The organism is Mesorhizobium sp. WSM4850 (assembly GCF_055811735.1).
Map to the genome: position 1 here is coordinate 58,875 of NZ_JBVVPV010000017.1, position 54,668 is coordinate 113,542.

Sequence of the window (54,668 nt, forward strand, 5' to 3'; positions counted from 1 at the left end):
CTGAGCAGCCCGATCGGGCCACCCACAGCGGCTTCCGGCCCGATATGGCCGATGCAGAAACCGCGTGTCGCGCCCGAAAAACGGCCGTCGGTGATGAGAGCCACCTTGCCGCCCATGCCCTGGCCATAGAGAGCCGCCGTCGTCGACAGCATTTCGCGCATGCCCGGACCGCCGCGCGGTCCCTCGTAGCGGATCACGAGGACCTCGCCTTCGCTGTAGCTGCGATCCGTAACCGCCTGGAAACATTCCTCTTCCGAATCGAAGCAGCGTGCCGGACCAGAGAATTTAAGCTCCGACATGCCCGCGACCTTCACGATCGCGCCTTCGGGGGCAAGGTTTCCCTTCAAGCCCACGACGCCACCCGTTCGGGTGATTGGTCGGTTGGCGGGACGGACCACATCCTGGCTATCATTCCAGGCAACGTGCTCCATATTTTCGGCTAAAGTGCGGCCGGTCACGGTCAGGCAGTCGCCATGCAGATAGCCGTGGTCGAGCAACGTCTTCATCAAGAGCGGAATGCCGCCGGCCTCGAACATGTCCTTGGCGACATATTTGCCGCCCGGCTTCAGGTCGGCGATATAAGGCGTCTTCTCGAAGATCCTGGCGACGTCGAACAGGTCGAACTTTATCCCGGCCTCATGCGCGATCGCCGGCAAATGCAGCGCCGCGTTGGTCGAGCCGCCGGTGGCCGAGACCACGGTCGCCGCATTCTCCAGCGCCTTCGGAGTGACGATGTCGCGCGGGCGGATATTTTTTGCGATCAGCTCCATGATCTTTTCGCCGGAGGCGAAATTGAAGCGGTCGCGCATCTCATAGGGCGCCGGCGCCCCGCAGGAATAGGGCAGCGCCAGCCCGATCGCCTCGGCGACGGTGGCCATGGTGTTGGCGGTAAACTGGGCGCCGCAGGAGCCGGCCGACGGACAAGCCGCTTGCTCGATTTCGAGGAGTTCGGCGTCGCCGATCGTGCCGACCGAGTGCTGGCCGACGGCCTCGAACACATCCTGCACGGTGATCTGCCGGCCCTTGTAGGAACCGGGCAGGATCGAGCCGCCATAGATGAAGATCGACGGCACGTTGAGCCGCACCATGGCCATCATCATGCCGGGCAGCGACTTGTCGCAACCGGCAAGGCCGACCAGCGCATCGTAGCAATGGCCGCGCATGGTGAGTTCGACCGAATCGGCGATGACCTCGCGCGACACCAGCGACGATTTCATGCCCTGGTGGCCCATGGCGATGCCGTCCGTGACGGTGATGGTGCAGAATTCGCGCGGCGTGCCGCTAGCCGCGGCGACGCCCTTCTTGACCACCTGCGCCTGGCGCATCAGCGAGATGTTGCAGGGTGCCGCCTCGTTCCAGCAGCTGGCGACGCCGACCAGTGGCTGCGCGATCTCGGCCGCCGACAAGCCCATCGCATAAAGATAGGAGCGGTGCGGCGCACGCGCCGGACCGACGGTCACATAGCGGCTGGGCAGCTTGGCCTTGGAGATGACTCTGGCGTTCATACTCTTCCCTTGCCGCGAGCGATGCGACCTGCCCCACCGCCGACCCTTTTGGCATGCCTTGAGACGTATTCGAGGTGCGCCGGGTTTATGGCGGGAAGTAGGCAATGTCGGCGGGCGCCGTTATGGCGGGAGGGTTGCCCGGGAACTGTTGCCAAAACATCACGATCGCGTGAGGCAGAGGGAAGCGGCCTCGTTGCGACGCCGCTTGGTTCGCCGGCAAGCCCCTCAAGCAAAAAGGCCGGGCGTCGCTCGGCCTTTTTGATATTGAAAACAGATGCTTAGAACTTGACCTTAACCGAAGCTGAGCCAGCAAGCAGCAGATCGTCGTCATATGTGTAGGTGATGGCATTTGCCGTGTCGCCAACGCCGGTGAAGGTCGACGACCCACTGGTCAGGACACCGATCGAGCCACCAAGTCTGACCTCGATCTTGTCATTCGGCGAATAGGAGATGCCGCTGGCGACCGCCCAAGTGTCGGACTGATAGCCGGAGGTCGTCGAGGTTCCACGATCCCAGGTCAGCGAAACCGCGGCCGACAATTGGTCGGTGAACTTGTGCGCTATGCCGCCCGTGACCGTCCAGCCGTCGCGATAAAGCAGATCGAAGGAAACTGGCGAGGGAGCACCGGTCACCGGGCTACGCACACCTTGGATCGGAATGATGCCAAGCTTGCTCCATTCCTGCCAGCGGATAGAACCAAACGCCAGCCAGCCAGGCGCTATGCCGCTCTGCAGCTTGAGTTCCACCGCCTGGGGTATCTCGGCCGAGGCGGAGACAGGGAACACCCCGGTGGCGCCTGGAACGAGATCCGCTGGAAAGGCGCCCCTGAACCCGGTCGTGTCGACGGTTCCCGACAGTTCGTCATATTTGTAGCTGGAAGAGTAGACCAGGCTTGCGCGCAAGGCGATTTCGGGAATTTCATAGGCGGCGCCAGCACGCCAGCCCCACGCCTCGTCGGAAAGCTGGAACTTGCCGAGGCCGGTATTGCCGAAGGCCAGCAAGGTCTGGCGCGACAGGAATGCATCGACCTCCTGGTAGGAGACCCCGCCGATGAAGCGCAGGGCGCCCTTGCCGACATTCACCTTGTAGGAGCAGGTAAGCCCGAAATCATTTGTTCTGACGTAGTATTCGACCGCTGATGGCGAATAGGCGTTGTTCCTTCCGAAGTCCGCCTCAGCACCATACGGTTCCGTATAGCTCGCAAGGCAATCCACTGGCTCAAAGATGTTGGCCTTGATGCCGATGCGCGGCACCGCATAGTCGCCACCAACGTCCACAGACGAAGACGACAGTCCCGAGCCATCCAGGCGCCGCACATTCTTCAGTGTGCGCTGTGGCGAAACATAGGTGACGCCGGCGTCGATCGAATATGGCGTGGCATCGAACAACTGGTCGATGTTGACACCGCCCCGGTCGAAGCCGCCGGCGTTGACAACGCCCGACATCAACAGCGAAAAGCACCCCGCCCCCAGCAGCGCTTTCAGACGCAAATTGTTCATGAATGTCCTCCCCTAGTACGAATGGACTAAGCTAGACCCAATTCAGGTTAACGGCGCAACAACGAATTCTCGATGCGTACATGTACGCCTCGCCGACCGTATTTCAGACAAGGTGACAGCTTCACCGCAGAGCCGGAAAACGACCCATTTGGCTGCAAATCGAGCAAAAAACTCGGAAAAACAAACCTGAAACTGCGCAAAAACCGCCCGTTTTGCGGCAACCGAGCCCATTGTTACATTATGGCAACAATGGGGCCAAAACATTCCGTTTACGTCAAGATTTACGCTGCGGAATGCCTATTTTTCGTGCAGAAAGCCGCCCGAAAAGCGCGTTCGCAGAACTCGCGAATCCGGAGCATCAGGCCCAAAAAGCGGAAGCCGGTTTGGCAAATCCGCTTCCTCAGCCGGTTAAACTCTCAAACACCAGAGATGATGGGTCAACCGGCTTCGCGCACGCGTGTCAGCGCCACCGAAAGCTTCTCTTGCGCCTCGCGATATTCGGCGAGTTTTTCGCGCTCGGCTTCGACGACATCTTCCGGTGCGTTGGCGACGAATTTGTCGTTGGACAGCTTCTTGTGCAGGCGGGCGATCTCTTCAGTCACCTTGACCAGTTCCTTCTGCAGCCGCGCCGCCTCGGCGGCAAGGTCGATCAGGCTGCCGAGCGGCAGGCAGATGGTGGCCTCGTTGAGCACGATTTGGGCCGAGCCCTTGGGCGCCGTATCGACAAGCGAGATGTCGCCGACCCGCGCCAGTCGCTTGATGGCCGAGGTCTGACGCTCAAGCCTTTCGCGGGTTGCGGTATTGGCCCCGATCACCATCAGCGGCGCGATCGCCGCCGGCGGCACGTTCATTTCCGAACGCACGGAACGGATGCCTGAGACCAGGTCGATCAGCCAGTTGATGTCGGCGGCCGCTGCCTCGTCCTCGAAGTCGGGCGACGGCCACGCGGCATGGCAAAGCAGCGACGGCCGTTCCTTGCCCTCACCCGATGTCTCAGCCCACAGCTCTTCGGTCATGAACGGCATCATCGGATGCAGCAGCTTGTAGATCTCGTCGAGCACGAAGGCGACGCAAGCCCGGCTCTCGGCCTTGGCAGCCTCGTCCGCGCCCATGAAGACCGGCTTCAACAGTTCCAGGTACCAGTCGCAGAACAGGTTCCAGACGAAGCGGTAGGCAGCAGTCGCAGCCTCGTTGAACCGATATGAAGTGATTCCATCAGTGATTTCACGTGCCGCGCGTGTCAGTTCCGTCAGAATCCAGCGGTTGACCGCCAGTTTGGCGTCGTTCAGCCAGAAATCGTCGTTTCTCGCGACGTCGTTCATCTCGGCAAAACGTGTCGCGTTCCACAGCTTGGTGCCAAAATTGCGGTAGCCGGCGATACGAGCCGGATCGAGCTTCACGTCACGCCCTTGCGCGGCCATCACCGTCAGCGTGAAGCGCAGTGCGTCGGCGCCATATTCGTCGATGAGATCGAGCGGGTCGATGACGTTACCTTTCGACTTCGACATCTTCTGCCCGTTCTTGTCGCGCACCAGTGCATGGACATAGACGGTGTGGAACGGCTCCTCCCCCATGAAATGCAGGCCCATCATCATCATCCGGGCGACCCAGAAGAAGATGATGTCGAAGCCGGTTACCAGCACGTCGGTCTGGTAGTAGGTCTTCAGCTCCGGCGTCTGGTCCGGCCAGCCGAGCGTCGAAAACGACCACAGCGCGGACGAAAACCATGTGTCGAGCACATCCTCGTCGCGGATCAGGATCTCGCCCGGCTTGAAATTCTCGAGTTTGTCCTCGACCCAGGCCTTCCACGGCCCTTCCAGCGCCAGATAATATTCGATCGCGGCGGCGAGCGCCTCCTCCTCGGTCTTCTCGACGAAGATGCGGCCGTCCGGCCCGTACCAGGCCGGGATCTGGTGTCCCCACCAGAGCTGGCGCGAAATACACCAGGGCTGAATGTTCTCCATCCAGTCGAAATAAGTCTTCTCCCAGTTCTTCGGCACGAACCTGGTACGGCCCTCGCGCACGGAGGCGATCGCCGGCTTGGCGAGCTCCGCCGCGTTCGCATACCATTGTTCGGTCAGGAACGGTTCGATCGGCACGCCGCCGCGATCGCCATGCGGCACGGCATGGCGATGCGGCTCGACCTTTTCGAGGAAACCGCCCGCCTCCATCAGCTCGATGATCTTGTTGCGCGCGACGAAACGATCGAGCCCGTTGAGCTCATCCCAGACGGCCCGACGCTCGGGCGTTATCTCCAGCCCGGCGAGAAACTCGTCATTGTCGGTGAGGGCGACCGCCGCCTCGACGGTGAGGATATTGATGGCCGGCAGCTTGTGGCGCCTGCCGACCTCGAAGTCGTTGAAGTCGTGCGCTGGCGTGATCTTGACCGCGCCGCTGCCCTTCTCCGGATCGGAATATTGGTCCGCCACCACCGGGACCTTGCGGCCGACGATCGGCAGGACGAGGTTCTTTCCGACCAGATGCCGAAAACGCTCGTCGTCGGGATGCACCGCCACCGCCGTATCGCCCAGCATCGTTTCGGGCCGCGTCGTCGCCACGGTGATGAAGGTTTTTGGATTTTCCGGATCGAAGACCTCGCCCTCGACGGGATAGCGGAAATGCCAAAGATTGCCGTTGACCTCCTGCTGTTCGACCTCGAGGTCGGAAATCGCAGTCAACAGCTTCGGGTCCCAGTTAACGAGGCGCTTGTCCTTGTAGATCAGGCCCTGCTTGTAGAGGGTGACAAACACTTCGAGCACCGCCCTGGACAGACCCTCGTCCATGGTGAAACGCTCTCGGCTCCAGTCGGCCGAGGCCCCCAGCCGCTTCAGCTGGTTGAAGATCGCGCCGCCGGATTCGGCCTTCCACTCCCAGACCTTCTCGATGAACTCATCGCGCGTCAGGTCGCGGCGGTGGATCTGCTTCTCCATGAGCTGGCGCTCGACCACCATCTGCGTGGCGATGCCGGCGTGGTCCATGCCGGGCTGCCACAGCACGTTCTTGCCGCGCATGCGCTCGAAGCGCACCAGAATGTCCTGCAGCGTGTTGTTGAGCGCATGGCCCATATGCAGCGAACCGGTGACGTTCGGTGGCGGGATGACGATGGTGAAGGCTTCCGCGCCCTCCTCAGCGCCTGCGCCGGCGCGAAACGCGTCGGCCTCCTCCCAGACTTTGGCGATCTTCGGCTCGACGATTTTTGCGTCGTAGGTTTTTTCGAGCATGGGAAGGCGTCCGGGCTGTCGGGTTTTTGCTGGTCCGGTGTAAATCGGAAGGTTTTGGCCAAGTCAACCGCGACGCGGCAGGCGAGCGGGCTCGCCCGCCATACAGATCGATCGGACAAGATCACAGGCAATGCCACTGCCGAGGCCGTAGGCATTGCATTGCGCATCAACGAAGACGTCGCCCGCTGCGGCGGGGTTCATCCGCCGACCGTCGGAATTATTACTGCGCGCCGCGCGCCACGCGTTCGATTTCTTCGCGTACCAGCCGCTCGACCAGCGTCGGCAGATTGTTGTCCAGCCAGTCCTGCAGCATGGGCCTCAGCATCTCCTCGGCCATCTCGTCGAAGGTTTTCTTGCTGCGGCTGGCGAACGCATCGGAAAGCTCGCCGAAGGCGGCGGCAACTTGCCGGCCCGTATGTTCGGAAAGGATCGCCGGACGAGCGGACGGTGCCTCGCTCGTCGCCGGGCGCGCCAACCCGCTTCGCGGCGCGGCGGGCTCGAAAGCAGGTTCGGCCGCGTCCTCCAAAACCTCAGCCTTCTGTTCGGCATCTGGCGTCTGTCGCAGCTCAGCCCTGTCTGGGGCCCTGTCCGGCCTGGCCGCGGTCTTCGCTTCGCTGATTGCGGCGATATCACGCCGCCACCCGGCAACGATACTGTCGGTCGTCTCCGCAACCCTTGCCATCGCAGGCGCATTCGGCTCCGGCTTGGCGGCCGGGGCCGCTTCGGCCGCGACCCTGTCACCAGCAAGCGTCACGGGCGATTTGACCGGAGCCGGATCGGAACGCACCGGCAGCTCCACGCGCGCGATGACAGGCTCGACAGCCGAGGATTGCGCCTGCACCTCGGTCAGCGTGGCCGGCCTCCTGGCGTCGAACCCCGGACGCAACTCGGCGCGAAACGCGCCTGCCGCTGGTGGCGCCCCGCCTGCCGCTGGTGGCGCCCCGCCTGCCTCCGGCGGCGCCTCGCCTGCCGCCGGTGCCGGTGCCGGCACGGCTACCGACGTCAGATCCTGCAGCAGGTCGTCCGTATCGTCCGGCTGCTTGCGGCCGGTGTCGTTGTCCTCGATGATCCTCCTGATGGAGGCCAGTATTTCCTCCATCGAAGGCTCGCGCTGTACGCTGCTTGCAGTCGCCATCGTCACATCCGCCGCCCTTGTGACTCGTTGCAGATTTCCTGTCCGGCCAAAGCCGGATTCGAATCATGGCAACAGCGTAACCCACGGATCGCCTTAGGAGAATCCCCAATCTGAGGGCATGTTGGATTTCAACAGATTAGAGCCCGCGCGTCCTTTTTGGAGGCGCGGGCTCTAAATAGCTTGAAACTGGATGGAAGTTGAAACTGGTGAGGTGATCAGCGGCCGTCTGGCGTGCGCAGGCCAAACCACTTGTCTTTGACCGCATTGTAATGTTCTTCGGGTCTGTATTTCGTTACCTGAAGGGCGAGACGCTCGACCGAAAGACGACCGACAGCCGAAAGGATGGCATAGCTCGCCACCACCAGATCGCGTTCCGAACTGGCCTGGTTGATCTTGGCGGTGATGAGGGTGGCCTGGGCGTTGAGAACGTCGAGCGTGGTGCGCTGGCCGACATTGCGCTCCTCGATGACGCCGCTCAAGGCAAGCTGCGCGGCGGCGATCACCTGCCTGTTAGCCACCACGCTTTGCTGGGCGGCGATATATTGCGTCCAAGCCGAGGTCACCGCTTGCCGCACGGTGTCGCGGCTGACATCGACCTCGATCCGGGCCTGGCTGAGCGATTCCTTGTTCTGACGCACTATCGCCGACGTCCGCCCGCCCGAATAGATCGGTATGGTCAGCGTGGCACCGATGTTGGCCGTATTGGTTGTGCCATCCCCACTGCTGAGGGGATCGTTTTTGATATAGTCACTGGAAACGCCGGCGGAAGCCGAAAGCTGCGGCAGCAGCGCGCCTTCGGCCGATTTCACCGAAAACGCCGCCGCGTCGACCAGATGCTGGGTGGCGAGGATGGCCGGGTGCTCACTGGATGCAATCGCGATCGCCGAATCGAGGTTCGACGGCAACAGGTTCGCCAGCGGCGAAGCGGCCCTGAGCCTGCCGGGCTCGTCGCCGACGATCTGGCGATAAGTCGCAGCGCTTGCCAGCGCCTGCGCGCGGGCGGCGGCCAGTTCCGCCACGGCGGAGGAGCGCTCGGCATCGGCCTGTGCGACGTCGGTGCGGGTGCCTTCGCCGACTTCGAAGCGCGAGCGCGCCGCGCGTGCCTGCTCGGTCAGGAACTGCAGGTTCTGCTCCGTCAGCACCGCCACTTGCCGATCGCGAATCACGTCCATGTAGGCGCTTGCCGCATTGAACAGAATGTTCTCTTCGGTATTGCGCAGGCTCTCGACCGAGGCGCGGACCTGCGATTCGGCGGCGGCGACGTTGTTCTTGGTCTGAAAGCCGTCGAACAGGGTCTGGTCGATCTGGACGCCAAAGTTGCCGGTGGTTATCGCGATTTTTCCGTTCTCCCCGGGGATATTTCTCCGGGCATCGAAATACCCCCTGGAGTAGTCGATGTTCGCGGAACCGGTGATGGTCGGGCGCCAGCCGGACTTGGCGATGGCAACGCCCTCATCGGTGACGCGGACGCCGGCGCGCGCCGAATTGAGCTGGGAATTGTTCTGATAGGCTTTTGAAAGTGCTCCGAGAATGGTTTCCGCCGAGGCGCCTAGTGGAGAAAGCGCGGTCGCCGAAAGGAAGGCGGCAAAAAGACTCTTGCGTAAAGACGGCACGTTATTCCCTCATTCGTTTTGCATGGGAACCACACCGCGCCGGCTTCTCCCATTCGAGCAGCCGGCGCCGTGTGTTTCAGGTTCCCTGCTGTCTGCCCCCAAAAAGAACACCCCGGTTGTGCGGATCAGCAACAATTATTCAAGCGCAAGCGAACACGACAACGGCTTTGCTGCAAGCCAAAATCATTCAGAACTCGAACGCACGGATACGTTCGAATCCCGGTAGTGGCTTAATTGCCGCATTAAAGGCGCCTCTTCCGGTTACACCCCCCCCTGTTTTCAGAAACAATCGGGCCACGCCCGAATTGCCCTGCCCTTCGACGGCGACGAGCCGACCGCCTTCGGCAAGCTGGTCGAGCAGCGGTTCCGGCACTTTCTCGACGCAGCCGCCGATGAAAATGACGTCGTAGGGTGCCCCGGCGGCATGGCCTTCCGGCAGCGGTCCGTTGACCACGCTGACATTGTCGCAGCCCAGCGCCGAAAGCGTCGACATCGCGGTCTCGGCCAATGCCGGATCGCTTTCCAGCGTAACGACCGACTTTGCCAGCCGCGACAGGATCGCCGCCGCATAGCCGGTGCCGCCGCCGACATCGAGCGCCGAATCGCCAGGGCCGATCTCGGCCAGTTGCATCAGCTTGGCCAGCGGCGAAGGCTCCATGAGATAGCGCGGGCCGTCCGCGGTATTGGCAATGCGGATGTCCTCGTCGATATAGGCCAGATCGCGCTGATCGGGGGCGACAAAGGCCTCGCGCGGCACGACAAGCATCGCCTCGAGCAGCGGCGCGCTGGTTACGTCGGTGGTGCGGACCTGGCCGTCGACCATTTTTACTCGACGTTCGGCAAAATCAGCGCTCATGTTCCAACCAATCCGCCCAAGACCAACCTGTTCAAGATCAATCCGCCCAAGATCGATCCGCTTGCCGCGCCAAGACCGCGGCTCATGTCGACTGGAACCCCCTGGCGCTGGTGCGCGGGAGCTTGGGCAACTGGAGGCCTCGCCCGGAATCGAACCGGGGTGCAAGGATTTGCAGTCCTCTGCGTAACCACTCCGCCACGAGGCCTCATTGCTCCCGGCGTTCCACCCGGTTCCAATAGGTTGCGGCGAAAATGCCGTCAAGCGGCCATGGTGCATTCCCGACGGTTTCCCCTCGGCCACGATGCCACGCGTCGAGCCAACGACACGCATGCTCCGAGAACCGGAGCGCAGCGGACATTAGAGCGCTGCGCTTCCAATTGGACGCGCGGCGCCGTAGGTAAGCGCAGAACCGCCATCATCTGGCCGTCGGAGCAGTATTTCCAAACAAGGCTCTCAGCCAGTCCGGGCATTTAGCCAGGTCGCCGGAAAGACGCCTTCGCAGGGCTTGCCGGCTTGCGAAGTCGGTACAGCCGTCAGTTCGGCCGCCGCCGCCGTTCCCACCAGACGACGAGGCGGCGCCGGTGGCGACGCACCACGGCAAACTCGTAGGAGAGCACAAGCAATCCGATCGGCACCATCCAGAAGCCCAGGATCGGCAGAAAGCCGAGAATGCCGCCGAAGATCAGCACGACGCCGATTGCAATCCTGAGGCCGCGCGAGCGCGGCATGGTGAACTCACGGCCGAAGACCGATATTTTTCGTGCCGGTGGGTGGTTGTGGCTTGCTGCGCTCATGTCTGGTCAGTGGTCCGTTCGGGCAAACTAAAAGCACTAGCTGACGAAAGCCGCAATCGCCTTTTCGGTTCCGCGCACCCCGCCAGACGGCTCATATGAGGACGCCCGCACATGATTGCCAGAAATCGTGGCGCGAAAAAGCGCCGAAAATACGAAATGCTTCTTTGCAAAGCCGAAACGGGTTTGCTATAGGCTGCGCCACTCACATGAGAGCCTCTGTTCCCCGGTAGCTCAGTGGTAGAGCAACCGGCTGTTAACCGGTTGGTCGCTGGTTCGAATCCGGCCCGGGGAGCCACATTTTCAAGCACTTAGATACCAATCTGAACTCTGCAATTTCGCAGGCAACTCGCTCTGGGCTACATTCCGGGCTACATCTGAGGCAACAAGTGACTTTCGCGTTTGCTTTCGTCACTCGACGATTGGCGTTCGTCGCAGCTGACCCGGCGCTTAAGCGGTGCGCCCGACGCGCATGGCCTTCTAGCTACCAAGCTGTGCAGCCTTGAGACGTCCGACGGTCAAGGTTCATCACTTACGCTGGCGCTGGCGCCAGGTCGGGCCGAAAGCCGTTCGAGGTCAGTGAGTGGATCGAGCGCGTTTTGCGTGGTGCCAACCGGACATTAAATCAGACCTTGTTGGAGATTGCTGCTGCTGCTGAGGAGCAACGTTTGGATAGCCATGCTGCTGGCCACACTTTCGGCTACGCGGGCTTCGTGGACGGGAAACCCAGGTTGCACGCGATCACATCGCGAGTTGAAATGCGAATGCGGGTCAAAGACAAGAACTCGCCGGTGGACACCGGAGGCCACACCAGGTTTCGGGTGATGAATTTCAACCTCGGCGACCGAGTAGACAATTGCGCTCGCTCGTGGGAGCGGTGCCCAACATTTCCCGCCGCACGCAATTATACAGATGATGGCGAGGCAGTCTGCCAAGGCTCGCACGAAAGAAGTTGCTGCGGATCGTCTTTGCGCGTGGTTTAACCACATCAACCGAGAGATCAGCGCGAAAGAGTCCGCAACTGTCGGGCCTGAGGCAGTTTGCGCATGGAAATTCGCCGGAGGCGGAGGTGCGCACATTGCCTACGATGCCAACGGCCAGCGGAGTAACAACGCTGGCTTGTTGCCAGCAATTTCAAAAGGCTTCCCGCTGAACCAGTTGCTCCAGCCAATGTGGGACCAAATGCAACTGCGAATGAAAGGGTGGAAGCCGGGGGATCCTCCGCCGGTACCTTCCCGCGAGGACTTGGAGGAATTGAACAAGATCGCCCGGTCGATCGACACTAGACCGCAACGAAAATTCTAAAGACACCCCGCCTTGGTCAAATACCCGCCACCGTGAGGCAGCGGGCGCCGTATGACCGCACTCTGCTTGACCTTCAGGCAGCCTCGAATCCGCCGGGGTCGAGTTCATCCCCGAGAACGGCGGCGGCGCCGGGGTGAGGTTGAGGAAGAAATAACGCGGAAATCGTCAGCGCGCCCTTGCACTTGAAACTACACTTTTATGCGATAACCCTTTATGCGGATTGCTCTGGCTTGCCTTTGCGCCAGATCGGCGCGATGCTGCCCTTGGGAGTTGTCAAAGGAGAGATCTCCAGCAGCACACCGCTACCAGGAGGTAAGCGATGGGTCCTATGGAAAAGCCGCCTTATGTGCCGACAGAGATTCATGTCGGAACGGTCACGGACAAGATCGGCAATCTCGGAATCCTCTCAATCCAGACGACAGAAGGCCGCCTGGATGTTGCGCTTGACCGCCAGGCAGCGGAGGCGATCGTCAATGCCATTAGCGCAATTCGGAGGAAGCTTGCATCGAACCAAAGCTAGTGGCCTAGTCGTTCAACATTCTGCCGGTAAAAGCTTTCTAGTGACTTCCGCTTTTGCGGTTGGAGGGGCATCAACTGAAACGGCTTTGGAGATTCCTGATGCACCTCGTCATAGCAGCACTGAGATGGCAGTCCAATCGTTCGAAGGCAGCACTGCTCCTGGGATCGGCACTTTTCGCCGCTAGCGCATCCGTAGCATGGGCCGATGCTCTTGAGGTTTTGCAAGGCGTATGGGTCGGGGAACGCACCGACTGCACGAGGGTGTTCGAGAAGATCCAGGGGAAAGTCCGCTTCAAGGACCGTACCTATGCGTCCGAGCACGGTTTCATCATTACCGGCAACAAGGGAAAGGGCCCGGTTGGGGGCGCCTGCACGATCTCGCAAGTCAACGAGGAGAACGACCGCTTCTCCGCCCTATTAACCTGTGCGGACGCTGTTGTATCCCGGAACTTTTCATGGTCATTCCGCATCATCGACGCAACCCACTTTGAGCGCTTTGATGCGATGGTTGGTGCCTTTAAATACAAGAAATGCGCGTTCTGACTAAAGCGTTGAACAAGCCCGCCCGACACCCACTCATGGAACCGAGTCTAGGCTCATCCGATTTGAGGGCTAGAGGAACCGAACACAGCCGTCTTGCTAAGTTAGCAGCGATGCTTGAGCGGCCTACAGTCTTCCCAGCCGGCGAACCTACCCCGTTTGCTGGTTAGGCCCGGCGGCCGGCTGTTGATCACCCCCAATAGTGGCTGTCGGGCCGCTCGAACTTGCGGTGATGGCTGAAATGCAAAAAGCCCCGCCGCTCCATTTGCGAAGCGGCGGGGCCCCCCACTCGCCCCGATGCTGACCATGCAATTGCGGCGCCAGCAGCAAATGACCCACTGTGGGACAGGCCCACGGGCGCCGTGGTTTTTCCGTGCCGTACAGAGCCTCGCCAGCGTGCGTTCCCGCTGGCCGCTGTCCTACACCGCCGAAGCACCTCGCGCGTCCTGGCGGCCCCTTGTGCCAGCGCCGGCACTCACTCTTTTAGGCACCAAATTGACTCTAGGCTCATCCGATTTGACAGCCAGGGGAACGGAACGTGACCATTTTACTAAATTACCAATGATGCATTTAGCCGCCTATGGTCGAAGTAGCCGGCGACCGTCCCGCAGACGCCACCCGCCGGTTAGGCCCAGCGGCCACCCACCCAAACTCCAACTGGCTGCTGGGCCGCCCATTGACTCTCGCTCTCGCTACTCAAAGCTCGGGCTGCGACGTGCACACCTTCGCCGTGCGTAACGGAAACTCAGGCGCTATAGAAAATACCTGCCAGCGAGGGCGTACCAGGCCAAGCCCAACATTGAGAGCACATACAGAACCAGGAACGGAAGCACGGGCGGCTGGCTGTCTAGGACGGCGTCAGCTTCTTCCCATTCCTCAACCAGATTGCGATCCCGCCACGCCTCCGTGACCGCGAAACCGTCCGGCCCGATTTTACCCTCAATCTCTCTCGAAATTCTGTTCGTGATATCGGCTAGGATCACTGGATCCTCGGGCAGGTTGCCCGGAAACCACTCAGGAAGATTGTCGCCATCGTTCTTGTCCATGGCGCCAACAATGTTTCTGCCTCACTTATGTTCCAAGTTGCTGAGCAAGATGGTGGCTGCCGAGCGAAGAAAGCACTGCGCCTAAAACTTGTAATACGCCCTATCCACGAGGGCGAAGCACTTGCGAAGGCAATCATTGAGACCGTCGCAAGGCTAGAGCGCCGCGACAGCGAAAATCCGTGACGCCTAAGCTCGGCGACGCTCTTCGGACCCCAGCCCTGCCCTGAGTGCCTCCAGGCTGTTCGCGCCATTTCTAAATAGCAACATGACTAGCCACGCGGCGTCGTCACGGCCTTGCTCGTCCGAAATCCCACGAGTGAGGCAATACTCGTGCAAAGCTTGGCGAAGAATGCTGAGCTGTTCCGGGTCAGCTATTCCTGTGAAAGGCATCGGGCCAACTCCCTTTTGCGTTAGGGCGAAAGCGATCGACACTTTCAATCGCCCCTGTGCCGTTCGAAAGCAGGCGACGGTTTATTGTATGAGATCGGGCAGAAGAGTCTATTCGGAAGTTGGTGGAAAAGCCCGCCTACCGCTTGGCAGCGAGGGCCTTTGCTTCCCGGAGCAGCGATGCCCAATGGAGCCCGAGGAAAAAGATAAGCTCTCGGGCCTGTTCTTCAGTAATGCCGGTTTCTGTGACCAAGCGTCGAACGACGACTTCAGGGTTGTTCGGCGTTCTGTCCTGTTCGTCAGCCATAGGAGAAACTCCTTACGTTGGTAACTTCGCTATCTAGCGCTTGTTCCCAAGCGCGTGACATCGCTCGGCTTATTGCCAGAGGCTGGCGCAACGGAAACTCAAAGCGCGCTATGGAAGATACCAACTAGCGAGGGCGTACCCTGCCAAGCCCAACATAAAGAGCGCATACAGAACCAGAAACAACGGAACCACGGGCGGCTGGCTGTCGATGGCGGGGTCAGCTTCTTCCCATTCCTCAACCAGATTGCGATCCCGCCTGGCCTCCGTGACCGCCAAACCGTCCGGCCCAATTTTACCGTCGATCTCTCTCGAAATTCTTTTCGTGATATCGGCTAGGATCACTGGATCCTCGGGCAGGTTGCCAGGAAACCCCTCAGGAAGATTGTCGCCATCGTTCTTGTCCATGGCGTCACCAATGTTCTCTGCCTCACTTATGTTCCAAGTTTCTAATGTGAAATTTTGACCAGATCCGGCCACCTCAACGGCGTGGTAAGGAAAGGCGGCTGTCGGGGAACGACACAACCAACCCTCAACCAGCCACCCAGACAAGCAGTGCGACGCCGATGAAGAGCATGGCCCGTTGGGCCTGTCCTAAACTTCTAGGCTGATTTGCCGGACGCCGATCACTTCCATGCACATCATGAAAAACGCGGCGGTGAAGCTGCCCCGGCTTATCTTGTTGGCCAGATTGCGCTCGCTCTCGTGCGCCCCTCGTTCATTCAATTTCTCGGCGAGCAGCGCATAGGTTATGCCCCGGCGTTTCAGCTCGCCCTTCAGAATGTTTTTTGCTTTTTCCTCATAGAACGCGGTGGGGGAAACATCGTCGGACATCATCATTTCTCCTGCGAAAAACACCGCAAATGATGATGTACCCCCTTGCATCTGCTGATTCAAGATCCCACATCCGATGTCCAACATCATCGGATGTGATATGTCTCGGCGATTTTTCCTCCTTGTGGTTCTTTTCCTCAGCCCCTCATTGGCCATGGCCGGGAAGAACGATGCCGAGTGGAACCCGCCCGCCCGCTTCGATCACGCCTATACCGGCCAGTTGACCGTGCGTTATCTGCCTCAGAAGAAGGTCGTCACGGCTTGCGCAAAGCTGTTTGCCGAATACATGGTTGCGACGAAGTCATCCTTTACCCAGCGCGGGTGCTCAGCGATCACCAACAAGACATCCTGCACCGTGATTGTGATCGACAAGACCTTTGGGCTAGCTACGCCGAAGGCAGTCCTTCGCCACGAAATCGGCCATTGCAATGGCTGGTCGGCGAGCCACCCTGACTAGTACTTCGGGTACGATTGCAGGAGCATCGAAACGAGCGCGCTGCTGCTGCTGGTAAAACTGACCACACGGTTGCTCTGCAGCACAGTCGGATGATCCCAGCCCCAACTTCTCGTATGGCTGCCTTGGGTGTCCTCGCCCTGCTCTGTCAGATTGGTCCAGGTGATGTTGTTCGTGTTGCGCTTGCCCTTGTCGCCGTAACGGCGTCGCTACCGGCCAGAAACTGCTTGGGCGGATTGTCCATGCCGGCGATTTTCACAAGGGCGTCGCCAAGTTTGGCGGGGTCACCCTGCTGCTTGCCGTTGTAGCCGGACCACATGGCTTTGGCGCTGCCTTCTGCAGCATAGTCGTCGATGGTGCTGCTGCCTGGCGTTCTGATCGTCGAGGAGGTCGGTGCGGAAAAAGCCCGGCGCGACGGCTGTGACAATGATGCCGAATTGAGCGACTTCCTGAGCCACCGACTGCGAAAGGCCTTCGACGGCGAACTTGGCGGCGCTACAGGCTCCGCAATGCTTGAATCCGATGATTCCGGCGAGCGAACTGACGTTGATAATGTGTCCTGAGCGCCGCTTGCGCATGACCGGAATGACCGCACGCATGACGTGAACCACGCCGTGCAGATTGGTCGAAATCAGCCCATCGAATTCAGCGGTGGTCAACTCTTCGAAATTGCCGAGCAGGCTGTAACCGGCATTGTTGACCAGAACGTCGATGCGGCCGAACGCCTCCATCGCCTTGTCGACGGCCGCCTTGGCCTGAATTGCATCGGCCACGTCCAACTGGACGACCGCAAGTCTGTCGCTGGCGACACCACGCAGGGCGTTCCTTATCTTGTCGGGATTGCGGCCGGTGGCGACCACCCGATCGCCTGCTCCCAGTGCCGCCCTGGCGGTTTCGGCGCCGATGCCGCTGCCAGCCCCTGTGATGAACCAGACTTTGCTCATATCCAACTCCTGTTTTCGATGATCAGGAAGTTAGGTGATGGCGCGCCGGCCGATTAGACGGCATAATCGGCATGAAGTTAGAAATCACATTGATAAATGATCGGCCACCCCTTACCCCCTGTATCGGAGGGCGTCGACCAGAAGCGTGAAGGCGGCAGTATGCTGCCGCCGGCTTGGATAATAGAGGTGGTAGCCCGAATATGGCGGGCACCAGTCTTCCAGCACCCGGACCAGGCGGCCGTCCGCAATATGCTGGGATATCTGGTTTTCGAACGTGTACACCAAACACAAGCCATCGACTGCGGCATGCAAGAGCATCTCGCTGTCGTTGAAAATAACCGGTCCATTGACCCGGACCTCAAGTTCGACACCGTCCTGTTCGAACTCCCAGGCATAAAGGCCGCCCCCGGTGTTCTGGCGATAGCTTGCGCATCGGTGTTCGCTCAAGTCGCGGGGTGTCTGCGGGGCGGGATGATTGGCAAAGTAGGCCGGGGATCCCACGACTGCCATCCTGACGTCTGGGCTGATCCGGACCGCAACCATGTCCTTTTGCACCTGTTCACCCATGCGGATACCGGCGTCGAAGCGCTCTGCGACAATGTCGGTGAGACCTTCATCGACATGGACCTCAACCATGATGTCGGGATAATTCTGCAGCAGTTTCGACAATACGGGCCACAGGACAGTTTGGGCGGCATGCCGGAACGTGGTGATGCGAATCGTGCCTGCAGGCTTGTCGCGAAGCGCGGTGAGCGCAGCAATTTCACTGTCGATATGGTCGAATGCCGGCCGCAGGCTGATAAGCAGCCTTTCGCCTGCCTCGGTCAGCGACAGGCTGCGCGTCGTTCGCGAGATCAACCGCACACTGATCCGTTGTTCGAGCATGCGCACCGCATAGCTGAGCGCGGATTGGGAGAGGCCGAGCTTCGCGGCCGCGCGTGTAAAACTCCCCTCCTCGGCAACCGCGATAAACACAGCCCATTCGCTGAAGTCGCCTTTTCTCACCTATAAACCTCATTTCTGTATCCATGAGGATTATGGCAGATCATCAGCATACCTGTCTCGTCATATTTATGCTCCGCGCGCCCCGACGGCACGAGTCAGCATCAGGACTGCCTGGTACTGCGCGGATTCCGAACGCCCCGATGGCAGCCGAGCGCCGACAAGGCGTTATCTGCCTTGCTCGCTGCCGGAACAGCACGCAGCGAGCAGAAGCGGTCTGGCGTAAAAACGGCTACTTCAGATTGAGCGGCAATTGACGCAGCGGTTTTCCCGTGAGCCGTGCTATTGCGTTGGCAAATGCCGGCGCCAATGGTGGTAAGCCGGGCTCGCCCATGCCCGTGGGCGGTTCGGCGCTAGGGACGATGTGGATGTCGAATTCCGGCACGTCCGTGATGCGCGCCACCGTATAGTCACTGAAGTTGCCCTGCTCGACGACGCCGTCCTTGAGCGTTATTGCAGAGCCTGCCAAGCACATCGACAAGCCCATGATCGCCGCGCCCTGTACCTGCGCCTCCACGGTCAGAGGGTTGACGGCCAGATTGCAGTGAACCCCGGCCGTGACCCGATGCAGTTTAGGCTGTCCATCGGCAACAGAGGCTTCCACTACGTAAGCGACCACTGAGCTGAAGGACTCGTGCACCGCCACACCCCAGGCCCGCCCCTCGGACAATTGCGTCTTGCCGTACCCGCTCTTGTCGACGGCCAGCTGCAATGCGTCACGATGGCGGATGTGCTGATCGCCGAAGAGCTGCATGCGGTAGGCTACAGGGTCTTGGTCGGTTGCACGCGCTATATCGTCGAGCAGGGTCTCCATCACATAAGCCGTATGGGTGGAGCCGACGCTGCGCCACCACAGAACCGGCACGTTGTCCTTGGGATGATGCACCGTCAGCCGCATTGGAAGCGGATAGGGAGCCCGCATGCCCTCCGTCGTGGCGGCGTCGATGCCGTTCTTCACCATGAACTGCTCGAACACGGTTCCGGTAAGTATCGACTGGCCGACGATGCTGTGATCCCAGGCCAGCACCTTGCCTTGATTGTCAAAGCCGATGCGGGCGCGGTGCAGGTGCAGTGGACGGTAGTAGCCGCCCCTCATATCGTCCTCGCGGCTCCAAAGCGTACGGATCGGTGCATTCAGCCCCGCCGACCTGGCGGCCCTGGCTATTTCGCAGGCCTCGACCACGGTGTCGGAGGTGCTGGAAAAGCGCCGACCGAAGCCGCCGCCCGACATCTGCACGTTAAGCACGACCTGTTCCGGCTTGAGGCCGAGCGCGGCCGCGGCAGCGGCGGCATCGGGTCCGGCACTTTGGCTTCCCATCCAGATCTCGGCACGATCATCGGCAAGCCGTACCGTGCAGTTCAGCGGTTCCATCGCCGCGTGGGCGAGATACGGGAACACGAACTCAGCTTCCAGCTTCAGCGGCGCCGTTTCCAATGGCACCATGTCTGAATCGAACTGGCGCGGGCCGGGCCGACTGGCCATCTCGCGATAGTGCGCGAGTTGCCGTTCGCTATCGACCTTTTCGACGGCAGATGTGTCCCACTCCACCTTAAGGGCATCGCGGCCCTGAGACGCCTGCCAATATCCGTCGGCCACGACGGCCACGCCCTCGGCACCGCGATCCAGCGGCACGCGCAGGACGGCCCTCACGCCCTTGACGGCGCGGGCTGCGCTGTCATCCAGGGTGGCTATCCTGGCTCCGAAGACCGGAGGACGAGCCACCACGGCCGTCAATTGTCCCGGCAGCTTGAAGTCGATGCCAAAACTCTGTTGGCCGCTGCTCTTGGCTTGAGCGTCCAAACGCCGGGTGGGCTGGCCGATGATGCGGAAATCCTTGGGATCCTTCAGCGCAATCTTCTGCGGCACTGGCAAGGCCATGGCCGCTTCGGCAAGTTCTCCATAACCGAGCTTGCGGCCATCGGAGGCCAGAACCGCGCCGGCCTCGGTTCGCAGAGTGGACGCCTCCACGTTCCAGCGGGTCGCCGCGGCCGCCAGCAGCATGGCGCGAACACGAGCACCCAGCTCGCGATACTGCGTAAAGCTGTTCTTGATTGTGTTCGAACCGCCGGTAAGGTGCATGCCGAAGAGCGGATCGACATAGGCCATGTCATTGGTGCCGAGTTGGCTGCGCACCAGGTTCCAGTCCGCATCGAGTTCTTCGGCAAGGATCATGGGCAATGCCGTTTGGACGCCTTGACCGAACTCCAGCCGGTTGATTGTGACCGTAACCTCTCCATTGGGCGCGATGTGGACAAATGCAGAGGGCTGCTCGGTCGGCTTCAGACTGGCTGCCGCCTCATCGGACGACTGCGCGACTGCCAAATCAGGGAAAATGCCGACAGCCAGGCCGAGGGTCCCCGTCAGCTTGAGAAAGCTGCGGCGTGGCATCGCCTGGACCGTCGTTGAACGGCCCCGTTCCAGGATGTGTTGCAGCGCACGCGGCAGCTCTTTGTGATCCATGTTGGGGAACATATGCGTCTCCTTCAGACGAGGGTGCTGGCGGCGTCGGCTATAGCGGCGCGGATACGGGCATAGGTTCCACAGCGGCAGATGTTTCCGGCCATGGCGGAGTCGATCTCTTCGGCGGTCGGCTGCGCGCCGGGCGACAGCGACGCGAGCAAAGCCGTCGCGCTCATGATCTGGCCGCTCTGACAGTAGCCGCATTGTGCCACGTCGTGCCTGACCCATGCAGCGTGGACAGCCGAGCCGACACGGTCGGTGCCGTCGGTTGTCTTTTCAATCGTGGTGATCCTGCCGCTTTCAACGGCGGAAACCGGTGTGCTGCACGAGCGGATTGCCTCGCCATCCAGATGCACCGTACAGGCGCCACAGAGCGCTGCGCCGCAGCCGAATTTGGTGCCGCTCATTCCGAGCGTGTCACGCAGGACCCAAAGGATCGGAGTTTCGGGGTCAACGTCAATCTCGTGCTCTCGCCCGTTGATATTCAGTGAGATCATGGCCGGTAGGTTCTCCTGGGTTGCTCCACCCGAACAGGTTTCCCAAGCGGCCTGGGGCTTCCCGGCCGACTGAGACATTGGCAATTTGGTGGCTAGCGCTAAAGCTAGCTCGCCGGGCGATGCTGGATTAGACTGCGCAATTTGCATGACCTTAGAAACGTGGTTTCTGAATGCGTCACACAGGCGAGGCACGTCCGCGTTTGCGCGGTCAGCGCCGGCATTGCCGTTCACTGTGTTCAAAGAAGGTGCGCAGTGGAACTCAGCAAGCCGGGTCGGTCGATTGGATCGCCGAGCTTGCGCGGAATGGCTGCCCTCTCCCGGCGGAGTGGGCATAATTGCAACGGAGTTCGCCGACGATGATGCGGAGCTAGAGAGACGCAAACACGTACCCCACCGGTGTATTCCACAGAATGTGCTATAGTTCTTGTCGTTCCACCGTCGATGAGAGGGCAGATGAGCGGACCAAGCGACCTCAATCTCTGGCACCGCATTGAAGGCTACAATTTCGATCAACCCGACATCGATCTGCCCTTCTCGGCCAGGCTTGCCCGAGAAAACGGCTGGCCGCCGGAGTTTGCGCAGCGTCTCGTCGAAGAATACAAAAAATTCGTCTACCTGATGTGCGTCTCTGACGAGATGCTGACCCCTTCGCAGGAAGTCGATGAAGCCTGGCACCTGCACCTCGTGTACACCCGTAGCTACTGGGACGATTTCTGCCGTGGTGTGCTGGGCAGGGATATCCATCACGAACCGACCGAAGGCGGTTGGGTTGGACGCCTTCCGAGAACGCCGCTCCGAATCGGCGAGCGCGCAGGTAAAGCCCGTCGAACAAACAACGTTGGAAGGGGAATCCTCGGAGGCCCGGCGAACTTCCGCGTCACGCCATAACCGATCTGGCGAACTTTGCTACGCCTTTCGTCGTGGCGAAACCCAATGCCGCCTGGCTCGGCGCCACCCTAGGCGACCCCACCTCCCCCGCTCCCTGCGGCGCCGGCCATCTTTTCGCTAATGTAATGCATGTCGCGCAAAAGCACGCCCTCGGGCAGGAACTGAGGGTGCGCAGCGGTTTGCAATAACGGCATGCGTAACCACAAAAACCCCAAGCGCGCCGCATGCGTCGCACGAGTCCATTCCAACGCAACGCGCCTCAGGCAGCTACATCGGTTAGGCAGTAACGCCACCGCGACCGGTTTTCTGTGCCGTCATCCAGGGCATTGCTGCAGAGACGTCCTCGAGGATCTTGGCCGATCTCGCGAAGCCGGCGAAGGCCTCGCGTGCAACTGAAATGGGAACCTGGCCATCATAGGCGCGCTGGCAGGCGCGGAACGCCGTGTCAAAGATTGGCCCTCTGCGATTGTTCGGCCATTCCTGCAGGCACTCGAAAGCATCGGCCAAGCATTCGATTTCCTCCACCATGAACTCCCCTTTCCTGACGAAAACAGGCCGGTCGAAAGTCCTGTCGTTCATTACAACCTCCATTCAACTGAACGAGTGTTTGAGCTTCCACGAGAGCCGTGAGCGACGGCTGCGGAAAATATGTGAAGCGCACTTTTTGCTGTCAAGGAGCGGCCAATTCGGGACTGAAGCAAACCTCCTCGCAGGACAGGGACCGCATGCGGAACGTCGCTGTGTAGCGCTGCAACCCGCAGCCGAGGACGGGCGAACGCCATCGCTCCCGATGAAACCGAACTCTCGCAAAGGCCGTCGGCAGCATTCGTCACGCCGGAAGGCCTGGACAACAGCAGAAAGCCCGCGCCCTCGGGGAGAAGACGCGGGCTGACCGGAGCTACCGATCTCGCAGCATTGTATGAGGGGACAATACTACGCTGCTGGCACCAAACTGTCCTCGCAGGACAGTGTTCCAGCCTCACAGGCTGGCACAGGCAAAAAAAGCCCGCCGTACCCGCAGGTGCGACGGGCGATCAAGCGGTCAAGCACGGCTTGGGGGGCTGAGATGTGCCCGGTGCGCGCGGACCGAGAAAAATCATTCGCGTGCCGGCTGCCCGGCGTCTACCAACCGCCAGTTGGAAGAGTGGGCCGAACGGAGAGCCCGCGCCTCTGCTGGAACAAGGACACGGCCTATTCGGCGCGCTCGCTGGCTCAGTCCGGCGCGCGCCTGGACGCGGCTTCCGCGCCCGGTCAATTCGCCTGGAACAAAACATTCCAGAGGTGGTTTTCCCCATGAAGGGACAGACTTTTCGAAGGAGACGTCTCGTGAAAAAAGTTCTGATCACCAGTATGCTGGCCATAGGCGTTGGCTGTGGCGCAGCATTCGCTCAGGAACAGCAGCCGGCCCAAAGCCAGTCCGGCACCGACTGCCCGGCCGGCTCGGCCGGTTGCCCGGAAGGTGCGATGGGCGAACAGGGTAAGGCCGGCGCCACCACCAAGGAGCAGGCTCAAGGCAAGGCGAAGATGCAGACCGACGAGCAAGCCCAGGGTAAAGCCGGCGTAACCACCGAGCAGCAGACTCAAGGCGAGGCTGGCGCCACAACCGAGCAACAGGCGCAGGACAAGGCCAAGACCCAGACCGAGCAGCAGCCCCAGGGCGAGGCTGGCGCCACGACCGAGCAACAGGCGCAGGACAAGGCCAAGACCCAGACCGAGCAGCAGACCCAGGGCGAGGCCGGTACCACCACCGAGCAGCAGACCCAGGGCGGCACTACTCAGTCACAGGATGAGACGGAGACCGGCGCGATCAGCAATGTGACCGTTGAACAGAAAACGGAAATCACCCAGATCCTCAAGGAGGAAAAGGTCGAACCGGTTGCCGACGTCGATTTTGACATCTCAGTGGGTGTCGAGGTTCCGCGGCAGAGGGTTGAACTGCGTCCTCTGCCACGGCGAATCATCGAGATCGTCCCAGCTTACGAAGAGTACCAGTATTTCGTGTTGGCCGATGGCCGTATCGTCATCGTCGACCCGGATACATTCAAGATCGTCCTTATTCTGGCCTGACGCCCTAGTTCGGGCTAAACGAGGGGTCCGCTGCCCCCACGGCGGACCCCTCGTTTGCATGGACCAGTCTCTGCCACCAAAGGCACGGCTATTACGCCTGTTCAAACTGACAGGCTTTCTGCGTGTCGAGGTTTCTTCAGCCGCTTCCCACCTGGATTACATCTGGACGGCGTCCTCCCTGCTCAAAAGGCCTGAGCTAGGACTTCGGTCTGGCGGCTTGCCGACCATGGGCTGGCCCAGGCAGTGCTTTGGTCCGGGACCGCTATGGCAAAAGCCTGAAATGGGGGAGTTTGTAGGAACCGAGCTCCTGCTGGCGTCGTTGCGATCCCGACACCGTGACAGGAGGCTGCAATGGACCCCAGCATTCACCAGGCACGTTGGCTGCTTTTTCCGATATTTGGCCTGGCGTTCGGGGTTGGAGCCGTTGGGCTTTTCATCGGCTGATGAGGTCCACCGATGAAGGCAATGCACTCGCGCAGTTATGAGTCCCTTCCTGCGCCAGCGAGACCCACCGGTTCTCCCCCTCGAGACTGGTGGGTCTTGACACAGCCCGATGATGGCGAAAGCCTGATAAATCGGTGCAGTTCAGAAGATTGGCTTGGGCGAAGGATTGACTTGGGCGAATTCGAAATAGGCAGAGATGCAACATAGGGCGTGACGGTAAAAGGATATTCTGGCGTGCTATTGGCAAATTCATTGATCACAAACGCAATACGGCCGCAGCGCCCGAAGCATTGTGAGACAAGAGTTCTCGCCGGTGCGCGGCCTGCCCGGCCTCAATCGCAGCGCAGTCTCAAATCTCTTCGAGGGCTTCGCGTCGCCATCTGCCTGAGCGCATCGGCCTTGGTTCTCGTCGTCAGCCCCTACCGTGTGGCACAGGACGGCCTGTCCCTGACGCTAAGCCCACAGGCCGCCTGGGCACAAGGGAACTCTGGGAACGCTGGGAACTCAGACTCCGGCAACTCTGATTCCGGCAACTCCGGCTCCGGCAACTCCGGCTCCGGCAACACTGGCTCCGGCAACTCCGGCTCCGGCAACACTGGCTCCGGCAACTCTGGCTCCGGCAACTCAGGAGACACTGAAAGCCCCGACAACTCTGGAAACGCTCCTGGAAATGCCACAGACCCTGGAAATGCCACAGACCCTGGAAATGCCGCAGCCCCACAGGCCACGGACCCGAACGGCAATGCGAACAAAACAAAAGCACTGAACGTCACTCCCCCGACAAATCCGGCTACCGCGCTAAATCCTGGCAACAAGCCCAAGACGTATATCAACGTGACCACTGGAGACCGGATCGAGGTGCGCGGGGCAAGCGTGGGTGTGGTGCATTCCAACGGGCTGAGCGAGCGCATCGACGGCGGCCATTACGAGATGCGCGATGCCATGGGCCGCACCATCATTCGGCGGCAGGCAAAGAAATCCGATCGGGCAAGACTGCTCCGGATGATCGAGTGATGGCGCGTTCCACAGGCCGCAAGGCTGTCTTGCTTCATGCAGGATCGCGGACAGGCGGATGCTGATGCTCGGTCGCGTCGCGCAATGTCATCGCGGCTTCGGTCCGGTTGCTCACATTGAGCTTGGCCAGAATCCGCGTCATGTGGTGCTTTATGGTTTTCTCGTGCAGGTTCAGCTGAAGACCGATCCGCTTGTTGCTCAATCCCGCGGCAACGAGCGTCAGGATCTCTCTTTCGCGACTGGTGAGTTCGGCCAGAACGTCGGGTTTCTCGATCGCGGTTGGTTGGCTGGACAGGTCGACCAACACGCGCGCCGACAATTGCGGACAAACATACCGTTCGCCCATCGCCACCGTGCGCAGTATGGCGGCCAGGGTTCTCGATCCGACACCTTTTAGGACATAGCCTCTTGCCCCGCTCTGCAAGGCGGCCATGACGTGCTGGTTTTCCTCCGAAACGGTCAGCATCACGATTTTCAGATCCGGGTGCCGCTCCAAGGCCGGCCCGACTGCGCTGAGGCCCCCTCCAGGCACTGAGATGTCCATCAGCAGAATATCGAGCTGCTGGTCTTCCGATATCCGCAAGGCGTCATCTCTACTGCTGCCTTGGGCAACGATCTCGAACCCGCCGATCTGCTCGAGGGTGCGCACAACGCCTTCCCTGAACAGCGGATGGTCGTCGACAATGGCGAGCTTTATGGCCGCTGCCATCACGCCTGTCCTATTTCGACTGTGTTGAGAACCATTTTCACCACCGTGCCGTTCTGTGAAGATGTTACATCAAATTGGCCGCCGAGGCTTTCTACCCGCTCACGCAGCCCGATGAGCCCCAGCCGTTCAGGATGGATGATCTTCGGGTCGAAACCTGGGCCGGTGTCGGAAACCTCGATAGAAACGCGCTCCCCGTCGAAATGTTTCGCGACCGATTGATCGGCACCCCCGGCATGGTGAAAGCCGTTGTTCAGCGCCTCCTGAATGAAGCGAAAGATGCAGATCTTGGCCGCTGGCGACAAGGGTGTGTGGCTCCCGGTCATGGACAGCATCACTTTGACGCCGGTCCGCTCTTCGTGCGCTCGCACGGCAAGCTCGAGGATTTCCGTCAACTCGGCATTCTCGACATGCGGCAGCATAAGACCCTTGCTGACATTCCTGATTTCTCGCATCGCATCGTCCAGATTCGCTTTGACCACCTGCAATTCCCGTGCGCGCGCCGCAGCCGGCGTGGCCGGATCGGTCAGCACGGGGCTGTCAATCCCCAGCGCAGCGAGGGCAACCAGTTGCGCCGGCCCGTCGTGCAGGTCCGCGCCGATTCGCCTGAGGTGACGTTCGTTAAGTGCCGTGGCGCGCTGCGAAGCACGTTGCACCCGCAGCCTCAACATTCTGTTTTGAGCGACCAGATCGGAAAGTTCGGCAATACGCTGCTTCAAGGAGCGGCTCTGGGAACGAATCGTGCGGCTGCCACGAAAAACGATTACCGAAAGCCCGAGGAAAAAAACCGCGGTGACTGCTGCGACATCGAACCAGGTCCGAACGAGTGCCTGCCGGAGATCCTTTTCAAAATCGGTGGCGATCTCGTCGAATTCCAAAACAGCCACGACTTCGCCCGACCACGGCTGAAGCATCGGATTATAGATTTCAAGAAGATGCAGGCTACTGTCCCTCTCAGCCTGGTTATCATAGTCCCAGTCCAATTCAGCAACCATGTCGCCGGCGAATGCGGCCCGGAGATTGTCGCTGAGTGGAAGGCGCTTCCCGACCAAATTTTTATTGGTTGAATAGAGGATGGTGCCATCGCGGCGCCAGAGCTTGAACGATTCGAGCCTTGTGCCGAGTGCGCCTTGTCCCAGCGTTTCATCCAGCGCGTGCGCAACGCTCTCGTCCAGCATCTCGCTCCTGCGCATGTCGGGAAGCAGCGGCGCGATGACGCTGTCGACGTAAAGAGCGGTAGAGGCGGCCGAGTTCCGGGTGACCGCGGCTTCAATCTGGCTTGTCACGGACATTCCCACCACGATCATCGCCGACAGCGAGAACAGCCCGCCGGCGAGCAGAAACTGAGTGGCCAGCGACAGTGCATTCCACCGATCGAGCAATCTTGTCGGTCTGTATGGCGCCATATCTCCACCGGCCCGGTCGGCGGCGCGTCGCGCCAGCGGCACGATTCGAGAGAACCAGCCAATCTGTCGTCGAACGACGCTAAATGACGCCATCTTTGATCTGCACCGATCAATAACAAGGGAACTTAGGGCTTGCGGGCTGGACGAAAACCGCGACCTTGCGATTTTTTGCGCAAGCGCCACTGCCATGGTTGAGCGAGGCAGCAAATATGACTCCTCAACCACGTGCTGCCGGCACCGGTCGCCCCTGGCAGCGCGACGGAAGGTGCGGCGTCTTTCACTTCCGGTCGCGCAATGCTCTCACCGCTTGCGTAAGGGTCACCCGATCGTTGCCGTTCTTTTTGATCAGCCTGCTGACCTGGCTGGGCGAAACGCCATTTTCTCGCGCGAAATGCTCCACCTCGTAATACTGGTCCACCGAAAGGCGGTCGAGAAACGATCGATCTTTGTTGTTGTCGTCCATTTCCGTTTTCCCACTAAAGCTCGTTTGAACATTGGACGCAAACGAGGGACCACCCGCCAAATCGAGGAATGGCGGGTGGTCCCTTATCGGCGCAGGAAGGGACTTAGCTGCGCAGATATCTTCGTCCATCAGCCACATCGTTAAGTCGGTCGTTCATCAGCTGACGACTATTCCAATTGCCAGGAAGGCAATGGAGACAGCGAAGACCGGTGCAAGTAGCCAGCGGGCTTGGTGAACACTATTCTCCAACGATTCCTCCCGTGACGCACGGCGAGCAACGAGTGCTGGCAGTCGTGGTTCCGGGCCACACGCCATCGTCGCCCTTTGCGCACGACAATTCAGACTTAGGTCCATCGGCACGGCGTCTCTGGTAGGACCGATGCCCAGCCGCGGAACGTTTGCAGCTGTCTCGTTGTTGAAGGTGAGCTTGGCGCGACGAAGATGCGTCCCAGCGCAAGACAGCTCATCAGGAAGGAAAAACTTATGAGAATGCATCTTTCCACTGCAGCCGCAGGATTTCTGCTGCTGGCAAGTGTCGGCGCCGTGGCTGCCCAGGACGTGATCATCCAGCCCGAACAGGAGACCGTCATCAGGGAGTATGTGAAAAAGCAGCCGCTCGCCTCGGTGAACCTGCTTGGCGTGGAGCTCAATATCGGCTCGGCGCTGCCCGAGACGGTCGAGCTTCATGAAGTTCCCGACGTCCAATATCGCTACGTCGTCGTCGACAATCGGACCGTTCTTGTCGATCCAGGCACACGCAGGATCGTTAAAATCATCGATTGACTGAAATAGCCTGGGGAGGAGACGCCCGCCGCTTGGACGCGGCGGGCCGTCTTGCCGTTCCGCTGTCGGCTACGGTTCAAAGCGCCTACGGTTTCATAGCGCCCATGGTTCATAGCAATTGAAGCGTGCAGTCGGTGCGCCCCGAAACCCGCGGCATCGTCCTTTGGGCGCGACGCGTCAGACTTAGGTCCTAGGCAAAGGCCTGCCGAATCGGACCGAAGCCCAGCTAAGGAACGTCTTGCGGCTGCCTCAAGTTTGGGTAAGCAAGGCGCTGATGCCGTCCAGCGCAAATGGGCTTACAAGTCACAGACATAAAGGAGGCAGTTATGAGAATGCATCTTTCCACCGCAGCCGCGGGCCTTTTTCTGCTGGCCAGCGTTGGCGCTGTTGCCGCTCAGGACGTGATCATCGCGCCTGAACAGGAGACCGTGATCAGGGAATATGTGAAAAAGCAGCCGCTCGCATCCGTGGAACTCCCTGGGGTGGAACTCAATATCGGTTCAACGATACCCGAGACGGTCGAGCTTCACGAGGTTCCCGACGTCGAGTATCGCTACGTCGTCGTTGACAATCGCACCGTTCTTGTTGATCCGGGCACACGCAAGATCGTCAAGATCATTCAGTGACCTGAACGCGAGGGGATGAGACGCCCGCCGCTTCGAAACGAGCGGCAGGCGACTATGCGATGGGCAGTGTCAAAATGCGAACAATCAGCAGGCTTTTCGATTCCCGCGACCAGGCAGCGCGTGCCGTTGCCGCGCTTCAGGCGGCAGGAGTTTCTCAAGAACAGATCAGCGTCATCGGACCTTACGACGACGAAATCAGGGCTGTCCTGCGTGGTCCGGGCGGAGCGGCGCTTGGCGCGGCCGCTGGTCTGTTAATCGGCCTGGGTGCTTTTGAGGCCACGGGCATTGATCCTGTCGGAGCGGTGGCTGGCCTAACCCTCGTCGGTGGGGCCTGCGGCGGCCTTGCGGGTGGGCTTCTCCAGGCATCTGCCGATGTTGCCAAACAGCCGGGTGAGCCGAACGTTGAACAAGGCGTCATTTTTGTGATGGCGCAGGTCAATGAAAATCAGGCCGATACCGCACAGGCAGTGCTGGAAAATCCCGTCCGCGTAACGCAACTCGTGGCCACAGCCGGCTGAGATGCGTCGGATCGCGCCTGACTCCTTCCCGGCTTATCGTCCACGAATCGCATTCAGATCGATTTTCCCGCTGAGCCGTCAGTTTTCGCTCTGACGGTTCACGAGGCGGGAAGCGTCTGCTCGACCAGATTGACGTAGTAGCGCAGCACGGTCGGCACGATCTCGTCATTGAAGACGTAGCGGTCGCCGTGCAGGCCCCCGCCGGGCCCGACATCGCCGACGCCGATCCACGCGTAGCAGCCGCCTGCCTCGCGGATCATGAAGGCGAAATCCTCGCAGCCGAGGCTCGGGCTGAACTCGGTCGAGACGTTCTCGCTGCCGACGGTGGCGGCGGCTGCCGCGATGGCGCGGGCCGTGGCGTCAGCCGTGTTGATGAGCGGCGGATAGCCCTTCTTGTAGTCGAGCGTGGCCTTGAGCGCATGGGCTACGGCAATGCCGTGGGCGATCTCGCCGATCAGCTTCTCGCAATGATCGGAATGACCGGGCTCGAAAAACCGGCAGGTGCCTTGCAGCCAGACCTTGCCCGGCACGATGTTGCCGACATTGCCGCCGTGGATCTGGGTGAGGCTGACGACCAGCGCGGTTTGCGGATCGACCGAGCGGCTGACGATGCGCTGAACCGCCTGGACAAAGGCGCCCGCGGCCAGAATCGGGTCGTCGCCGAGCTGCGGCATGGCGGCATGCGCGCCAAAACCCTCGAAGGTCAGCTCGAAATTGTCGACGGCCGCCATCTGTGCTCCAGCGCGAGCGGCGATCGTCCCCTGCTCCAAGCCCGGCCAGTTGTGGACGGCATAGATCGCCTCGATCGGGAAACGCTCGAACAGGCCGTCTTCGATCATGCGCAGGCTGCCGCCTTCGTTTTCTTCGGCTGGCTGGAAGACCAAGTAGACGGTGCCGTCGAAGGCGCGGGATTGGCTGAGCAGTCTGGCCGCGCCGAGCAGCATGGCGGTGTGGCCGTCATGGCCGCAGGCGTGCATCACGCTCTCGTTCCTGGACGCATAGGGCAAGCCGGTCCTTTCTGCGACCGGAAGCGCGTCCAGCTCGGCGCGAAGGCCGATGGCGCGTGTGCCCGTGCCGCTGCGCAGGACGCCGACGACCCCGGTGCCGCCGATCCCCTCATGCACCTCGTCGAGGCCGAAGGCGCGCAGTTTCTCGGCAATGAAACGCGCCGTTTCGTATTCCTTGAATCCGAGTTCGGGATTGCAATGGATGTGGTGCCGCCAGGCTATGACCTCTGGAGTCAGAGCGGCGATCGGGTCATTATGCAGCATGATGCTCTCCTTCCAAGCCGCAAAGGGCGGTTTGGATCGCGATTAGAAGGTCGCACAACAGGCGTCTTGAACCAGATTGACCGCTGCAGGGACAAAAGCCGTGGACGCGACAGAGACCAGGAAATACTGGCGCCATCCCTGCTTCCCTGAGCTTGGCCTGTTCAAGGCGCGCTTCACGCAGCATCGCTACGAACTGCACACGCACCCAACCTATGTGATCGCGCTGATCACGGCTGGCTGCGAACGCATCCGCATCGGGCGCCACAAAATAGTCGCTCCGGCAGGCACCATTGCTGTCGTCAATCCCGAGGAGTGGCATGACGGGGAACAAGGTGCGGATGAAGGCTGGGCCTACCGGACGTTTTATCCCCCGGTGCCGCTGATGGCGGGCCTCGCCCACGAGCTGGGCAGGGCTGACGCTCCGGTCTTCTCACGTCGGAATATCGAAGACAGCGATCTCGCCGCAGCGTTGATGGCAGCGCACCAGAGCTCGATCTCACCGGACGCGACGCAAGCCGAGACGTCGCTGCTCGTCGCCTTGAGACATCTCATCGTTCGGCATGGCGATTGCAGCGGGCGGGTAGAGGAGATCGAAGGCTCGGGATCGCGACGGAGGTTCTCGCTCTACGAGGAGCTTGTCGAAAGCGACCTTGACTCGCAGCTCGACCTGCAGCGGCTTGCCGACGCCGCGTCCGTCACCCGATTTCAGGTCATCCGGGATTTCAAGAAGGCGATTGGCCTGACGCCTGCAGCCTATATCCGCGACCGGAGACTGCGTCGCGCCAGCTCCTTGATCGAACAGGGGCTCGGCCTCGCCGAGGCCGCCATTGCGTCAGGTTTCGCCGACCAGAGCCATCTTTCCCGTGCGTTCCGGACCATGCATGGCATGACGCCGGGCATGTTCAGGAGAGGCAAAGCTCCCGAACCAAAACGAGTTCACATCGAAATGAAATGATCGGGCAGTGGCCGGACCACCAATGTCGGCGCCGATTCCCGACGCAAGCTTGCGTTGTCATTTCGCCGCCGCCTCCACCCGGTCCGCAGCGGCGGCCAGCACGGCGCGGTCGCCCTCCTCGTATAAGCGATGGATCGAGATGGCGCTGACGCGCCAGCCTTCGGGCGTCCGCACCAGCCGGTGCAGATAGCTGGCGCCGACCGTCCAGAACCGCGTGTCGATCCAATGGGTAGCGCGAACATGGCTGCGCGCGACCGCGTCGTTGCCCGCGCCTTCGACAACGATGTTGGTGATAAGGTGCTGGGTGGCGTCGAAGCCCGGTAGCAGGCCTTGCCACTGAGCAATCAGCGCGTCGCGGTCGCTGGTCGCGACCTCGCCACCGAAAAGGCTGGTATAGTCGGTCGTGACGCGGGTCGTGAAATAGGATTTTACCCGATCCCATTCGCGCAAATCGGCATAGAGGCCGATCCCCGCCACCGCCTCGGCCATGGCGGTCTTGTCTTCGCTCGTCAGCGCAGCCGTGGACTGCATGGTGCTCAAGGCGGGCAGAGCGGCAAGCGTCGCGGCAAGAACTGCCGAGGCCGAAACAAACCGGCGGGTGACGGGGCTCATTGTCCCGCCTCCCCTGCACTGCCCAGCGTGGCGCGGAAATGCGCGGCAACGGCGTCGCTCGCCGACTTCACCGGCGCAGCGCGGTCGTAGAAGTCGAACTGGGTGACGTTGTCGAGCCACAGCTCCATCCAGGCGCCGGTCACGACCAGCGCGGGTCGAGGTCTCGCCAGGTCAGATCCTCGGGCAGATAGAGATCGCCGACGATCTGCTCACCGTGCGAGGCGAAAGCAACGCGCTCGACGCGCGATGCGGCAAAGGCGCTTGAGTCGAGGGCGCTTGAGCCGAGGGCTGCGGCGGTTGCCGTGGCCAGCGTCAGGATTTTCAACATCGTAAATCTCCTTTGGCCTGGAGCGAAAGCGCGGCGCGACGGATTAAGGCCGCCGTCTCAGCGGTCATCCGCCAGTCGGCCGGGCAGTGGCTTCAGCTTGTAGTGCGTCCAGTAGAAGGTGTCCGACTGGTACATGTCGGTCAAGAAATTCTGCGCCTCGGTGATCTTGCCGTCCTTGATGCGAAACATCAGGGCGAAAAGCTGGTCGATCTCGGGACCCGAGCCGACGTTGGACCAGCCGCGATGGATGTCGACGACGAGATCGCCCTGCGCCTGGAAGAAGATCGGCTCAGCCCTGAATTTGCCGTCGGCCAGGCCACGGAAGAAGGCGACCACTTCCTCCGGCCCGCGCTTGTCGCCGGCTAGCGGATGGTGGCCGGGAATGCGCCACACGATGTCGGCCGCCAGGAAGGGCCGAACCGCCTCCGGGTTCCCGGTCGCATAGGCTGCGTAATAGTCCTTGATCAACTGGATGTTGCGGTCTTCCTGCGGGCCGCCGTTGGCGGGGGCGGCGGACACCGCCAGGAGAGCGCCGGCGGCGAGCGAAGCGAGCCTGGTCATCGGTCCTGTCTCCTTGCCTTTCGGGCCGTCGCGACAGCGAAGCCCGTTCGTCGGGCCAACATGACGCTTTTGGTTCACCGGAAAAACCCGTAGAGTCCGACAAGGCTATTTGGAATATCCTCACAATGCGACTCGACCAGTTCAGCGGCATCGTCGCCTTCGTGAAGGTCGCGGAGGCAAAAAGCTTCACCCGCGCCGCCGCCGAACTCGGCGTCGCCCCGGCCTCGCTCAGCGAGGCGGTCAAGGGCCTCGAGGAGCGTCTCGGGGTGCGGCTCCTCAACCGCACGACCCGCAGCGTCGGCCTGACCGAAGCCGGCGCCCACTATTTCGACCAGGTGCGCCCAGCGACCGAGGAGATCCGGGCGGCAGGCGCGGCACTGCGCGAGACCCGCGACCGCCCCGCCGGCACGCTGCGCCTGAGCCTGCCGTGGATCGCCGCGCCGCTGCTGATCGAGCCGCTGATGGGGCCGTTCATGGATGCCTACCCCGACGTGCGGCTTAGCCTGATTTTCGACGACAATTTCGTCGATATCGCCGCGCAGGGCTTCGATGCCGGCCTGCGGATCGGCGAGCTTCTCGAGAAGTATATGATCGGCGCGCGTCTGGGCGGGCCGTTGCAGACGGTCGTGTTGGGCAGCCCCGACTACCTCGCGCGTAACGGCTCGCCAAATCGACCCGCCGACCTCGCCGCCCACCGCTGCATCGCCTTCGCCTTCACCCGCACCCGCGCCATCTCGCCCTGGGAGTTTGTTGTCGATGGACGCCAGGTCGAGTTCACGCCCGACGCACGTCTGGTCGTGAACACGCTGCCGCTCTGCATCACCGCCGCCGCGCAAGGGCTTGGCCTGGCCTTTGCCGTCGAAGGCCTCGCTGCGCCGCTTCTCGCCTCAGGCGCGCTGGTCAAGGTGCTGGAGCCTTTCTGTCCCACCTACGAACCGCTCCACCTCTATTATCCCAGCCGTCGCCTCGTCCCGCCAAAGCTGCGGGCGTTCATCGATTTCGTCCGCGCCAACGCCCAAAATTTGCGGATCTGATGCGCCGCCGCGAAACCAGCCATGACGCATATCGGCGAGCCGGTCCGGCTCACCCCAGGCGCCGACCATCTGCCGGGTGGCGGCGTTGGGGCAGTTGAAGGCATTGATTGGCCGCATTGCGAACGGCAACGACCCGTCGACCGTTGAGCCAAGAGTTCCGGCTTTCGCGGCACGGAGCCCGATGCTAAGGGCTGCAAATCTTGAATCAGCAACGGATCGCCCTGTGACCGACACCGAACGCCCTCGCCTGCCGCTGATCGAAATCTGCGTCGAAGGCATAGATGGCCTGCTCGCCGCGCAAGCCGCCGGTGCCGACCGGGTCGAGCTCTGCGCCAGCCTCGTCGAGGGCGGCGTCACACCGAGTTTTGGCATGGTGCGCGCAGCTCTCGAACTGGCGACGATCCCATTCCACGTCATCGTGCGGCCGCGCGGCGGCGATTTTCTCTACAGCGACGCCGAGTACCGTTCGATGCTCGCCGATGTGAGCGCGCTGCGCGAGCTTGGCGTCGCCGGTGTCGTCGTCGGCTGCCTGAATGCCGACGGTACCATCGATGAAAAGCGGATGAGCGAATTTGTGCAGGCGGCAGGGCATTTGAACGTCACCTGCCACCGTGCCTTCGACATGACACGCGATCCGGCCGATGCGCTGGAAGCGCTGGTCCGCAGCAAGGTCGGCCGCGTGCTGACCAGCGGCCAGCGCGACACCGCTTTGGAGGGCGCGGCCCTGCTGGCGGACCTCGTCCGACAGGCGGGGAAGCGCATCATCATCCTCGGCTGCGGCGGGCTCGACCCGAACAACATCGCCGAGGTGCGGGAAAGAACCGGACTGACCGAAATGCATTTCGCCGCACTCAAGGACGTGCCGAGTGCCATGCGCTACCGCAATCCGCGGGTTGGCATGGGCGGCACCGACCTCGACCGCGAGTACCGCAACACGGTGACCGACGCGGCGCTGGTGGCGGCGACGATTGCGGCGGCGAGAGCATGATCACGAAGGAAGAAAACAAACGGGCACGCCTGCCGATCGACCGGGTTTCGCCGCAGGACGAGACGGCCATCCTCGCCCTCAACAACGAACACGCGGCCGAGTTGTCGTGGCTTGAGCCAGGACGCCTGTCCTTCCTGCTCGGCGAGGCGTTCTATGCGCGCCGCATCGGCGCGCTCGAAGCCTTCATCATGACCTTCGACCAGGACGCCCGCTACGACAGCCCGAACTTCCTGTGGTTCCGCGAGCGCTATCCGCGCTTCGTCTATGTCGACCGCGTCGTCGTTGCGCAAGAAGCGCGTGGCCGCGGCCATGCCCGGCGGCTCTATGAGGATCTGTTCGACCATGCATTGCGTGCCAGCCAGACCATCGTCACCTGCGAGGTGAATGCCGAGCCGCCCAACCCGGCTTCGGATGCCTTTCACGCCGCGCTCGGCTTCGTCGAGGTCGGTGACGCGGTGATCCACGGCGGCAAGAAGGCGGTGCGCTACTATACCAGGCAGGTAGGGGAGTAGGGCAGTATGGGAGTAGGGAAAGGAAAAATCGTCTAGGCCGGCGAGCAGCGTAACCCACTGCCATACTGCCATACTCCCCTACTCCCCTCCTTCAGGCATTGGCGGCGGCCACTGCGCGCTTGGCCATCACCACGATCAGATTGGCCCGGTAATCGGCCGAGGCGTGGATGTCGCTCATCAAATCATTCGCCGGCACTTTCACTCCGTTGAGGGCGGCGGCGTCGAAATTCGTGGCAAGCGCCGCCTCGATTTCCGTCGAACGAAAGACGCCGCTGTCGCCGGCCCCGGTGACGGCAACGCGGACTCCGTCCGCACCGTTGGCCACGAACACACCGACGATCGCATAGCGCGATGCCGGGTTGCGGAACTTTTCATAGGCCGCCTTGGTCGGCGCGGTGAAGGTCACCGCGGTGACGATCTCGCCGTCCTCCAGCGCCGTTTCGAACAGCCCCGTGAAGAATGCGTCGGCGGCGATCTCGCGCTTGTTGGTGATGATGGTGGCGTCGAGGGCCAGAAGTGCCGCCGGATAATCGGCGGCGGGGTCGTTGTTGGCGATCGAGCCGCCGATTGTGCCCTTGTAGCGCACCGCCGGATCGCCGATCCGGGACGCCATATGGGCGAGCGCCGGACACGCCTTGTTCAGCTTCTCGTCGCTGGCGACATCGTGATGCGTGGTGGCGGCGCCGATGGTGATGGTGGAGCCCGCCACCTCAATGCCTTTCAATTCCTCGATGTGCGAAAGATCGACGAGATCGGACGGTGCGGCAAGCCGCGTCTTCATCGCCGGGATCAGTGTCATGCCGCCCGACAAAAGCTTTGCATCGCCGGTCTCGAGCAGCTTGACGGCCTCGGCGACGGAGGCGGCTCGGTGGTAGTTGACTGAGTACATGGGATTCTCCCGTGCGAGATAGTGAATAGTGAATAGTGAATAGTGAATAGTAGTTAGTAGTTAGTAGTTAGTAGTGAGGTGCCGCCTTAGCGAAGCGCTTTTCTATTCACTATTCACTATTCACTATTCACTACTCACTCCTTTCAGTGTTTCGTTGTCGCCCGGATCGCTGCCCACACCGTGGACGGCGATGCCGGCATGGCGATATCGGTGATGCCGATGGCGTCGGTGATGGCGTTGATCACGGCCGGCGGTGAGCCGATGGCGCCGGCCTCGCCACAGCCCTTGATGCCGAGCGGATTGCCCGGGCACGGCGTGTTCGAGGTCGAGACCTTGAACGACGGCAGGTCGTCGGCGCGCGGCATGGCGTAGTCCATGTAGCTCGCCGTCAAAAGCTGACCGCTGGCATCGTAGCGTGTGCCCTCTAGCAAGGCCTGGCCGATTCCCTGGGCGACGCCGCCATGCACCTGGCCTTCGACGATCATCGGGTTGATGATGTTGCCGAAATCGTCGGCCGCGACGAACTGGACGACCTCGGTCACGCCGGTCTCGGGATCGATCTCGACCTCGCAGAGATAGCAGCCGGCCGGGAAGGTGAAGTTCGACGGATCGTAGAATGAGGTCTCCTTCAACCCCGGCTCCATGCCGCCAGGCAGGTTGTGGGCGGTGTAGGCAGCAAGCGCCATCTGGAACCACGGCACTTGTTTGTCGGTGCCGGCGACCTTCAAGGCGCCGTTTTCGATGACGATGTCGCCCTCGTCGGCCTCGAGCAGATGGGCGGCGATCTTCTTGGCCTTGGCCTCGACCTTGTCGAGCGCCTTGACAACGGCCGACATGCCGACGGCGCCCGAGCGCGAGCCGTAGGTGCCCATGCCCATCTGCACCTTGTCGGTATCGCCATGGACGATGGAGACGCTGTCGATCGGCACGCCGAAGCGCTGGTTGACCAGTTGTGCGAAAGTCGTCTCATGGCCCTGGCCGTGGCTGTGCGAGCCGGTCAGCACCTCGATGGTTCCAGCGGCGTTGACGCGCACCTCGGCACTTTCCCAAAGGCCGACACCCGCTCCAAGACTGCCGACTGCCGCCGACGGCGCCAGTCCGCAGGCCTCGATATAGCAGCTCATGCCGATGCCGCGCAGCTTGCCTCTGTTGGCGGCGTCGGCCTTGCGCTGGGCAAAACCGGCATAATCGGCAGCGGCCATCGCCGCGTCCAGCGAAGCGGCATAATCGCCGGCATCATAGTTCATGATGACCGGTGTCTGGTGCGGGAACGCGGTGATGAAGTTCTTTCGGCGAAGTTCCGCCGGAGACACGCCCAGCTCGCGTGCGGCGGTCTCCATGGTGCGTTCGAGCAGATAGGTGGCCTCCGGCCGCCCTGCCCCGCGATAGGCGTCGACCGGCGCGGTGTTGGTGTAGACGGCGCGCACATTGGCGTGGATCGCCGGGATGTCGTACTGGCCCGACAACAGCGTCGCGTAGAGATAGGTCGGCACGCAGGACGAGAACAGCGACATGTAAGCGCCGAGATTGGCGATGGTGTCGACCTTCAGCCCGGTGATCCTGTTGTCCTTGTCGAACGCCATTTCGACCGTCGAGACATGGTCGCGGCCATGGGCGTCGGTTAGAAAGCTCTCGGTGCGGTCGGCCACCCATTTGACCGGCACGCCGGTCTTCTTCGAGGCCCACAGGCAGATGATTTCTTCCGGGTAGATGTAGATCTTCGAACCGAAGCCGCCGCCGACATCCGGCGCGATGACGCGCAGCTTGTTTTCCGGCGCGACATTGTAGAAGGCGCTCATCACCAGGCGCGCGAGATGCGGGTTCTGCGAGGTCGTCCAGCAGGTATAGTGATCCTCGGCCTTGTCGTAGTGACCAAGCGCTGCGCGCGGCTCCATGGCGTTGGGCACCAGCCGGTTGTTGACGATCTTCATGCGGGTGATGTGGGCAGCCGCCTTGATTGCCGCGTTGGTCGCCGCGCTGTCGCCGAGCTCCCAGTCGAAAATCAGATTGCCGTCGGCTTCCGGATGGATCTGTGGCGCACTCCTTTCGAGCGCCTTCGGAGCGTCGACGACCGCCTTCAGTTCCTCGTAGGCGATGTCGACCGCCTCGGCAGCGTCGCGCGCCTGGCCCTTGGTCTCGGCAACCACGACGACCACCGCGTCGCCGACATAGCGGACCCTGTCGAAGGCCAGCGGCGACCACGCCCCCATCTTCATCGGCGAGCCGTTCTTTGAATGGATCATCCAGCCGCAGATGAGATTGCCGATGCCGTCGGCCTTGAGCTCCTTGCCGGTCAGCACGCCGATGACACCCGGCATGGCCTGGGCTTTTTTGACATCGATCTTCTTGATCTCAGCATGCGCGTGCGGGCTGCGCACGAAGGCCGCATGCTTCATGCCGGGAACCACCATGTCGTCGACATAGCGCCCGGCGCCGGTAATGAACCGCTTGTCTTCCTTGCGCGCTACACGAGCGCCAACACCTTCAATGCCCATCGCAGAAATTCCTCCCGAATTGCTGAAGTGAATGGTGAAGTGGTGAATGGTTGAAGCGTCGAGAAGGTCAGCCAGATCGCACTATTCACCATTCACTATTCACTATTCCCCTCATGCAGCTTGCCTGGCCTTGCCCTTCGAAGACATCGTCTCCGATGCGGCGAGGATCGCCTTCACGATGTTGTGGTAGCCGGTGCAGCGGCAGATATTGCCTTCGAGTTCGGCCCGCACCGTGGCCTCGTCGAGGCCTTCGGGATGGCGGTTGACCATGTCGGTCGCCGTCATGATCATGCCGGGCGTGCAGAAACCGCATTGCAGCCCGTGATGCTCCTTGAACGCCGCCTGCATCGGATGCAGGTCGGCGCCGTCCGCCAGACCTTCGATGGTTACAACGCTCGACCCGGAGGCTTGCACCGCAAGCATCGTGCAGGATTTTACCGCCTTGCCGTCGACATGGATCACACAGGCGCCGCATTGCGAGGTGTCGCAGCCGACATGCGTCCCGGTCAGGCCGAGATTCTCCCTCAAGAAATGAACCAGAAGCGTACGGTCTTCGGCAGTGCCGCTGACCCGCTTTCCGTTCACCGTCAATGATATCTCCGACATGAAACCTCCCTGGGTGCTACCTTGGTCGTTTTTGGCGTCGGTGGTGCCCGAGCCCTCCATCTGTCCGCTATTCTTATACCGCAAAGAGCACGGGAAATAGTGCCGCGGAATGCCGAGATTGCGAGAATGCAGTTCGGCCGAAAATCCGCCTATTGTACTTTCGGTCACGCAAAGACAGGCAAACGGCCGAGCGAAGCGAAACCATGGTCGCCTGGCAATGCCACCTTGCGGCCATCAGCGGCAATGGTGCTGGCCAGGCCGATTTCAGCCGATGCCGTGCTTTCTGAGAACCTCCTGCTCGTCGCCTGACACCCAGCCGAATATTTTAGGCTCTCCGGCCAGTTTCTGCACGAGGTAGTGGACGTCGAAATCGATCGTGACGTCGGTTTGGCCTTTGCGCGCAAAGATCGACGTCCAGGCGACGTGGGCAACGCAATGATGCTCGTCTATCGGCGAAATGCCAACATCGCGTATTCGCATCTCCTTGGTGCCGATCGCTCGATAGCGAGCATAGCCTTGTTCCATAGCCTGCTTGAGCTGGTCGTCGTTCTTCCCGATCATGACGCCGGCAGGCGACGCCGCAATGAAGGCGGAAGCATAGACCGACGTGACTTCGTCCATGTCGGCATCACCGGCGAGGGATTTCCGGAAAAGCCGCTCGTAGCGTTCGAATAGCTTCCTGACCTGGGCGTCCATGGATAACTCCCTTCCGCTGTGGTTTTGGATCTGACGTTTCTGAGCGCCGATGCTGTCAAAAACAGCAGAAAATTCAATTCCGTCATGTTGGCTCATTGCCAAAGTAGCACTTGAAGACAACAATGGTTTCGACGCCGGCGCGACAGGAGCACAAAAAAACAGCCGCGCACAAAAAGAGCGTCGGAGGAAATAGAGGAGGAAGCCGCTGGCCAGTTCACGGACGCGCTATGCATGCGGCCTATCGGTTCTCACCACCGACGAACCCGACGCGGATGCGTTCGCGCGGGCGGTGGCAGTGGAAGCCGCGGCCATCGACGCTGGATTTGCCCTGCTGTTTTTCTCGCAAAGCCTGCTTGAGGCCGTCGCCCTTTCGGAAGCGCTGAACAACCACGCGCCGGCGCTCCGCTATGCCGGCTGCTCGACGGCGGGCGAGATTACGCCCAAAGGCCTGGAGGACGGCCAGGTCATGGCCATGCTGCTTCCCTCCGCATCTTTTTCGGCAGCCAGCACCATGGTCGAAAATCTGTCGTCATCGAGCATGGACGGGATCACCGGCGAAGTCGAGGCGCTGAGGCGTTCGTTACGCGGCCGCGTCGGGCACGAGCGAGCCGACACCACTTTCGCGCTCTGCCTCATCGACGGGTTGTCCTATGCCGAGGAAGCGGTCACCTCCGCCATCCATTGGGGGCTCGACGATATTCCACTGATCGGCGGGTCGGCAGGCGATGATTTGAAGTTCGAGACGACGCGGCTGATCTCGAACGGCAAGGTTGCCTGCGACTGCGCCATCATCGTGCTGATCACCACGGAAATTCCTTTCCACGTGTTCAAGACCGACAATTTCGTCCCCACCGACGAGAAGCTGGTGGTGACCGCGTCCGATCCCGATCACCGCACCGTGCGCGAATTCAACGCCACCAATGCCGCCGAGGAATATGCCGCCTCGGTCGGCGTCATCCCGCAGATGCTGACGCCGCTGAGTTTCGCTTCGCACCCGGTGGTGGTGAAAGTCGGCGGCGAATTTTACTGCCGCTCGATCCAGAAGATGCACGCGGACGGCTCGCTGTCGTTCTTCTGCGCCATCGACGATGGCGTCGTCCTGTCCATCGCCCGACCCAAGAACATGGTTGAATCGACGCGTGCCGCCTTCAGGGATGTCGAGGAAAGGCTTGGCGGCATCGACATGATCCTCGCTTTTGACTGCGTGCTGCGCAGGCTCGATGCGCGCAACCGCCAGGTCTTTCGGGAGATTTCGGAACTCTACAAGGTCAACAACGTCATCGGCTTCGGCACCTATGGCGAGCAGTACCGGTCGATGCATCTGAACCAGACGTTCACCGGCATCGCCTTCGGAGAGCGGCAGGCGGCGGAGTAGGAGGTTTTATGCCGCTCAGGGACATCAACGACCTGGAGAAGCTGAAGAAGATCAACGCAGCCCTTGTCAGCCGCGTCGAGCGCTCGATGGATCAGCAAGGCAACGCGTTCTCGCTGTTCCAGACCGCGATTTCGCTCGAGAATAGAGTGCGTACGCGCACCGAGGAACTGCACTCGACACTGCGTAGATTGGAACAATCCAACATCGATTTGAGCGCGGCCAAGGAAAACGCCGAACTGGCGAACCTGTCCAAGACAAGGTTCCTGGCAGCCGCCAGTCACGACGTGTTGCAACCGCTGAACGCCGCGCATCTCTCCGTCTCGGCGCTGGCCGAAGTGCAGACCAGCGACGAAGGCAAAAAACTGGTCCGGCAGGTCGAGCGCTCGCTGGAGACGATGGAGGATCTGCTCCGCACCCTGCTCGATATCTCCAAGCTCGATGCCGGCGTCGTGCAGCCCGATATCGGCGACGTCAGCTTGGAGGTGCTGTTTTCGTCGCTGCGCTCGGATTTCCTGCCGGTCGCCGAGTTGAAGGGCCTGACGCTGAAATTCCGGCCGGTCAACGCCGTCGTGCGCTCGGACCGCACCTTGCTGCGCCGCATCCTGCAGAATATCCTTTCCAACGCTCTGCGCTACACCCGCTCCGGCGGCGTGCTGGTCGGCACCAGGCATCGCGGCGACACGATCCGCATCGATGTCGCCGATACCGGCTGCGGCATCCCCGACGACCAGCGCGAGGCGGTGTTCGAGGAGTTCCACCGCGGCACGTTCCCGACCGATGCCGGGCTAGCCGGCGGTGGGCTGGGACTGGGCCTGGCCATCGTGCGCCGCATCGCCGCCGCACTCGGCCATCCCGTGACGTTTTCGTCGAAAGTCGGGCACGGCACGATTTTCCACATCGACGTTCCGGTCGGGATCGGCGCCAGCGTCGATGCCATTGCAAGCAGCGCCGACATGGAGCGGCCGCGCGGCTACGGTCTGTTCGGCACAAAGGTGCTGCTGGTCGAGAACGACGTCGAGGTGCTGCAGGCGATGACATCCCTGCTCGAGCGCTGGCAATGCCTGGTGCGCCCCGCCACCTCGACCGATGCCGCGCTCGAGATGCTCGGCGATACGGACTGGGTGCCGGACATCGTCATCGCCGACCAGCATCTCGACGGCGGCGACCTCGGCACCACGACCATCGCCGAGGTCCGCGATTATCTCGGCCGCGCCGTGCCGGCACTGATCGTCACCGCCGACGGTTCGGAGACCGTCGCCAAAGCCGCCCGCGCCGCCGGCATCGAGCTGATGCGCAAGCCGCTGAAACCGGCGCAACTGCGCGCCCTGCTGGCGCATCTCTTGGCTTGATCCCAAAGACATTGGCAGAAGACCGCGACAAGAAAATGGTGCGCTGTCACCGTGATTTCCGTCCCTGGACGGAGAAGGTAAGTTCTCGGTGACGGTTTATTCACCCTGACGGGTACGCCTAAAACCCCGCCTGGCCGCGAAACAGCTCGGCGCTGTCGAGCTTCGAAACCTCGATGACGGCTTGCGTGCGGCTGTAGACGTTGAGCTTGCGCAGGATCTCGGAGACATGCGCCTTGACGGTGGTTTCGCCGACCTGCAGCTCGTAGGCGATCTGCTTGTTGAGCAGGCCCTGGCGCAGCATCTGCAGCACCCGCAATTGCTGCGGCGTCAGTTTGGCAAGCCGCTGCACCATCTCGGCGCGGTCGGTACTGTCGGCGTCCGGCGGCTGGCCCTCATAGGTTTCGGGCACGTAGATCGAGCCTTCCATCACCGAGCGGATGGCGGCGGCCAGGTCGCTCTTGCGCGCCGATTTCGGGATGAAGCCGGCAGCACCATAGGACAGCGCCTCGGAAATGATCTTGGGCTCCTCATGCCCCGAAACGATGACCACCGGCAGGCGCGGATAGCGGGTCCGAAGCTGCAGCAGTCCGTCGAAGCCATGCACGTCGGGCATGCTGAGGTCGAGCAGCGCCAGATCGAACGGCTTGGCGTCCGCCAGGAGCTCGAACGCCTCGGTGATCGAACGCGCCTCGACAGTGTCGACGTCCGGATAGGCCATCTGCACAGCGCTATGTAGCGCCTCGCGAAACAGCGGGTGGTCGTCGATGATCAGAAACCGGGCGCGATCGTTGACTGCGGTCATGGCGTTCGTTTCAGTTCAGGGCAGGATAGAATAGCCCAGTGACCATGGCCAGATTATTGGCAAATAGTACATCGCCACCCTTGCCGAAGGGCGGAGAGACTGTTTCGAAATTCGCTCTGGCGAGTCATATGGTGGTGGTTTCGAGAACCGGCGCGCAGCGGACATTTGGGTCCGTGAGCACCGGAAGCGCAGAAAACGCCATCAGATGGCCGCCAGAGTAGAATTTCCAAACGGTCTCTCAGATGGCAATTTCCGGACCATCATGCCTTGCCCGGTCGTCCAAATCGGCCGAATGTGCAGGGATGAGCGACCTCGTCCTGCATAACTACTACCGCTCCTCCACCTCCTACCGGGTGCGGATCGCACTGGAGATGAAGGGCCTGACCTACCAATATGTGCCGCATCATCTGCGCCACGGCGAGCATCTGGAGCCCGCCTATCTCTCGGTCAATCCGCAAGGACTGGTGCCGGCGCTGATCCTGGGCGATGGCACGCTGCTGACGCAATCGCTGGCGATTATTGAATTTCTCGACGAGACCAGGCCCGAACCGCCGCTTTTGCCGCAGGACGCGCCTGGCCGTGCCCGCGTCAGGATGCTGGCGCAGATGATCGCCTGCGACATCCATCCGGTGAACAACCTGCGCGTGCTGACCTCGCTGCGCACGCTGTTCGGCGCCGGCGACGAGGACGTCGCCAACTGGTTCCGGCACTGGGTGAACGAAGGTTTCCAGCCGCTTGAAAAGATTCTGGATTCCTCGGCCGATACCGGGACCTTCTGCCATGGCGACACGCCGGGGCTGGCCGACATCTGCCTGGCCGCGCAGGTCACCAGCAACGCCCGTTTCGGCGTCGACATAGCGCCCTACCCGACGGTCACACGCATCCACGCCGCCTGCATGGCGCTGCCGGCCTTCCAGAAGGCCGCGCCGGAGAACCAGATCGATGCCGAATAGCAGCGCTATCCAATTATGAGGAATTGACGATGAAAGCCGTTGTCTTCGAAAAATTCGGCGAGGTGCCGATGATCCAGACTGTTGCCGATCCGGAGCCGGCACTGGGCGGCGTTGTCATCAAGGTCGAGGCGACCGGGCTCTGCCGCAGCGACTGGCATGGCTGGATGGGCCATGACGACGGCATCCGTCTGCCGCATGTGCCGGGCCACGAGCTTGCCGGCGTCGTGGTGGCCGCCGGCAGCCAGGTGACCCGCTGGAAGACCGGCGAGCGCGTCACCGTGCCGTTCGCCGTCGGCTGCGGCCGTTGCTTCGAATGCAGCTCCGGCAACCATCAGGTCTGCGAGCACCAGACCCAGCCCGGCTTCACCGGCTGGGGCTCGTTCGCCGAATATGTCGCCATCGACCATGCCGACACCAATCTGGTCCGCTTGCCGGACGAGATGGAATTCGCCACCGCCGCCAGCCTTGGCTGCCGCTTCGTCACCTCGTTCCGCGCCATTGTCGACCAGGGCCGGGTGACACCGGGCGAATGGGTGGCCGTGCATGGCTGCGGCGGCGTCGGCCTGTCGGCGATCATGATCGCCAGCGCCATGGGCGCCAACGTGATCGCCATCGACCTGACCGACGAGAAGCTGGACTTCGCCAAAAAAATCGGCGCGGTGGCGACGATCAATGCCGCCAGGACGCCGAACGTGGTCAAGGCGGTCAAGCAGATCACCAATGGCGGCGCGCACATGTCGATGGACGCGCTCGGCCATCCGACGACCTCGTTCAACTCGATCGCGAACCTGCGCCGGCGCGGCCGCCATGTGCAGGTCGGGCTGATGCTCGGCGATCATGCCAGGCCGCAGATCCCGATGGACAAGGTGATCGCCTTCGAGCTCGAAATCCGCGGCAGCCACGGCATGCAAGCCTACCGCTACCAGGCGATGATGGAGATGATCCGCACCGGCAAGCTGAAACCCGAATTGCTGGTCGGCAAGCGGATCAGCCTCGATGAGGCGCCCGCGGCCTTGATGGCGATGGGCGGCTTCGAAGGCATCGGCATCGGCGTGGTGACGAAGTTCTAGCCGTGCGGCTCCCCGTTCTCCCCTTGTGAGGGCTTTGCACAGAAGAACAAGGTTCCGTCTTCGATTCTGGTTTGTTCGCGTCTGATTCTGAGACGTCTCGTGAACAGAATCTCTGTGCAAAACCCTCCTTGTGGGAGAAGGTGGCCGCGAAGCGGCCGGATGAGGGGTGCTCCAGCTTGGCACCAACAGCACTCCGGCCAGCACCCCTCTTCCGTCTTGGCGCTGCGCGCCAATCCACCTTCTCCCACAAGGGGAGAAGGAAGAAGGGCCGGCGCCTACCGCGCATATTTCTTCGCACCGACCACGCAAAGCACGACGGCGGCGGTGACGGCGATCATGGCGGGGCTTACCTGCTCGTGCAGCAGCATTGCCGCCAGGCCGAGGCCGAAGAAAGGCTGCAGAAGCTGCAACTGCCCGACCGCGGCGATGCCGCCTTGCGCCAGCCCGCGATACCAGAACACGAAACCAATCAGCATGCTGAACAGCGAGACATAGGCCAGGCCGATCCAGGCGGCCTTGCCGACGTTTTCGAGCGACGGTGGCATGGTGATGAGCGTCAGCGCCAGCATGACCGGCAGCGACACCACCAGCGCCCATGAGATCACCTGCCAGCCGCCAAGTTTGCGCGACAGCGTGGCGCCTTCCGCATAGCCCAGTCCGCACACGATGATTGCCGCCAGCATCAGCATGTCGCCAAGCGGCGAGGCCGAGACACTTTGGGTCACCGCAAATCCGGCAACCAGGGCGCTGCCAAGACATGAAAACAGCCAGAAGGCCGGTTTGGGGCGATCGCCGCCGCGAATGACGCCGAAGATCGCGGTCGCCAACGGCAACAGGCCGATGAAGATGATGGAATGGGCCGAGGTGACGTGCTTGAGCGCCAGCGCGGTCAGCAGCGGAAAGCCGACCACGACGCCGAGCGCGACGATGGCCAGCGACAACAGATCCTGCCGTTCCGGACGCTTCTGGCGAAAGACGAGCAGAAGCGCCAGGCCGAGGATGCCTGCCGTGGCAGCGCGGGCGACGGTCAGGAAGGCCGGATCGAAATCCATCACCGCAACCCGCGTTGCCGGAAGCGATCCGCTGAAAATCAGCACGCCAACAAATCCGTTGATCCAGCCGCCCGCCGTCTTGTCCATCGCATGCTCCTGATGTTCTCGCCCTCTATCGGGCCGGACCTATGGCGCCGCCAGAGACAATGAGGTACAGTTTGATGAAACTGTCATGGCAGTTTGAGCAGTACGGATGGACGAGCAGACGACGGCAAATGTGGGCAGCAGGACGCTTGTCGAAAGCGTCATGGCGACGATCAGGCACAGGATCGCCGCGCGCAGCCTGACACCGGGAACACGATTGCCTTCGATCCGGGCTTTCGCGAAAACCATGCAGGTTTCGAAATCCACAGTGGTGGAAGCCTATGAGCGTCTTGCCGCAGAAGGCATCATCCGCTCGCGTCCGGGTTCGGGCTTTTATGCCGCCGGACCGTTGGCTCCCTTGTCGCTGGCCGAGATCGGCCCCAGGCTTGACCGTGCCGTCGATCCGCTCTGGGTTTCGCGCCAGTCGCTGGAAGCCGGCGACGGCGTGCTCAAACCCGGTTGCGGCTGGCTGCCGGCCGCGTGGATGCCGGAGGCCGGATTGCGCCGGGCGCTGCGGACAATGGCACGCGGCGATGATGTCACGCTGACCGATTACGGCACTCCGCTCGGGCTGCCGCCGCTGCGTCATCTGCTCGCCCGGCGCATGGCAGAGCACGGCATCGAGGCGTCTCCCGACCAGATCATGCTGACGGAATCGGGCACCCAGGCCATCGACCTCCTGTGCCGGTTCCTGCTCGAACCGGGCGACACGGTGCTGGTGGACGACCCCTGCTATTTCAACTTCCATGCCCTGTTGCGCGCTCATCGGGCCAAGGTGGTCGGCGTTCCCTATACGCCGTCGGGACCGGATATCGAGCTGTTCGCGCAGGCGCTGGTCGAGCACCGGCCGCGCCTCTACATCACCAATTCCGCGCTTCACAATCCAACGGGTGCAATTCTGTCGCCGGTCGTCGCCCACCGATTGCTCAAGCTCGCCGACCAATCGGATCTGACGATCATCGAAGACGATATCTTTGCCGACTTCGAACACACCCCGGCACCCAGGCTGGCGGCGTTCGACGGTCTTGGTCGCGTGGTCCATATCGGCAGCTTCTCCAAGACGCTTTCGGCGTCGGTGCGCTGCGGCTTCATCGCGGCTCCGCGCGACTGGATGGAAGGGCTGACCGACCTCAAGATCGCCACGTCCTTCGGCAGCGGCAGGCTTGCCTCCGAACTGGTGCTGACGCTGCTGAAGGACGGCAGCTATCGCAAGCACGTCGATTTGCTGCGTACGCGGCTTTCACGCGCCATGGCTGAGACAGGCAGCCGCCTGAAGGCGATCGGCATAATGCCGTGGATCGACCAGCCGACCGGCATGTTCTTGTGGTGCAGACTGCCGGAAGGCGTCGATGCAGCGGAAATAGCCCGCCGCGCCTTGTCGGCCAATGTCGTGCTGGCGCCCGGCAATGCGTTCAGCCTGTCCCAAACCGCCAGCCGTTTCCTGCGCTTCAACGTCGCGCAGTCGGCAGACGAGAGAATTTTCAGGACGCTCGAAGAGGCGATGTCGCATTGATTTTCCCGCACTGTCCCTTCTCCCCTTGTGGGAGAAGGTGGCCTCGCCCACGGGTCTTGCCTCCGGCAAGCCCGAGGACAGGCTCCGCGAGGTCGGATGAGGGGTGTTCCAGCTTGGCACCAACAGCACTCCGGCCAACACCCCTCAACCGTCTCGGCGCTGCGCGCCGATCCACCTTCTCCCACAAGGGGAGAAGGCAAGATGGTGCTTGGCTCTCCTCACGGCCCTGCCCGCCTGCGCCGCCGCTCATAGAGCATGACCAGGGTTTCGGCGGTCAGCGCCGGCTTCTTCTCACCTTCGATCTCAACGATGTTGGCCGCCTTCATCAGATACTGGCCGGGGCCCTTGTCCTCCATGGACAACAGCGTGATCCGCAGCCTGATGCGTGCGCCGGCCCTGACCGGCGCCAGGAACCGCACCTTGTCAAAACCATAGTTGAAGACGGCTTGCGTGTTTTCCGGCACGATGCCCATGTCGAGCGCCAGCGCGCCGATGATCGACAGCGTCAGATAGCCGTGCGCGATGGTGGCGCGGAACGGGCTCTGCCGCTTCGCCCGCTCTGGATCGACATGGATCCATTGGCGGTCGCCGGTGCATTCGGCGAACTGGTCGATGCGGCTCTGGTCGACCGTCGTCCAGTCCGACACGCCAAGCTCCTGCCCTCTCATCGTCCTGAGCTGTTCGTAGGTCGGCGGCGGCCTCAGCCGTATTTGCGTCATTCCTGCTTTCCCGATCGCTTGCCCTGCCTCCGGACCACGAACCGGCCGCCTCTGTCAATTCGCTCGGTGTGTTCCGCCGCGATATCCTCGGCCGGATCGCGCCAGTGCCGGTGTAGAGCTGGCAACAGGATTATCGAGCAAAAGGAACTTTGTGCGCCTCGGCGGGACCAACACCAAGGCTTTCGCCAGCCGGGATGACGACAGAAAAGTCCAGCGGCTTGGGAAACAGCCTACTTCTTGTCGTAGCCGCTGCGGATTTCCTCCATCGCCTCCTTGATGCGCTCGCGCAGGATCTCGACCGATTCGGTGCCGGATTTCCTGGCCAGCTCGGCCACCTCGCCGGCATTCTTCAATGCGGTTTCGAAGGATTTCCTGGCGAACGCCGTTTGCTTGGCCATCAGCTCCCGAGGATCGCCCGGCGCCCTGTAGTCCTGTGCCATGTCGGCGATCTCGTGCAGCGTGTCCTGCAGCATCTCGCGTTGCCTGGAGAGCATCGACGACGCTCCGGCAGCACTTGCCCTGGCCGACTTTTCGAGTGCCTCGAGGTTCTTGCGATGATGGCTGAGGATCGCCTCTACATCGACGTTCGGCAGCTTCAGGTCGCGGCCGAACCTGCCGAACATGTCGATGAAGGTGTCGGATTCCGGTCGCTTTGCCATGGTGGTTTTCCTCTGTTGCTGCGAATTCGGCAGCTGAAGAGAAACAATAGACCAGCGGAGCTTCGCGGTCCATTCGGCCGCGCACACATCGCGCCTCAGCCGACGAGGAACAGCCGTTCCAAAGTGTGGAGCACGACGCCGGCCAGGCCGCCGATGACCATGCCGTTGAAGCGGATATATTGCAGGTCCCTGCCGATGTTCATTTCGATCAGCCTGGTCAGTTGCGCAAGGTCCCAGCGCTTGACCTGATCGGCGATGAATTTCGAGACGCCGCTCTTCTGGCTTTCGACGAACGACGACAGCGCAACGATAAACCCCTGGTTCATGTCGGCCCTGATCTGGGCGTCGCCGGCAAGATGGCGGCCGACCTCGACGAACATGCTGGCGAGATGGGCGCGGATCATCGAATTCGGCGCCTTGGCGTCCTGCTCGATGAACACACTGAGGCTTTCCCACATGTCGCCGGCCAGCGCCTTCAGCTCCGGCCGGGCGAGGAAATCGCGCTTCAGTTTCTCGGCGCGCTTGGCGTATTGCTTGGATGTCCTCAGCCGCTCGACGAAGCTCAGGACAAAACGGTCGAATTCGGCGCGCATCGGGTGGTCGGGATCGGCCCGCACCTCGTCGAGCAGCGAACCGGCCGAGGCGACGATCTTCTTCAGCAGATAGGCGTCGGCGCGAAACAGGTTGAACAGCGACGGCAGCTCCTCGCGGATCTTCTCGCGCATCGTCGCCAGCGCCTGCTCGTCGCTCAGGAAGCGGCCGACCACCTTGGTGAATTCGTCGAACAGTCTTTGGTGGCGGCGATCATCGGTCAGGGCCGACAGCAACTCGGCGGCGAGCGGCGCCAGCGGCACCTTTTCGATCTGCTCCAGCATGCGGCTGCTGACGAAGCCGCGCAGGCCGGATTGCTCGATCGCCGCCAGTGTCTGCGGCACCAGCTGGCCGACGAAATGCGACAGATCGGCGGCGCGGTTGGGGTCGGCAAGCCAGTCGGCAACGAGCGCGGAAAAATCGACCTCGGCAAGCTTTTCGCGCACCGGCTCGGGCGCCAGGAAATTCACCTCGATGAAGCGGCCGAGATTATCGGCGATGCGGTTCTGGTTCTCCGGGATGATCGCGGTGTGCGGGATCGGCAGGCCGAGCGGTCGCCTGAACAGCGCCACCACCGCATACCAGTCGGCCAGCCCGCCGATCGTCGCCGCCTCGGCGAAAGCGGCGACGAAACCCAGCCACGGATAGTGGCCCTCGAACGACTTGGCCACCGCAAAGATGAGGACGCAGAGCGTGAGCGCTGCGGTGGCGACGAATTTTGTGCGCCGAAGCGCCGAAAGCTTGGCCTCCGCGTCGGCATCGAACCGGGCGGATGCCAAAGCCGGTGCTGATTGTGACATGGATGAACTGCTCCTGGTCGATGTCGCGGACTTAACTTAGTGATCCGCCCACCCGAATGCGCGCCATATCAGGGTCGTGGTTTGCACGACCGCCCACATAAACATGATGAAAATATTCAACTATCATGCGGTGCTTGTCTGGAATTATTCCAAGGTATAGGCCATATTAGGGGTTGAGCTATTGCTTCGTGAGGACACTATGCGGCTGACACGCCAGACCAACTACGCCATGCGCATTCTGATGTATTGCGCCGCGAATACCGACCGGCTGAGCCGTATCCCGGAGATCGCTGCCGCCTACTCGGTATCCGAGCTCTTTCTCTTCAAGATCCTGCAGCCTTTGGTCGAGCATGGTCTGGTCGAGACGGTGCGCGGCAGGAACGGCGGCGTCAGGCTCGGCCGGCCGGCCGAATCGATCACCCTATTCGACGTCGTGCGCGTGACCGAAGAGAGCTTCGCCATGGCCGAATGCTTCGAGAACGACGCCGCCGAATGTCCGCTGGTCGACAGTTGCGCACTGAATTCGTCGCTGCGCGAGGCGCTCAACGCCTTCTTCGCCGTGCTCGAGCGCTATACGATCGCCGACATGGTGGCAGCGCGCCCGAATGTGCGCCACCTGCTCGGCATCGACATGCTGGTGCAAAGGGCGCCGGCCGCTTGAGTCGGGTCGAGCCATAGCCGACAGCGCTTGCGCTGCCCCTCACCTGCCTGCCGGCATCCTCTCCCCGTATAGTGACGGGGAGAGGATGCCTTCATCGACGATTTCGTCATTCTCCATCGTTGCAAGATGGCCGCCGAGGCTGCGGCCAGCCCCTTCTCCCCGTCACTATACGGGGAGAAGTGCCCGGCAGGGCGATGAGGGGCAGCGCCGACCCTTGCAAGTTGGAACGCGTTGGTTGCAGCCCGGCTGACCATCAGACCAGCCTTACGCCGCTGACTGCGGCAGGACGAACGGCATGTCTCCGGCCGGCAGCACGCCGACCCGCAGCCGGCAATCGAATACTTTTTCGATCAGATCGTCGCTGAGCACGTCCTGCGGTGAGCCGGTGGCGGCAAGCCTGCCGCGGTGCATGACGAAGATCCGGTCGGCATACATCGCCGTCAAGTTGAGGTCATGCAGGATCGCGACAACGCCGCCGCCCCGCCTGGCGAAATCGCGGGCGATGTTCATGATGATCAATTGGTGCTTGATGTCGAGGCTGGAAACCGGCTCGTCGAGGAAGAGATAGCGCGGTTTGCCGTCGAGGACCGGCGCCCAGACCTGGCAGAGCACACGGGCCAACTGCACGCGCTGCTGCTCGCCGCCCGAAAGCTCCTGGTAGAAACGGCCGGCAAAGCCGTCGAGATCGACGCGCGACAGCGCCCGTTCGGGCAGGCGCTCGTCCTCGCCGGGCAGCGCGCCCGAGCGCCCGCCGAGCAGGCCAAGCCTAACGATCTCGCGCACCGTGAACGGAAACGACAGCGTCGTCGCCTGCGGCAGCACGGCGCGCAGCATGGCGGCCTCGACCGGCTTCATCACCGACAGGTCGCGACCGTTGATGGTGACCTCTCCCGAATAGGCAAGATCGCCGGACAGCGCCCTCAGGAAGGTCGTCTTGCCCGAACCGTTGGGACCGACGATGGCCGCGATCTCACCGGGCCGCATCTCGAAATCGACATTGGCGACGATGCCCTTGCCGCCGATCGCCACCGAGACATCCCGCGCTTCTATCATGAAAACCCTCTCACAGGCCCCCCTCTCATAGGTCGATAACCCCACGCTTGCGCAGCAGGATCCAGAGGAAGAACGGGGCGCCGGCGATCGCGGTGACGATGCCGATCGGCAGCTCCGCCGGCGCCACGATGGTGCGGGCGACGGCATCGGCCAGCAGCAGCAGGCAGGCGCCAAGCAGGGCCGAGGCCGGCAGCAGATAACGATTGTCCGGGCCGATGGCCAGGCGCAGCAGATGCGGCACGACGATGCCGACAAAGCCGATGCCGCCGCTGACGGCGACAGACGCCCCGACCGCCGCCGAGACGCCGATGATGGCCGTGTATTTCAGCCGCTGAACCGGAATGCCGAGATGGCCGGCGGTGGCTTCGCCCAGCGCCAGCGCGTTGAGGCCGCGCGCCAGGAACGGCATCGCCGCCAACGCCAGCACGATCACCGGCCCAACGGAGCCGATTTTCTGCCAGGTCGCGCCGGCGAGCGAGCCGAGCTGCCAAAAAATCAGGTCGCGCAACTGCCGGTCGTCGGCCATGAAGATCAGGATACCAGTCAGCGCCATGGCAAGGGCCGCCAGCGCGATGCCGGCAAGAAGCATGGTGGCGACCGAGGTTTGGCCGCGCCGGGTGGCCACCTGATAAAGCACCAATGTCGTCGCCAGCCCGCCGCAGAACGCCGCCAGCGGCAGAGCGAGTGTGCCCAGCATCGAAGTTATCGGCGCCAGCACTGTGGCGCCAAGCACGATGACGGACACCGCGCCGAGGCTCGCTCCGGCCGAAACGCCGATGAGACCGGGGTCTGCCAGCGGGTTGCGGAACAGCCCTTGCATCACCGCGCCGGAGACGGCCAGCGCTGCGCCGATCAGCACACCGAGCGTGACGCGCGGCAGGCGGATGTCGTAGACGATCAGGCGGTCGCGCGCGCTCAGCGCCTCGTTGGCGGGTGCTGCACCCAACAGCCAGTCGCCGACGACGCTGACGGCCGAGGCATCGGATGCGCCTGATGTCAGCGAAAACAGCACGGCAACGGCAAGTCCGAGGCACAAAGCCAGGATGGCGATGCGCGCGCGCCCCGAGCGGTCGCCGTCGGATGCTGTCGCCATAGTGCTCGAACCAGCGATCGATTGATCCACCATCGGGCGCCCGATCAGTCCGCGGCCTGCCCGCCGTAGAGCGAGGCGGCAAGGTCGCGGATGACGTCGGCGGTGCGCGGCCCGAAGCC

55 protein-coding genes and 2 tRNA genes (2 of these 57 cut by a window edge) are annotated in these 54,668 nt (G+C 61.9%); 20 read left to right on the top strand and 37 right to left on the bottom strand.

Annotation, left to right across the window (positions count from 1 at the left end; translation table 11 throughout):
* The 8 genes from ilvD to AC0L2Z_RS17920 form a co-directional block, all read right to left on the bottom strand.
* Window positions 1-1,505 carry the 5' portion of a dihydroxy-acid dehydratase gene (ilvD, locus tag AC0L2Z_RS17885; protein ID WP_473628901.1) on the bottom strand. Its footprint begins 220 nt before the window's first position, so 1,505 of the gene's 1,725 nt are visible here — the first part of the coding sequence; it begins with the start codon at window positions 1,503-1,505; the stop codon falls past the left edge of the window.
* Window positions 1,506-1,783: 278 nt separating this feature from the next.
* Window positions 1,784-3,004 carry an OmpP1/FadL family transporter gene (locus AC0L2Z_RS17890; RefSeq protein WP_473628902.1) on the bottom strand — a complete coding sequence of 407 codons (1,221 nt, stop codon included), beginning with the start codon at window positions 3,002-3,004 and terminating at the stop codon, window positions 1,784-1,786.
* Between the two features lie 437 nt (window positions 3,005-3,441).
* Window positions 3,442-6,225, bottom strand: a complete 2,784-nt coding sequence (locus AC0L2Z_RS17895; RefSeq protein ID WP_473628903.1) for a valine--tRNA ligase — start codon at window positions 6,223-6,225, stop codon at window positions 3,442-3,444.
* A gap of 220 nt (window positions 6,226-6,445) precedes the next feature.
* On the bottom strand, window positions 6,446-7,360 hold the full coding sequence (locus AC0L2Z_RS17900; RefSeq protein ID WP_473628904.1) for a PopZ family protein: 915 nt from the start codon (window positions 7,358-7,360) through the stop codon (window positions 6,446-6,448).
* A 215-nt stretch (window positions 7,361-7,575) separates the two neighbouring features.
* Window positions 7,576-8,973, bottom strand: a complete 1,398-nt coding sequence (locus tag AC0L2Z_RS17905) for a TolC family outer membrane protein (protein ID WP_473628905.1) — start codon at window positions 8,971-8,973, stop codon at window positions 7,576-7,578.
* A 187-nt stretch (window positions 8,974-9,160) separates the two neighbouring features.
* Window positions 9,161-9,829, bottom strand: coding sequence for a protein-L-isoaspartate O-methyltransferase family protein (locus AC0L2Z_RS17910; RefSeq protein ID WP_473628906.1), 669 nt, complete (start codon window positions 9,827-9,829; stop codon window positions 9,161-9,163).
* A gap of 131 nt (window positions 9,830-9,960) precedes the next feature.
* Window positions 9,961-10,034 (bottom strand) — tRNA-Cys (locus tag AC0L2Z_RS17915).
* 328 nt (window positions 10,035-10,362) lie between these two features.
* Window positions 10,363-10,623: a hypothetical protein gene (locus AC0L2Z_RS17920; protein WP_023802589.1), complete on the bottom strand. Its 261-nt coding sequence runs from the start codon at window positions 10,621-10,623 to the stop codon at window positions 10,363-10,365.
* A 220-nt stretch (window positions 10,624-10,843) separates the two neighbouring features.
* On the opposite strand from AC0L2Z_RS17920, the gene AC0L2Z_RS17925 reads away from it, so the two are divergent.
* The 3 genes from AC0L2Z_RS17925 to AC0L2Z_RS17935 all read left to right on the top strand — a co-directional run bounded on the left by AC0L2Z_RS17925 (window position 10,844) and on the right by AC0L2Z_RS17935 (window position 12,987).
* Window positions 10,844-10,918, top strand: a tRNA-Asn gene (locus AC0L2Z_RS17925).
* Window positions 10,919-12,253: 1,335 nt separating this feature from the next.
* Window positions 12,254-12,445, top strand: a complete 192-nt coding sequence (locus AC0L2Z_RS17930) for a hypothetical protein (RefSeq protein ID WP_287063668.1) — start codon at window positions 12,254-12,256, stop codon at window positions 12,443-12,445.
* 98 nt (window positions 12,446-12,543) lie between these two features.
* Window positions 12,544-12,987: a hypothetical protein gene (locus AC0L2Z_RS17935; protein WP_128246819.1), complete on the top strand. Its 444-nt coding sequence runs from the start codon at window positions 12,544-12,546 to the stop codon at window positions 12,985-12,987.
* Window positions 12,988-13,736: 749 nt separating this feature from the next.
* Here AC0L2Z_RS17935 and AC0L2Z_RS17940 read toward each other — a convergent pair.
* From AC0L2Z_RS17940 to AC0L2Z_RS17955, 4 genes are all read right to left on the bottom strand, one after another.
* Window positions 13,737-14,030 carry a hypothetical protein gene (locus AC0L2Z_RS17940; protein WP_473628907.1) on the bottom strand — a complete coding sequence of 98 codons (294 nt, stop codon included), beginning with the start codon at window positions 14,028-14,030 and terminating at the stop codon, window positions 13,737-13,739.
* A gap of 526 nt (window positions 14,031-14,556) precedes the next feature.
* Entirely contained in the window at window positions 14,557-14,724 is a 168-nt protein-coding gene (locus tag AC0L2Z_RS17945) for a hypothetical protein (protein ID WP_473534020.1), read from the bottom strand.
* A gap of 108 nt (window positions 14,725-14,832) precedes the next feature.
* Window positions 14,833-15,129 (bottom strand): hypothetical protein, encoded by a 297-nt coding sequence (locus AC0L2Z_RS17950; RefSeq protein WP_473497669.1) that lies wholly within the window; start codon window positions 15,127-15,129, stop codon window positions 14,833-14,835.
* A gap of 186 nt (window positions 15,130-15,315) precedes the next feature.
* Entirely contained in the window at window positions 15,316-15,618 is a 303-nt protein-coding gene (locus AC0L2Z_RS17955) for a DUF6471 domain-containing protein (RefSeq protein WP_287285440.1), read from the bottom strand.
* Window positions 15,619-15,631: 13 nt separating this feature from the next.
* Here AC0L2Z_RS17955 and AC0L2Z_RS17960 point away from each other — a divergent pair, with 13 nt between their 5' ends.
* Window positions 15,632-16,012: a hypothetical protein gene (locus AC0L2Z_RS17960; protein ID WP_473628908.1), complete on the top strand. Its 381-nt coding sequence runs from the start codon at window positions 15,632-15,634 to the stop codon at window positions 16,010-16,012.
* 281 nt (window positions 16,013-16,293) lie between these two features.
* Here AC0L2Z_RS17960 and AC0L2Z_RS17965 read toward each other — a convergent pair whose 3' ends face one another.
* The 4 genes from AC0L2Z_RS17965 to AC0L2Z_RS17980 all read right to left on the bottom strand — a co-directional run bounded on the left by AC0L2Z_RS17965 (window position 16,294) and on the right by AC0L2Z_RS17980 (window position 20,913).
* Window positions 16,294-16,953 carry an SDR family oxidoreductase gene (locus tag AC0L2Z_RS17965; protein ID WP_473628909.1) on the bottom strand — a complete coding sequence of 220 codons (660 nt, stop codon included), beginning with the start codon at window positions 16,951-16,953 and terminating at the stop codon, window positions 16,294-16,296.
* 111 nt (window positions 16,954-17,064) lie between these two features.
* On the bottom strand, window positions 17,065-17,958 hold the full coding sequence (locus AC0L2Z_RS17970; RefSeq protein ID WP_473628910.1) for a LysR family transcriptional regulator: 894 nt from the start codon (window positions 17,956-17,958) through the stop codon (window positions 17,065-17,067).
* 229 nt (window positions 17,959-18,187) lie between these two features.
* A complete protein-coding gene (locus AC0L2Z_RS17975) occupies window positions 18,188-20,428 on the bottom strand; it encodes a xanthine dehydrogenase family protein molybdopterin-binding subunit (RefSeq protein ID WP_473628911.1) in 2,241 nt (746 codons plus the stop codon).
* 11 nt (window positions 20,429-20,439) lie between these two features.
* Entirely contained in the window at window positions 20,440-20,913 is a 474-nt protein-coding gene (locus tag AC0L2Z_RS17980) for a (2Fe-2S)-binding protein (RefSeq protein WP_473534025.1), read from the bottom strand.
* 453 nt (window positions 20,914-21,366) lie between these two features.
* On the opposite strand from AC0L2Z_RS17980, the gene AC0L2Z_RS17985 reads away from it, so the two are divergent.
* Window positions 21,367-21,801 (top strand): glycine-rich domain-containing protein, encoded by a 435-nt coding sequence (locus tag AC0L2Z_RS17985; protein ID WP_473534026.1) that lies wholly within the window; start codon window positions 21,367-21,369, stop codon window positions 21,799-21,801.
* Window positions 21,802-22,077: 276 nt separating this feature from the next.
* Here the strand turns inward: AC0L2Z_RS17985 and AC0L2Z_RS17990 are convergent, their stop codons facing one another.
* Window positions 22,078-22,380, bottom strand: a complete 303-nt coding sequence (locus AC0L2Z_RS17990; protein WP_473628912.1) for a DUF982 domain-containing protein — start codon at window positions 22,378-22,380, stop codon at window positions 22,078-22,080.
* Between the two features lie 747 nt (window positions 22,381-23,127).
* Between AC0L2Z_RS17990 and AC0L2Z_RS17995 the strand changes: the two genes are divergently transcribed.
* Both AC0L2Z_RS17995 and AC0L2Z_RS18000 read left to right on the top strand, forming a co-directional pair.
* The gene (locus tag AC0L2Z_RS17995; protein WP_473628913.1) at window positions 23,128-23,868 is read left to right on the top strand and encodes a DUF1236 domain-containing protein; all 741 of its coding nucleotides are present in this window, start codon (window positions 23,128-23,130) and stop codon (window positions 23,866-23,868) included.
* An 843-nt stretch (window positions 23,869-24,711) separates the two neighbouring features.
* Window positions 24,712-25,326: a hypothetical protein gene (locus AC0L2Z_RS18000; protein WP_473628914.1), complete on the top strand. Its 615-nt coding sequence runs from the start codon at window positions 24,712-24,714 to the stop codon at window positions 25,324-25,326.
* Window positions 25,327-25,360: 34 nt separating this feature from the next.
* Here the strand turns inward: AC0L2Z_RS18000 and AC0L2Z_RS18005 are convergent, their stop codons facing one another.
* The 3 genes from AC0L2Z_RS18005 to AC0L2Z_RS18015 form a co-directional block, all read right to left on the bottom strand.
* Window positions 25,361-26,035 carry a LuxR C-terminal-related transcriptional regulator gene (locus tag AC0L2Z_RS18005; RefSeq protein WP_473534029.1) on the bottom strand — a complete coding sequence of 225 codons (675 nt, stop codon included), beginning with the start codon at window positions 26,033-26,035 and terminating at the stop codon, window positions 25,361-25,363.
* Window positions 26,035-27,438: a sensor histidine kinase gene (locus AC0L2Z_RS18010; RefSeq protein ID WP_473628941.1), complete on the bottom strand. Its 1,404-nt coding sequence runs from the start codon at window positions 27,436-27,438 to the stop codon at window positions 26,035-26,037. Before AC0L2Z_RS18010 ends, AC0L2Z_RS18005 begins: the two co-directional genes overlap by 1 nt.
* Before the next feature lie 277 nt (window positions 27,439-27,715).
* Window positions 27,716-28,030, bottom strand: a complete 315-nt coding sequence (locus tag AC0L2Z_RS18015; RefSeq protein WP_473628915.1) for a DUF3606 domain-containing protein — start codon at window positions 28,028-28,030, stop codon at window positions 27,716-27,718.
* A 354-nt stretch (window positions 28,031-28,384) separates the two neighbouring features.
* On the opposite strand from AC0L2Z_RS18015, the gene AC0L2Z_RS18020 reads away from it, so the two are divergent.
* The 3 genes from AC0L2Z_RS18020 (at window position 28,385) to AC0L2Z_RS18030 (ending at window position 29,828) form a co-directional block, all read left to right on the top strand.
* Window positions 28,385-28,684 (top strand): DUF1236 domain-containing protein, encoded by a 300-nt coding sequence (locus AC0L2Z_RS18020; protein ID WP_027156174.1) that lies wholly within the window; start codon window positions 28,385-28,387, stop codon window positions 28,682-28,684.
* A 326-nt stretch (window positions 28,685-29,010) separates the two neighbouring features.
* Window positions 29,011-29,310: a DUF1236 domain-containing protein gene (locus AC0L2Z_RS18025; RefSeq protein ID WP_031256955.1), complete on the top strand. Its 300-nt coding sequence runs from the start codon at window positions 29,011-29,013 to the stop codon at window positions 29,308-29,310.
* 59 nt (window positions 29,311-29,369) lie between these two features.
* Window positions 29,370-29,828 carry a hypothetical protein gene (locus AC0L2Z_RS18030; RefSeq protein ID WP_419693586.1) on the top strand — a complete coding sequence of 153 codons (459 nt, stop codon included), beginning with the start codon at window positions 29,370-29,372 and terminating at the stop codon, window positions 29,826-29,828.
* Between the two features lie 98 nt (window positions 29,829-29,926).
* Here AC0L2Z_RS18030 and AC0L2Z_RS18035 read toward each other — a convergent pair whose 3' ends face one another.
* Window positions 29,927-31,099 (bottom strand): amidohydrolase, encoded by a 1,173-nt coding sequence (locus tag AC0L2Z_RS18035; protein ID WP_473628916.1) that lies wholly within the window; start codon window positions 31,097-31,099, stop codon window positions 29,927-29,929.
* 100 nt (window positions 31,100-31,199) lie between these two features.
* Here AC0L2Z_RS18035 and AC0L2Z_RS18040 point away from each other — a divergent pair, with 100 nt between their 5' ends.
* Complete coding sequence (locus AC0L2Z_RS18040) at window positions 31,200-32,054, top strand: AraC family transcriptional regulator (protein WP_473628917.1); 855 nt, start codon at window positions 31,200-31,202, stop codon at window positions 32,052-32,054.
* A gap of 57 nt (window positions 32,055-32,111) precedes the next feature.
* Here AC0L2Z_RS18040 and AC0L2Z_RS18045 read toward each other — a convergent pair whose 3' ends face one another.
* The 4 genes from AC0L2Z_RS18045 to AC0L2Z_RS18060 are packed head-to-tail and all read right to left on the bottom strand — an operon-like array spanning window position 32,112 to window position 33,555.
* Window positions 32,112-32,666, bottom strand: coding sequence for a nuclear transport factor 2 family protein (locus AC0L2Z_RS18045; RefSeq protein WP_473628918.1), 555 nt, complete (start codon window positions 32,664-32,666; stop codon window positions 32,112-32,114).
* Entirely contained in the window at window positions 32,663-32,794 is a 132-nt protein-coding gene (locus AC0L2Z_RS18050; RefSeq protein ID WP_473628919.1) for a hypothetical protein, read from the bottom strand. The genes AC0L2Z_RS18045 and AC0L2Z_RS18050 overlap by 4 nt, the downstream gene beginning before the upstream one ends.
* Window positions 32,795-32,805: 11 nt before the next feature.
* Entirely contained in the window at window positions 32,806-32,994 is a 189-nt protein-coding gene (locus tag AC0L2Z_RS18055) for a hypothetical protein (RefSeq protein ID WP_473628920.1), read from the bottom strand.
* A gap of 57 nt (window positions 32,995-33,051) precedes the next feature.
* Window positions 33,052-33,555, bottom strand: coding sequence for a nuclear transport factor 2 family protein (locus tag AC0L2Z_RS18060; protein WP_473513706.1), 504 nt, complete (start codon window positions 33,553-33,555; stop codon window positions 33,052-33,054).
* A gap of 125 nt (window positions 33,556-33,680) precedes the next feature.
* On the opposite strand from AC0L2Z_RS18060, the gene AC0L2Z_RS18065 reads away from it, so the two are divergent.
* From AC0L2Z_RS18065 to AC0L2Z_RS18075, 3 genes are all read left to right on the top strand, one after another.
* A complete protein-coding gene (locus tag AC0L2Z_RS18065; RefSeq protein ID WP_473628921.1) occupies window positions 33,681-34,589 on the top strand; it encodes a LysR family transcriptional regulator in 909 nt (302 codons plus the stop codon).
* Window positions 34,590-34,770: 181 nt separating this feature from the next.
* Window positions 34,771-35,577 carry a copper homeostasis protein CutC gene (locus AC0L2Z_RS18070; RefSeq protein ID WP_473628922.1) on the top strand — a complete coding sequence of 269 codons (807 nt, stop codon included), beginning with the start codon at window positions 34,771-34,773 and terminating at the stop codon, window positions 35,575-35,577.
* Window positions 35,574-36,089: a GNAT family N-acetyltransferase gene (locus AC0L2Z_RS18075; RefSeq protein ID WP_473628923.1), complete on the top strand. Its 516-nt coding sequence runs from the start codon at window positions 35,574-35,576 to the stop codon at window positions 36,087-36,089. Before AC0L2Z_RS18070 ends, AC0L2Z_RS18075 begins: the two co-directional genes overlap by 4 nt.
* 91 nt (window positions 36,090-36,180) lie before the next feature.
* Here the strand turns inward: AC0L2Z_RS18075 and AC0L2Z_RS18080 are convergent, their stop codons facing one another.
* The 4 genes from AC0L2Z_RS18080 to AC0L2Z_RS18095 form a co-directional block, all read right to left on the bottom strand.
* A complete protein-coding gene (locus AC0L2Z_RS18080) occupies window positions 36,181-36,978 on the bottom strand; it encodes an FAD binding domain-containing protein (RefSeq protein WP_473628924.1) in 798 nt (265 codons plus the stop codon).
* Between the two features lie 143 nt (window positions 36,979-37,121).
* Window positions 37,122-39,473 carry a xanthine dehydrogenase family protein molybdopterin-binding subunit gene (locus AC0L2Z_RS18085; protein ID WP_473628925.1) on the bottom strand — a complete coding sequence of 784 codons (2,352 nt, stop codon included), beginning with the start codon at window positions 39,471-39,473 and terminating at the stop codon, window positions 37,122-37,124.
* A 111-nt stretch (window positions 39,474-39,584) separates the two neighbouring features.
* Window positions 39,585-40,079 (bottom strand): (2Fe-2S)-binding protein, encoded by a 495-nt coding sequence (locus AC0L2Z_RS18090; protein WP_077373482.1) that lies wholly within the window; start codon window positions 40,077-40,079, stop codon window positions 39,585-39,587.
* Between the two features lie 264 nt (window positions 40,080-40,343).
* On the bottom strand, window positions 40,344-40,775 hold the full coding sequence (locus tag AC0L2Z_RS18095; protein WP_473612713.1) for a nuclear transport factor 2 family protein: 432 nt from the start codon (window positions 40,773-40,775) through the stop codon (window positions 40,344-40,346).
* 295 nt (window positions 40,776-41,070) lie between these two features.
* Here AC0L2Z_RS18095 and AC0L2Z_RS18100 point away from each other — a divergent pair, with 295 nt between their 5' ends.
* A complete protein-coding gene (locus AC0L2Z_RS18100) occupies window positions 41,071-42,150 on the top strand; it encodes an FIST N-terminal domain-containing protein (RefSeq protein WP_473494578.1) in 1,080 nt (359 codons plus the stop codon).
* Window positions 42,151-42,158: 8 nt separating this feature from the next.
* Complete coding sequence (locus tag AC0L2Z_RS18105; protein WP_473628926.1) at window positions 42,159-43,499, top strand: ATP-binding response regulator; 1,341 nt, start codon at window positions 42,159-42,161, stop codon at window positions 43,497-43,499.
* Between the two features lie 118 nt (window positions 43,500-43,617).
* Here the strand turns inward: AC0L2Z_RS18105 and AC0L2Z_RS18110 are convergent, their stop codons facing one another.
* Window positions 43,618-44,301 carry a response regulator gene (locus AC0L2Z_RS18110; protein ID WP_473628927.1) on the bottom strand — a complete coding sequence of 228 codons (684 nt, stop codon included), beginning with the start codon at window positions 44,299-44,301 and terminating at the stop codon, window positions 43,618-43,620.
* Window positions 44,302-44,603: 302 nt separating this feature from the next.
* On the opposite strand from AC0L2Z_RS18110, the gene maiA reads away from it, so the two are divergent.
* Together maiA and AC0L2Z_RS18120 are read left to right on the top strand one after the other, a co-directional pair.
* Entirely contained in the window at window positions 44,604-45,254 is a 651-nt protein-coding gene (gene maiA, locus AC0L2Z_RS18115; RefSeq protein WP_473628928.1) for a maleylacetoacetate isomerase, read from the top strand.
* 29 nt (window positions 45,255-45,283) lie between these two features.
* Window positions 45,284-46,324 carry a zinc-dependent alcohol dehydrogenase family protein gene (locus tag AC0L2Z_RS18120; protein ID WP_473628929.1) on the top strand — a complete coding sequence of 347 codons (1,041 nt, stop codon included), beginning with the start codon at window positions 45,284-45,286 and terminating at the stop codon, window positions 46,322-46,324.
* 275 nt (window positions 46,325-46,599) lie between these two features.
* On the opposite strand, the gene AC0L2Z_RS18125 is transcribed toward AC0L2Z_RS18120, so the two are convergent.
* A complete protein-coding gene (locus AC0L2Z_RS18125) occupies window positions 46,600-47,463 on the bottom strand; it encodes a DMT family transporter (protein WP_473628930.1) in 864 nt (287 codons plus the stop codon).
* 106 nt (window positions 47,464-47,569) lie between these two features.
* Here AC0L2Z_RS18125 and AC0L2Z_RS18130 point away from each other — a divergent pair, with 106 nt between their 5' ends.
* A complete protein-coding gene (locus tag AC0L2Z_RS18130; protein ID WP_473628931.1) occupies window positions 47,570-48,973 on the top strand; it encodes an aminotransferase-like domain-containing protein in 1,404 nt (467 codons plus the stop codon).
* A gap of 218 nt (window positions 48,974-49,191) precedes the next feature.
* Here the strand turns inward: AC0L2Z_RS18130 and AC0L2Z_RS18135 are convergent, their stop codons facing one another.
* The 3 genes from AC0L2Z_RS18135 to AC0L2Z_RS18145 all read right to left on the bottom strand — a co-directional run bounded on the left by AC0L2Z_RS18135 (window position 49,192) and on the right by AC0L2Z_RS18145 (window position 51,742).
* Entirely contained in the window at window positions 49,192-49,692 is a 501-nt protein-coding gene (locus AC0L2Z_RS18135) for a MaoC family dehydratase (RefSeq protein WP_473628932.1), read from the bottom strand.
* Between the two features lie 230 nt (window positions 49,693-49,922).
* A complete protein-coding gene (locus AC0L2Z_RS18140) occupies window positions 49,923-50,351 on the bottom strand; it encodes a phasin family protein (protein WP_473494571.1) in 429 nt (142 codons plus the stop codon).
* Between the two features lie 95 nt (window positions 50,352-50,446).
* Complete coding sequence (locus AC0L2Z_RS18145) at window positions 50,447-51,742, bottom strand: DUF445 domain-containing protein (RefSeq protein ID WP_473628933.1); 1,296 nt, start codon at window positions 51,740-51,742, stop codon at window positions 50,447-50,449.
* 199 nt (window positions 51,743-51,941) lie between these two features.
* Here AC0L2Z_RS18145 and rirA point away from each other — a divergent pair, with 199 nt between their 5' ends.
* Entirely contained in the window at window positions 51,942-52,403 is a 462-nt protein-coding gene (rirA, locus tag AC0L2Z_RS18150) for an iron-responsive transcriptional regulator RirA (RefSeq protein WP_091598109.1), read from the top strand.
* Between the two features lie 264 nt (window positions 52,404-52,667).
* Here the strand turns inward: rirA and AC0L2Z_RS18155 are convergent, their stop codons facing one another.
* The 3 genes in view from AC0L2Z_RS18155 to AC0L2Z_RS18165 are tightly spaced (at most 25 nt apart) and all read right to left on the bottom strand, a layout consistent with a single transcriptional unit that may run on beyond the window.
* A complete protein-coding gene (locus AC0L2Z_RS18155) occupies window positions 52,668-53,456 on the bottom strand; it encodes a heme ABC transporter ATP-binding protein (protein WP_473628934.1) in 789 nt (262 codons plus the stop codon).
* 25 nt (window positions 53,457-53,481) lie between these two features.
* Entirely contained in the window at window positions 53,482-54,582 is a 1,101-nt protein-coding gene (locus tag AC0L2Z_RS18160; protein WP_473628935.1) for a FecCD family ABC transporter permease, read from the bottom strand.
* 11 nt (window positions 54,583-54,593) lie between these two features.
* Window positions 54,594-54,668: the 3' end of a heme/hemin ABC transporter substrate-binding protein gene (locus AC0L2Z_RS18165; RefSeq protein WP_473628942.1), read on the bottom strand. The gene runs 792 nt beyond the window's last position; the window shows 75 of its 867 coding nt (coding positions 793-867); the start codon falls outside the window, past its right edge; its stop codon occupies window positions 54,594-54,596.

What these genes read in the sequence shown, in the direction of transcription:
- AC0L2Z_RS18160 (WP_473628935.1), bottom strand. Translation starts at nt 54,582, where the DNA reads ATGGTGGATCAATCGATCGCTGGTTCGAGCACTATGGCGACAGCATCC.
- AC0L2Z_RS18105 (WP_473628926.1), top strand. Translation starts at nt 42,159, where the DNA reads ATGCCGCTCAGGGACATCAACGACCTGGAGAAGCTGAAGAAGATCAAC.
- AC0L2Z_RS18135 (WP_473628932.1), bottom strand. Translation starts at nt 49,692, where the DNA reads ATGACGCAAATACGGCTGAGGCCGCCGCCGACCTACGAACAGCTCAGG.
- AC0L2Z_RS18030 (WP_419693586.1), top strand. Translation starts at nt 29,370, where the DNA reads ATGGGCAGTGTCAAAATGCGAACAATCAGCAGGCTTTTCGATTCCCGC.
- AC0L2Z_RS17965 (WP_473628909.1), bottom strand. Translation starts at nt 16,953, where the DNA reads ATGAGCAAAGTCTGGTTCATCACAGGGGCTGGCAGCGGCATCGGCGCC.
- AC0L2Z_RS18090 (WP_077373482.1), bottom strand. Translation starts at nt 40,079, where the DNA reads ATGTCGGAGATATCATTGACGGTGAACGGAAAGCGGGTCAGCGGCACT.
- AC0L2Z_RS18055 (WP_473628920.1), bottom strand. Translation starts at nt 32,994, where the DNA reads ATGTTGAAAATCCTGACGCTGGCCACGGCAACCGCCGCAGCCCTCGGC.
- AC0L2Z_RS18155 (WP_473628934.1), bottom strand. Translation starts at nt 53,456, where the DNA reads ATGATAGAAGCGCGGGATGTCTCGGTGGCGATCGGCGGCAAGGGCATC.
- AC0L2Z_RS17900 (WP_473628904.1), bottom strand. Translation starts at nt 7,360, where the DNA reads ATGGCGACTGCAAGCAGCGTACAGCGCGAGCCTTCGATGGAGGAAATA.
- AC0L2Z_RS17975 (WP_473628911.1), bottom strand. Translation starts at nt 20,428, where the DNA reads ATGTTCCCCAACATGGATCACAAAGAGCTGCCGCGTGCGCTGCAACAC.
- AC0L2Z_RS18145 (WP_473628933.1), bottom strand. Translation starts at nt 51,742, where the DNA reads ATGTCACAATCAGCACCGGCTTTGGCATCCGCCCGGTTCGATGCCGAC.
- AC0L2Z_RS18005 (WP_473534029.1), bottom strand. Translation starts at nt 26,035, where the DNA reads ATGGCAGCGGCCATAAAGCTCGCCATTGTCGACGACCATCCGCTGTTC.
- AC0L2Z_RS17910 (WP_473628906.1), bottom strand. Translation starts at nt 9,829, where the DNA reads ATGAGCGCTGATTTTGCCGAACGTCGAGTAAAAATGGTCGACGGCCAG.
- AC0L2Z_RS17985 (WP_473534026.1), top strand. Translation starts at nt 21,367, where the DNA reads ATGAGCGGACCAAGCGACCTCAATCTCTGGCACCGCATTGAAGGCTAC.
- AC0L2Z_RS18075 (WP_473628923.1), top strand. Translation starts at nt 35,574, where the DNA reads ATGATCACGAAGGAAGAAAACAAACGGGCACGCCTGCCGATCGACCGG.
- AC0L2Z_RS17945 (WP_473534020.1), bottom strand. Translation starts at nt 14,724, where the DNA reads ATGGCTGACGAACAGGACAGAACGCCGAACAACCCTGAAGTCGTCGTT.
- AC0L2Z_RS18020 (WP_027156174.1), top strand. Translation starts at nt 28,385, where the DNA reads ATGAGAATGCATCTTTCCACTGCAGCCGCAGGATTTCTGCTGCTGGCA.
- AC0L2Z_RS18070 (WP_473628922.1), top strand. Translation starts at nt 34,771, where the DNA reads ATGCTAAGGGCTGCAAATCTTGAATCAGCAACGGATCGCCCTGTGACC.
- AC0L2Z_RS18050 (WP_473628919.1), bottom strand. Translation starts at nt 32,794, where the DNA reads ATGGAGCTGTGGCTCGACAACGTCACCCAGTTCGACTTCTACGACCGC.
- AC0L2Z_RS17960 (WP_473628908.1), top strand. Translation starts at nt 15,632, where the DNA reads ATGTCCAACATCATCGGATGTGATATGTCTCGGCGATTTTTCCTCCTT.
- maiA (WP_473628928.1), top strand. Translation starts at nt 44,604, where the DNA reads ATGAGCGACCTCGTCCTGCATAACTACTACCGCTCCTCCACCTCCTAC.
- AC0L2Z_RS18025 (WP_031256955.1), top strand. Translation starts at nt 29,011, where the DNA reads ATGAGAATGCATCTTTCCACCGCAGCCGCGGGCCTTTTTCTGCTGGCC.
- AC0L2Z_RS17920 (WP_023802589.1), bottom strand. Translation starts at nt 10,623, where the DNA reads ATGAGCGCAGCAAGCCACAACCACCCACCGGCACGAAAAATATCGGTC.
- AC0L2Z_RS18035 (WP_473628916.1), bottom strand. Translation starts at nt 31,099, where the DNA reads ATGCTGCATAATGACCCGATCGCCGCTCTGACTCCAGAGGTCATAGCC.
- AC0L2Z_RS18110 (WP_473628927.1), bottom strand. Translation starts at nt 44,301, where the DNA reads ATGACCGCAGTCAACGATCGCGCCCGGTTTCTGATCATCGACGACCAC.
- AC0L2Z_RS17950 (WP_473497669.1), bottom strand. Translation starts at nt 15,129, where the DNA reads ATGGACAAGAACGATGGCGACAATCTTCCTGAGGGGTTTCCTGGCAAC.
- AC0L2Z_RS18010 (WP_473628941.1), bottom strand. Translation starts at nt 27,438, where the DNA reads ATGGCGCCATACAGACCGACAAGATTGCTCGATCGGTGGAATGCACTG.
- AC0L2Z_RS17895 (WP_473628903.1), bottom strand. Translation starts at nt 6,225, where the DNA reads ATGCTCGAAAAAACCTACGACGCAAAAATCGTCGAGCCGAAGATCGCC.
- AC0L2Z_RS18080 (WP_473628924.1), bottom strand. Translation starts at nt 36,978, where the DNA reads ATGTACTCAGTCAACTACCACCGAGCCGCCTCCGTCGCCGAGGCCGTC.
- AC0L2Z_RS18060 (WP_473513706.1), bottom strand. Translation starts at nt 33,555, where the DNA reads ATGACCAGGCTCGCTTCGCTCGCCGCCGGCGCTCTCCTGGCGGTGTCC.
- AC0L2Z_RS18095 (WP_473612713.1), bottom strand. Translation starts at nt 40,775, where the DNA reads ATGGACGCCCAGGTCAGGAAGCTATTCGAACGCTACGAGCGGCTTTTC.
- AC0L2Z_RS18125 (WP_473628930.1), bottom strand. Translation starts at nt 47,463, where the DNA reads ATGGACAAGACGGCGGGCGGCTGGATCAACGGATTTGTTGGCGTGCTG.
- AC0L2Z_RS17940 (WP_473628907.1), bottom strand. Translation starts at nt 14,030, where the DNA reads ATGGACAAGAACGATGGCGACAATCTTCCTGAGTGGTTTCCGGGCAAC.
- AC0L2Z_RS17935 (WP_128246819.1), top strand. Translation starts at nt 12,544, where the DNA reads ATGCACCTCGTCATAGCAGCACTGAGATGGCAGTCCAATCGTTCGAAG.
- AC0L2Z_RS17930 (WP_287063668.1), top strand. Translation starts at nt 12,254, where the DNA reads ATGGAAAAGCCGCCTTATGTGCCGACAGAGATTCATGTCGGAACGGTC.
- AC0L2Z_RS18120 (WP_473628929.1), top strand. Translation starts at nt 45,284, where the DNA reads ATGAAAGCCGTTGTCTTCGAAAAATTCGGCGAGGTGCCGATGATCCAG.
- AC0L2Z_RS18015 (WP_473628915.1), bottom strand. Translation starts at nt 28,030, where the DNA reads ATGGACGAAGATATCTGCGCAGCTAAGTCCCTTCCTGCGCCGATAAGG.
- AC0L2Z_RS17990 (WP_473628912.1), bottom strand. Translation starts at nt 22,380, where the DNA reads ATGAACGACAGGACTTTCGACCGGCCTGTTTTCGTCAGGAAAGGGGAG.
- AC0L2Z_RS17890 (WP_473628902.1), bottom strand. Translation starts at nt 3,004, where the DNA reads ATGAACAATTTGCGTCTGAAAGCGCTGCTGGGGGCGGGGTGCTTTTCG.
- AC0L2Z_RS18140 (WP_473494571.1), bottom strand. Translation starts at nt 50,351, where the DNA reads ATGGCAAAGCGACCGGAATCCGACACCTTCATCGACATGTTCGGCAGG.
- AC0L2Z_RS17980 (WP_473534025.1), bottom strand. Translation starts at nt 20,913, where the DNA reads ATGATCTCACTGAATATCAACGGGCGAGAGCACGAGATTGACGTTGAC.
- AC0L2Z_RS18130 (WP_473628931.1), top strand. Translation starts at nt 47,570, where the DNA reads ATGGACGAGCAGACGACGGCAAATGTGGGCAGCAGGACGCTTGTCGAA.
- AC0L2Z_RS18065 (WP_473628921.1), top strand. Translation starts at nt 33,681, where the DNA reads ATGCGACTCGACCAGTTCAGCGGCATCGTCGCCTTCGTGAAGGTCGCG.
- AC0L2Z_RS18045 (WP_473628918.1), bottom strand. Translation starts at nt 32,666, where the DNA reads ATGAGCCCCGTCACCCGCCGGTTTGTTTCGGCCTCGGCAGTTCTTGCC.
- AC0L2Z_RS18085 (WP_473628925.1), bottom strand. Translation starts at nt 39,473, where the DNA reads ATGGGCATTGAAGGTGTTGGCGCTCGTGTAGCGCGCAAGGAAGACAAG.
- rirA (WP_091598109.1), top strand. Translation starts at nt 51,942, where the DNA reads ATGCGGCTGACACGCCAGACCAACTACGCCATGCGCATTCTGATGTAT.